Below are 57,671 nucleotides of genomic sequence, written 5' to 3'. Positions count from 1 at the left end.
TCAAAGGTGGTAGGGATTATGGCGCTTAAGTTGTCAGTCCTTCTTCTTTATATAGCGTAGAGTGAATTTCTTTCTATATAGAGGTTTTCATACCGATTCTCTCCCTTTTTAGGGACGCTTACAGATAATTTCCTTACGATTGTGGATAACTCTGTGTGTAAATGGGTATAAGGCGGGGTTTTGCTGTGGAATGCAGCAGTCAGTCATTTTTCTGTCATTTAAGGGTTGCGGGCCGCAGGAAACTCCCTATAATGCGCCTCCATCGACACGGCGGATGTGAATCACTTCACACAAACAGCCGGTTCGGTTGAAGAGAAAAACCTGAAAATGAGGGTTGACTCTGAAAGAGGAAAGCGTAATATACGCCACCTCGCGACAGAGCGCTAAAGCGCGTCGCAACTGCTCTTTAACAATTTATCAGACAATCTGTGTGGGCACTCGAAGATACGGATTCTTAACGTCGCAAGACGAAAAATGAATACCAAGTCTCAACGAGTGAACACGTAATTCATTACGAAGTTTAATTCATTGAGCATCAAACTTTTAAATTGAAGAGTTTGATCATGGCTCAGATTGAACGCTGGCGGCAGGCCTAACACATGCAAGTCGAACGGTAGCACAGAGGAGCTTGCTCCTTGGGTGACGAGTGGCGGACGGGTGAGTAATGTCTGGGAAACTGCCCGATGGAGGGGGATAACTACTGGAAACGGTAGCTAATACCGCATAACGTCGCAAGACCAAAGAGGGGGACCTTCGGGCCTCTTGCCATCGGATGTGCCCAGATGGGATTAGCTAGTAGGTGGGGTAACGGCTCACCTAGGCGACGATCCCTAGCTGGTCTGAGAGGATGACCAGCCACACTGGAACTGAGACACGGTCCAGACTCCTACGGGAGGCAGCAGTGGGGAATATTGCACAATGGGCGCAAGCCTGATGCAGCCATGCCGCGTGTATGAAGAAGGCCTTCGGGTTGTAAAGTACTTTCAGCGAGGAGGAAGGTGTTGTGGTTAATAACCGCAGCAATTGACGTTACTCGCAGAAGAAGCACCGGCTAACTCCGTGCCAGCAGCCGCGGTAATACGGAGGGTGCAAGCGTTAATCGGAATTACTGGGCGTAAAGCGCACGCAGGCGGTCTGTCAAGTCGGATGTGAAATCCCCGGGCTCAACCTGGGAACTGCATCCGAAACTGGCAGGCTAGAGTCTTGTAGAGGGGGGTAGAATTCCAGGTGTAGCGGTGAAATGCGTAGAGATCTGGAGGAATACCGGTGGCGAAGGCGGCCCCCTGGACAAAGACTGACGCTCAGGTGCGAAAGCGTGGGGAGCAAACAGGATTAGATACCCTGGTAGTCCACGCCGTAAACGATGTCGACTTGGAGGTTGTGCCCTTGAGGCGTGGCTTCCGGAGCTAACGCGTTAAGTCGACCGCCTGGGGAGTACGGCCGCAAGGTTAAAACTCAAATGAATTGACGGGGGCCCGCACAAGCGGTGGAGCATGTGGTTTAATTCGATGCAACGCGAAGAACCTTACCTACTCTTGACATCCAGAGAACTTAGCAGAGATGCTTTGGTGCCTTCGGGAACTCTGAGACAGGTGCTGCATGGCTGTCGTCAGCTCGTGTTGTGAAATGTTGGGTTAAGTCCCGCAACGAGCGCAACCCTTATCCTTTGTTGCCAGCGGTTCGGCCGGGAACTCAAAGGAGACTGCCAGTGATAAACTGGAGGAAGGTGGGGATGACGTCAAGTCATCATGGCCCTTACGAGTAGGGCTACACACGTGCTACAATGGCATATACAAAGAGAAGCGACCTCGCGAGAGCAAGCGGACCTCATAAAGTATGTCGTAGTCCGGATTGGAGTCTGCAACTCGACTCCATGAAGTCGGAATCGCTAGTAATCGTGGATCAGAATGCCACGGTGAATACGTTCCCGGGCCTTGTACACACCGCCCGTCACACCATGGGAGTGGGTTGCAAAAGAAGTAGGTAGCTTAACCTTCGGGAGGGCGCTTACCACTTTGTGATTCATGACTGGGGTGAAGTCGTAACAAGGTAACCGTAGGGGAACCTGCGGTTGGATCACCTCCTTACCTTAAAGAAACGTTCTTTGTAGTGCTCACACAGATTGTCTGATGAAAAGTAAATAGCAAGGCGTCTTGCGATTGAGACTTCAGTGTCCCCTTCGTCTAGAGGCCCAGGACACCGCCCTTTCACGGCGGTAACAGGGGTTCGAATCCCCTAGGGGACGCCACTTGCTGGTATGTGTGAGTGAAAGTCGCCGACCGAAGTATCTCAAAACTGACTTACAAGTCACGTTTGAGATATTTGCTCTTTAAAAATCTGGATCAAGCTGAAAATTGAAACGACACACTGTTTCATTTCTCCGTAATAAGAAATGAAAAGCGGTGTGTTCGAGTCTCTCAAATTTTTGCAAGTCGATGATGAATCGAAAGAAACATCTTCGGGTTGTGAGGTTAAGCGACTAAGCGTACACGGTGGATGCCCTGGCAGTCAGAGGCGATGAAGGACGTGCTAATCTGCGATAAGCGTCGGTAAGGTGATATGAACCGTTATAACCGGCGATTTCCGAATGGGGAAACCCAGTGTGATTCGTCACACTATCATTACGTGAATACATAGCGTAATGAAGCGAACCGGGGGAACTGAAACATCTAAGTACCCCGAGGAAAAGAAATCAACCGAGATTCCCCCAGTAGCGGCGAGCGAACGGGGAGCAGCCCAGAGTCTGAATCAGCATGTGTGTTAGTGGAAGCGTCTGGAAAGTCGCACGATACAGGGTGAAAGTCCCGTACACAAAAGTGCATGTGTTGTGAACTCGAAGAGTAGGGCGGGACACGTGGTATCCTGTCTGAATATGGGGGGACCATCCTCCAAGGCTAAATACTCCTGACTGACCGATAGTGAACCAGTACCGTGAGGGAAAGGCGAAAAGAACCCCGGCGAGGGGAGTGAAAAAGAACCTGAAACCGTGTACGTACAAGCAGTGGGAGCACCCTTTGGGGTGTGACTGCGTACCTTTTGTATAATGGGTCAGCGACTTATATTCTGTAGCAAGGTTAACCGAATAGGGGAGCCGAAGGGAAACCGAGTCTTAACTGGGCGTTAAGTTGCAGGGTATAGACCCGAAACCCGGTGATCTAGCCATGGGCAGGTTGAAGGTTGGGTAACACTAACTGGAGGACCGAACCGACTAATGTTGAAAAATTAGCGGATGACTTGTGGCTGGGGGTGAAAGGCCAATCAAACCGGGAGATAGCTGGTTCTCCCCGAAAGCTATTTAGGTAGCGCCTCGTGAACTCATCTTCGGGGGTAGAGCACTGTTTCGGCTAGGGGGTCATCCCGACTTACCAACCCGATGCAAACTGCGAATACCGAAGAATGTTATCACGGGAGACACACGGCGGGTGCTAACGTCCGTCGTGAAGAGGGAAACAACCCAGACCGCCAGCTAAGGTCCCAAAGTCATGGTTAAGTGGGAAACGATGTGGGAAGGCACAGACAGCCAGGATGTTGGCTTAGAAGCAGCCATCATTTAAAGAAAGCGTAATAGCTCACTGGTCGAGTCGGCCTGCGCGGAAGATGTAACGGGGCTAAACCATGCACCGAAGCTGCGGCAGCGACACTATGTGTTGTTGGGTAGGGGAGCGTTCTGTAAGCCGTTGAAGGTGTATCGTGAGGTATGCTGGAGGTATCAGAAGTGCGAATGCTGACATAAGTAACGATAATGCGGGTGAAAAACCCGCACGCCGGAAGACCAAGGGTTCCTGTCCAACGTTAATCGGGGCAGGGTGAGTCGACCCCTAAGGCGAGGCCGAAAGGCGTAGTCGATGGGAAACAGGTTAATATTCCTGTACTTGGTGTTACTGCGAAGGGGGGACGGAGAAGGCTATGTTAGCCGGGCGACGGTTGTCCCGGTTTAAGCATGTAGGCGGAGGTTCCAGGTAAATCCGGTACCTTATTAACGCTGAGGTGTGATGACGAGGCACTACGGTGCTGAAGTAACAAATGCCCTGCTTCCAGGAAAAGCCTCTAAGCATCAGGTAACACGAAATCGTACCCCAAACCGACACAGGTGGTCAGGTAGAGAATACCAAGGCGCTTGAGAGAACTCGGGTGAAGGAACTAGGCAAAATGGTGCCGTAACTTCGGGAGAAGGCACGCTGATATGTAGGTGAAGTGGTTTACCCATGGAGCTGAAATCAGTCGAAGATACCAGCTGGCTGCAACTGTTTATTAAAAACACAGCACTGTGCAAACACGAAAGTGGACGTATACGGTGTGACGCCTGCCCGGTGCCGGAAGGTTAATTGATGGGGTTATCCGTAAGGAGAAGCTCTTGATCGAAGCCCCGGTAAACGGCGGCCGTAACTATAACGGTCCTAAGGTAGCGAAATTCCTTGTCGGGTAAGTTCCGACCTGCACGAATGGCGTAATGATGGCCAGGCTGTCTCCACCCGAGACTCAGTGAAATTGAACTCGCTGTGAAGATGCAGTGTACCCGCGGCAAGACGGAAAGACCCCGTGAACCTTTACTATAGCTTGACACTGAACACTGGTCCTTGATGTGTAGGATAGGTGGGAGGCTTTGAAGTGTGGACGCCAGTCTGCATGGAGCCATCCTTGAAATACCACCCTTTAATGGCTGGTGTTCTAACGTAGACCCGTAATCCGGGTTGCGGACAGTGTCTGGTGGGTAGTTTGACTGGGGCGGTCTCCTCCTAAAGAGTAACGGAGGAGCACGAAGGTTAGCTAATCCTGGTCGGACATCAGGAGGTTAGTGCAAAGGCATAAGCTAGCTTGACTGCGAGAGTGACGGCTCGAGCAGGTGCGAAAGCAGGTCTTAGTGATCCGGTGGTTCTGAATGGAAGGGCCATCGCTCAACGGATAAAAGGTACTCCGGGGATAACAGGCTGATACCGCCCAAGAGTTCATATCGACGGCGGTGTTTGGCACCTCGATGTCGGCTCATCACATCCTGGGGCTGAAGTAGGTCCCAAGGGTATGGCTGTTCGCCATTTAAAGTGGTACGCGAGCTGGGTTTAGAACGTCGTGAGACAGTTCGGTCCCTATCTGCCGTGGGCGCTGGAGAATTGAGGGGGGCTGCTCCTAGTACGAGAGGACCGGAGTGGACGCATCACTGGTGTTCGGGTTGTCATGCCAATGGCATTGCCCGGTAGCTAAATGCGGAAGAGATAAGTGCTGAAAGCATCTAAGCACGAAACTTGCCCCGAGATGAGTTCTCCCTGACTCCCTGAGAGTCCTGAAGGAACGTTGAAGACGACGACGTTGATAGGTCGGGTGTGTAAGTGTAGCGATACATTGAGCTAACCGATACTAATGAACCGTGAGGCTTAACCTTACAACGCCGAAGATGTTTTGGCGAAGAGACAGACACAAGATTCAGCTTGATTACAGATTAGATTGACATGCAAAAGCGTGTTGATAAACAGAATTTGCCTGGCGGCTGTAGCGCGGTGGTCCCACCTGACCCCATGCCGAACTCAGAAGTGAAACGCCGTAGCGCCGATGGTAGTGTGGGGTCTCCCCATGCGAGAGTAGGGAACTGCCAGGCATCAAATAAAAGCGAAAGGCTCAGTCGAAAGACTGGGCCTTTTGTTTTATCTGTTGTCTGTCGGTGAGTGCTCTCCTGAGGAGGACAAATCCGCCGGGAGCGGATTTGAACGTTGCGCAGCAACGGCCCGGAGGGTGGCGGGCAGGACGCCCGCCATAAACTGCCAGGCATTAATTAAAGTGAAGAAGCCCATCCTGCCGGATGGGCTTTTTTGCGTCTGTGCGGGATGAAAACCGCCGGATGCGGCGTACCGCCTTATCCGGCCTGCAGGGGCCGGGCTGAACGTATTTTGTAGGCCTGATAAGCGCAGCGCATCAGGCACATCACAACACCGCACCATCGGGTGCAAAGCTATATCCTGAGCCTCCATAACACAAGCCATCCTGCGGTATATGCAGTAAACCCCCAATCTGAATTTTCTGTATTACCTCCCGAAAATATCAGGATCGCCTGCGACAGTTACGTGTACCTTTATCTATAAGTAAGGGTCTATCCGGAGAATAAAGTGTTCGGAAAAATGGTATTAAACTACATGCCAGGGCTAAAAAATTTATTAGCGTACGATAAAAGCTGGCTAAAACATGATGTTAAAGCCGGGTTATCCGTTGCTGCCGTAGCACTACCGGTTGCGATTGCTTACGCTGAGTTGGCGGGAGTCGGGGCTATCGTCGGGTTATATTCCTGCGTTTTGCCAATGCTAGCTTATGCGCTGTTTGGTTCTTCCCGCCAATTGATTGTTGGTCCTGATGCCACGACCTGCGCGGTGATTGCGGCCGTTGTGGTTCCTCTTTCTGCCGGAAACCCAGAACTTCACTGGCAGTTGACAATTGTCATGACTGTGATGATGGGGGGATGGTGCCTGCTTGCCAGTAAATTTCGCCTGGGTGCGCTTGCTGACTTGCTTTCGCATCCCATTCTAACGGGTCTGCTTAACGGGGTTGCCGTGACGATTATTGTCGGGCAACTCGGTAAGGTGTTGGGGATTACGCTTGATGAAGAGCAAGTGATTGAGAAGATCATTGCCCTGCCTGGCCGACTCTCAGAAATTCATTTATTAACCTTAGGTATCTCCATCCTAACGTTAGCGATTTTAATAGCTATCAAAACGTTTCGTAGCCAATGGCCAGCACCGTTGATTGCTATTGTGATAACAACGGCGCTGGTATGGATTACATCTGCGCAGCAGTATGGGATTGCCACTATTGGGGGATCGGGCTTTCAGTCTGGTTTGCCCGTCGTTCACTGGGGATCGTTTCAGCCTGGTCTGGCGCGTGATTTATTGATCCCTGCGCTGAACCTGGCGTTAGTCAGTTTTGTTAGCCTGATGCTAACCGCTCGCAGTTTTGCCGCAAAAAACGGATACGAAATAAATGCTGATGCTGAGTTCAGGGCTTTGGGTGTCGCGAATCTAATGTCTGGCTTATCTCAGGGGTTTGCGATTAGCGGAGCCGATTCCCGGACTGCGGTAAATGATTCCTCTGGAGGGAAAAGCCAGCTTGTTTCCGTTGTTGCTGCCTTAATCATCGGAATCGTCGTGGTATTTTTCACGCAGCCATTACAATTTATTCCGGTATCTGCATTAGGCATTGTTCTAATTTATGCATCGTGGTCATTAATTGATTTACGCGGACTCTGGAACCTGAGGCGAAGAAATAAACCCGCATTTCGCCTGGCGTTCTTCACCTTTGGCTGTGTTCTGATTATTGGTGTTATTCAGGGGATTGGCCTTGCGGTATTGCTGGGTCTGTTGCAGTTCCTGCGCACAGTTTTTCGTCCTACTGAACACTTATTGGGAATTGACGAACATGGAATGATTCACTCATTAGGTAATTCAACTGATGTGAAAATGATCCCTGGCGTGTTGATGTACCGATTTAACTCACCGCTGACCTATTTTAATGTGGCCTATTTTAAGCGCCGCGTTTTGAATTTAGTCGATGGTGCAGTACTACAACCTAAATGGGTGGTCATTGACGCCGTTTCTTGCTTTACCTATTCAGATATCAGCGTTCTGGCAACCATTAATGAGTTAAAACGGGACCTGAAGGGGCGGCAGATTAAGTTAATTCTTGCGGGCCGGAAAACGGAGTTAACACGCTGGTTTAAGGAGAGTCGACCGACAATGAAAGATGACGACATGATTCTGGCACCAGACCTTTATTTGGCTCTCCGGTTCATTCAAAGCAAAGAAAGCATGAGTGAGGGGGAATCCGGCGTCGTTGAATAAACCCAATTTAGGAAAATTATCAGGCTGGATGGGAGGCGCCGATGACGATAATGAGCTGATTGCCTACTTGCTCGACTGGGTAGCGACAGACCTTAAGCTGGGTTGAATTGAGCAGATACCCTGTGCGCAGATCGAAACGTAGACCGTGGGCGCAGCACTGGATAACTTCCCCTTCCAAACGACCTCCGCACAGGGACGCCCCCTGATGGGGACAGCTATCATCAATGGCGTGGAACTGCCCGGCAACGTTGAACAGCGCCAGACTCTTGCCCTCTGTCTCGATCAAGGCGCGTTGACCGGGAGCGGGTACGCGCCCGGCCGGAACGGTGATGTATTTTGCTTTCATCATGCGGTTCCTTTCACGATTCTGTTTATGTCCGAGCCCCATGGGTATGGGGAGTGGCGTCCGGTTCACAAGCAATGGATGGTGGTGAATCACTTTCCAGCCTGGCCATATCTTTGTGATAGTGCCGCTTGGCATAGAAGAAGATGGCTGCCACCACGATACTGACCAGAGGCACTAGCTGGAAGGCTTTATCCAGACCGATAAGATCGGAGATATGTCCCGTGACAAAGGGACCAGGTGCCAGCCCGAGCAAATTGTTGGCCAGGGTCAGGGTGGCAAAGGCTGTGCCGTGTACGCTGGCGCTGGTCAAGTTGGCGACCATGGCACCCGCTGGGCCCGAAGTGCCAGTGGCGATGAACATGCCCAGACAAATCGAGACCAGCTGGGGCAAACCGGTCGGCAAGGCGAACGCCAGCGACAAGAGTGCGCAACTGCTGAGGCTGTAGAAAATGGCCAGGCTTATCTTGCGATCGGGTCTGTTCCGGCACAACTTGTCGCTCAGAATGCCGCAGAGGATCATACCCGCGCCGCTGAACAGCACTATTATGGCGGCAATGCTTCCCGCCTTATCCGTGCCCATTTCGTAATAACGGTTAAGATAGCTCGGCATCCAGACGATGACGGTTCCGCCGACAAACAGTTGCAAGCCGCTACCAACATAGGCCGAAATCACGGAGCGACTGGAATAGAGCGTACGCAACGACTTGCTGTAGGCCGCAGGGGCAGGGCGAGCTACGCTACCCGCGGGCGAAATGCGGCCTTCCTTGACGATGATGGGATAGAGCGCCGCCAGCACCAGCCCGAACAGCGCCATGCCAGCGAAGGCCAGACGCCAGCCCATCAGATGGGCCAGAAAACCACCGAAAGCCATACCCAGTACAGAGCCAAACATACCGCCGGAGATGAAAGCACCTGACAAAGTAGCCCGCATCTCCCTGGGGAAGACAGAGACCACTACGGCGATACCAACGCTGCCATAAGCAGCCTCGCCCACTCCGACCAGGAAGCGGGCGATGAACATCTGTTCGTAACTCTGGGCCACGGCACAGCCCAGCGTCGCCAGGCTCCACAACATGGCCATCAGCGCCAGGCTTTTTACCCGGCCAAAGCGATCCGCCAGCAGAGAGAGCGGGAAGGTCAGTAACCCGACCATTAGCGCCACTATACCGCTGAGCAGACCAAGCTGAGTATCCGTAAGCGCCCATTCTCCCTTCAGCATGGGGAAGATGGCGTTGAGTACCTGACGCGACATATAGTCGGAGATAAGCAACCCAAAGGTCAGCGCAAAGACAATCCAGGCATAACGACGCGGAACGGTAACCTTGCTCGCTTCGTCATCGTTGTTGATATGATACGTAGCCATACAGTTCCTCATTCATTTGTCCGCGCCACGGAGTGCTCACGACGGTGACCTTTTTGCAAACCGCGTTTGTCAGGCCGCCCCACCCGCAGTGGAGGAGCGGCGTATCTCGTTTAGCCGCGCTGCGGTACACCTTTCTCGCCAGCTTTGCGATTCGGTGCCATGCCGTTGGCTATCAGAGTTTGCTCGATACTGTCGTACTGCACACCGATACGATAGATAGCGCGAGCTTCCTTGCCGTTCGCCACATCGCGGCCCAACTCGTGCGCCACCCGTACACACTGTCTGATCTGCTCGACCGAGCTCATGCGCTGACCGTTCTGGCCAATAATGGTGTCCTCGATGCCGCAGCGCGGGTGCAGACCTATAGCCATGGCCATCATGTTGAAGGGAAGCACGTTTTTGAGCAGGGATTCGGCTGTCAGGGTGCATCCATCTGGTACGCGCTGGACGAAGTTCATGAAGTTATGTGGGTTGGGGCCATCGAAACCGCCGCCGATGCCTATCCAGGTCAGATTGAGTGGGCCCATGTAGATTCCCTTGCGCACCAGACGCTCCAGCGTTTCATAGGCGTGCATGCCGGTCAGCTGAAAATGTGGCTGGATGCCATGAGCTTGTAGGCGTCTGAGATGCTCTGCTACCCAGGCCGGACCCGCCGGTACTGTCATTTCACTGTAAGCGGCCTGCAAAGCCGGGTTAGCCAGAGAGGTACCTTCCAGGTATTCCGGATAGAGCAGCTCCATAATGTTCATCTGGGTGGTGTTAATGGCGACCGTGACCTGATCCGGCTTAGGCGTCAGCTCAGCCAGCATGTGGCGGGTGTCGTCAGATAACCACTTGGCCGCCTCGCCATCACTTTCCGGGGCGAAAGATATGGAGCCTCCAACCTGAATAATCATATCCGGTACGGCCTTGCGCACCCCGGCAATCAGCTCGTTGAACTTGGACAGTCGCTTGGAGCCGGTACCATCTAACTCACGTACATGCAGGTGCAGCACCGTTGCACCGGCTTCGTAGCAATCCACTGCCTTCTGGATTTGCTCCCCCATGGTGACTGGGATATCTTCCGGGAAGTCTTCTGGCGCCCACTCCGGGCCGTAAGGAGCCACGGTGATCACGACCTTTTCCATGTTCTCCGGGTGCAGGGAATCGTCAAAAAATTGCATCTATTCTCTCCTGGTATAAGGGTCTTGATGAGTCGTTGATCCACCCAGGCAAATTCACCTGGGTGGCGATAGAATCTAGAAGGGTTTGTCGCCCATGATCCCGGCCCGCTCCATCTTGCGGTGGCAAGGCGGGTAGTCCATTGCGGCATAGTGCTGGGTGCTGCGGTTGTCCCAGATGGCGATACTGTCGGACTGCCAGCGCCAGCGAACCTGGTATTCAGGAAGGTAGGCCTGGCTTATCAGATAGCGCAGTAGGTCACTGCCACCCATGCTATAGTCCTGTCCGTAGCGAACATGCTGCGGGGTATGGTAGTTGCTAAAGTGCGTGGTGAACGCGTTGACGAACAGGATCTTCTCATCTGTTTCCGGATGGGTTCGCACCACCGGATGCTCTGCGTCCGGGAACTGTGCCTTGAGTGCCAGCCGCTTCTCGATGGGGGCAGTCGCTCCGAAGCTGGCTTCCAGACTATGGTAGGCACGCAAGCCTGCTATTTTCTGTTTTATATCGTCGGGCAGGTTCTGATAGGCCACTACCATGTTGGCCCAGAGCGTATCTCCACCCACTTGCGGACTCTCGACACAGCGCAACACGCAGCCCAGTGGCGGCTTTTCGCGCCAGGTCGCGTCGGTGTGCCAGGCATTTTCATAACGTTCGTTCACCACATCTGGCGTCTTGTAGATACGAACCAAACCAGGATGATCCGGGTCACTGCCTATCACCGGATGATCCTCCAGCTCGCCGAATAATCTAGCGAAAGCGACGTGTTCGGCACGGCTGATTTCCTGCTTACGCAGGAAAAGAACCCGGTGTCGGAGCAGTTGTGCCCGGATCTCCTTAAACAGGCCAGTGTCATGAATCGCGTCGGCCAGACGAACACCGCTTAGCTCCGCGCCGATATGGTAGGTCAGTTGTTCTACACGCATACCATGCTCCCCTAGATGACAAAGATCGATGAGCCCGTGGTCTTGCGAGATTCGAGATCGCTGTGGGCTTTTACCGCATCTTGCAGTGCATATTTTTGGTTGATCTCAATTCGGATACGCCCGCTGCCGACATGCTCGAATAGCTCGGCGGCAAGGGCCGCTTTTTCGACCGGATCGGCGATGTAGTCGGCCAGCGCCGGGCGGGTCAGATGGAGAGATCCCTTCATCGCCAGCAATACAGGATCGAAGGGTGGGACTGGGCCGGACGCGGTGCCGACGCAGACCATCAGGCCGCGACGCTTGAGCGAGTCCAGCGAGCCCATGAAGGTACTCTTGCCGACGCTGTCGAACACAACATTGACGCCGACGCCCTCAGTCAGGGTGCGCACGCGTTTGGCCACATCTTCATGGCTATAGTCGATGATGTAATCGCAGCCATGGGCACGAGCCACCTCGGCTTTAGCCTCACTGGAGACGGTGCCGATCACAGTCAAGCCGAGCAGCTTAGCCCACTGGGCAACGATAAGGCCGACACCACCCGCGGCGGCATGCAACAAGATGGTGTCACCTGGCTTGAAGTGATGGATGCGGCGCATCAAATAGGCAGAAGTCAGCCCGCGCATGGTCATGGCGGCAGCCGTCTCGAAAGAAATGTTGTCGGGTAGCTTGATGAGCGGTGCAGCTGGGATCAGTCGCTCAGTTGCATAAGCGCCGAGGGTATTGAGGAACCCTGTGTAGGTGACACGATCGCCCACCGCCACGTTAGTCACCCCGGTGCCGATGGCCTCGACTACCCCAGCCGCCTCGACGCCCATGCCACTCGGCATCGGGACAGGGTAGGTACCATTGCGGAAATAGGTGTCGGCATAGTTCAGACCGACAGTGACCTGGCGCAGGCGAACTTCACCGGGGCCGGGCTCTCCGACGTTGACGTCTTCGCAGCGCAGTACCTGCGGCCCCCCAGTCTCATAAAAGCGTATGGCTCTGGCCATCTTTATTCTCCAGCTCGTCTTTAATGTGGGCAAAATGCCTCGAACTGAATTGAATCTAGGTGGTTACGTAGATGTTCGCTTTTCATCTGGCGACAGCCGCTTTTCATCTCGTGACGACCGCCGTGAATTCATCATTTTAGCTGGGGGAAACCAGCAAAATATGGCCCCGCTAGATGGCCGTAATAATGTTTCTTAAGGGGCAATTATTTGAATTTAATGAGCAATCACTATGCTGAAAAGTGCTAAGCAGAGTCCTGTTATTAATGGCCCACACTGATGCGTTGGCGACGGAATGTATTGATTTGATACTGGAGAATGCCGGCGATATTAACTTCACCGAAGCTGGCATTGAACGGGCACCCATTTTGCTAAAGGGCGATCAGCATCCGCGCGGGGACGGTGAGATCCCCGGCAGAGCATTGATACCGACATGCTACCTGAAATATAGACAGAGTGACTGTTGTTAACCTTACGCTATGAATGCGACAGATCGCTTAAATGCTTTCCTTCCCATTGCTGGCTTCGAGCTCGCGGATCAAGCGCTTGTTGATCTTGCCGACGCTGGTTTTGGGAATTTCCGGGACTATTCTTATCTGTCGTGGGATCGCCCATTTATTGATGTGGCCGCGGTCGACGAATCCTTGCAGATGCGCCACTATGGCCTGCGGCTCCAGGTCCTCCCCTTCCTTGCAAACCACCAGAGCCAGGGGGCGTTCGCCCCACTGTTCATCAGGTATCCCGACGACGGCTACCGACCTGACCGCCGCGTGTGAGCTGATGAGGCTCTCCAGCTCCAGCGTGCTTATCCACTCACCGCCCGTCTTGATTACGTCTTTGATGCGATCCTTGATTTCCACTATCCCATGGGGATCGATGGAGGCAATGTCGCCGGTATGCAGCCAACTGCCATTCCATAGCTCAGCTCCTTTCTCGGGTTCCTTCAGGTAGCCCTGAGTCAGCCAAGGGGCTCGCACCACTATTTCACCCAGGGCTTCGCCGTCGTGCACTACCTCCCGACCTTCGCCATCGACGATACGCAGATCCACCAACGGAACAGGCAGGCCGGTCCGAATCCGCAGGGGTAGCTGCTCATCCATGGGAAGGGCCAGCTCGGCATCGCTTAAGTGGGTCATACAGAGCAGGGGACAGGTCTCAGACATACCATAGCCGGCGTGAATGCGTATGCCCCTATGGTGGGCCTGTGTCGCCAGTCCAAGAGACAGTGAACTGCCACCCAGCAACATCTTCCATCCCGACAGCTCGGTCCGCGTGGCTTCGTCGCACTCGAGGATCATCTGCAAGATAGTTGGCACACAGTGCGAGAAGGTTACACCCTCATCGCGATAGAACCGTACCAGCTTGTTGGGTTCGTAACGACCGGGGTAGACCTGCTTCACACCCAGCATTGTTGCGACATAGGGAGCGCCCCAGGCGTGCACGTGAAACATAGGAGTGATCGGCATGTAGACATCGTTCGATCGTAGCAGCGACTGTCCCTCGTGGGCTGCCAGGAGACCCAGCTCATTGAGTGTGTGCAGGACCAGCTGACGATGGCTGAAGTAGACCCCCTTGGGATTGCCCGTGGTTCCAGTGGTATAGAACAAGGTCGCTACCGAGTTTTCATCGAAGTCGGGGAAGTCAAAGCGATCTCCCGCTGCGGCCAGCAGGGGCTCATATTCCCCCAGCACCGGCAGGCTGGTTGCCTTCGATTCTTCGTCGCTAAGCTGGATGTATCCCCGGACAGTGGTTAGCGTCTCTGCCAGTGACTCGACAACCGGCAAGAAGTCGTCGTGCACCAGTACCAGGTTGTCCTCGGCATGATTCATGGTGTAAGCGATTTGGTCCGCCGAGAAGCGGACGTTCACCGTGTGTAACACGGCACCAATCATAGGCACCGCGAAGAAGCACTCGAGGGCGCGATGGCTGTCCCAATCTAGCAGGGCGACGGTGTCTCCGGGCATGACACCGGCCGCTGTCAGCATGTTTGCCAGGCGATGGATGCGCTGTTTGAGGGTGCGATAGTCGTAACGCAGCTTGTCGGCGTAGACGATTTCTCGCTCGGGATGAGAACGCCCACCCGACAGCAGCAAGCTCTTGATCAGCAACGGATAGGCATGGGCTCCCTGCGCTGACTGTATGACTCTTGTTTTCACCATCCAGATTCCTCGTTGACTCATTATTTGCTCGGTATGATGGCAATTGTAGATGAAGGTTGGCCTTTACTCCCTGGCGTTTGCTTCAGATGTCGAGGCGGCGCACCAGCTCCAGTCCCTGGGGCCATGGACCGAAGCCGCTTGCCGGATTGAGGTGACCCACGGCACCCAGTTCAACAATCTCACTGCCCCAGTCGGTCGCCATGGCTCGCACTGCGTCAGCGCTGGCAAGGGGATCATTGTTGCTGAGGGCCACAAGGCTTGGAAACGGCAACCGCGTGCGTGGCAACGGATACCAGCCCCCAGCCTGTAGGGTTTCATGGCTCGGGTACTGGGCTGGCCAAAGGGCGTCAAGATCTGGCGGGGTGACCAGCAAAGCCCCCTGGATTTGGTGTTGATGCTGCAGCGCCCAATGCACTGTCATCAGTACGCCGGCACTGTGCGCCACCAGGATGACGGGGCCATCTATCTGCGTGAGCGCCTGTGCAATGGCCTCGACACGAGCACGGCAATTGAGCTTGTCCTGGGTCAGAGGAGGTACTGAACGCACGTTGGCGAGGCTTGCCGCCAGATGTGTCTGCCAATGTTCCGCTACATGTTCGCGTAATCCGGGGACGATTAGCACTGTAGCCTTGGTATGCAATTTATCCATATGACTTTTTGCTCTCCATACGGGCCCTGCCAGAGCCCAGGGTCTCGCGAGCAACAGTAAAGCCCAAACATTCACATTGCTTTACTTTTGACGCCATGGATTTGTCATTTCACGACAGGAACAAATAAGACTAAGACCTCTGCCAGCGCTATCCCACTTTTTCAAAAAAGGGAAGTGTCAATGTTGCAAAACGGAGATGAAAAACTTTCCATTTTGTTACGTGACTGCTAATTAAATGTTAGCAAACAGTTTTCGACACAGATTAATCCTTTAAGGAAGCTGCACTATGACTGTCTTAGCCAGAGCTGCCATCCTCACCAATTATCTGGACGTCACTCGTCAACTCGGCCTCAATACGCAGCATTTATTAGCGCAGGTGGGGCTCAGTGCTTCCGTCCTGGGTATGCCTAATCAACGCATTCCCGTCTCCACTGCCATTAAGCTTATTGAACAGTCTGCCCTCGTCAGCGGGTGCGATACCCTGGGCCTGCGGATGGCGGAGCATCGTCATCTGTCGGATTTTGGCGAGATAAGTCTGCTGCTCAGTCACCTGCCCACTCTGCGCGATGCGCTACAGGGGATAGTGCAGTATCGCCACCTGTGCAATGACTCGCTGGCAATCTTCGTTGAGGAGGCGGGTAAGACGGTTATCATTCGCGAGGAGGTGATCACCGACATCCCCATCTCGTCACGCCATGCCACGGAGCTTGCGGTTGGGGTTATGTATCGTTTTTGCGCTGCTCAGGTTGGCGTTGGTGCAAATTGGCATCCCATCAGCATCAACTTCACCCACTCTGCGCCGAAGGATCTCACCGTCCACAAACGCATATTCGGTTGTAAGGTGGAATTTGGCTGTGAATTCAATGGTATTGTCTGTAAGGCTGCCGATTTGGACATCGCCAATCCGCTGGCCAACAAGGCCATGGCCCGCCATGCGCGCAACTATCTCGACTCCCTGCTGGTGGAAAACCGCCAGTCTTTGCTGTTCGATGTACGTAAGTCTATCTACCTGCGGTTACCCATGGGACGCGCCACCATAGAGCAGATCTCTCGCACCCTGGGGATGAATGTGCGGACCCTGCAACGCCATCTGGAAGAGAGCGGAGCGACCTTCAGCGAGCTTATCAATGAAGTGCGGCGCGATCTGGTTATTCGCTACCTGCAGAATCCAGGCTACTCTCTTGGCCATATCGCTGACATGCTAGGCTACTCTATGCCCAGTTCCTTCACCCGCTGGTTCAGTGCCCAGTTCGGTATGCCTCCCGCGACCTGGCGCTCCCGCAACAGTATTGTGCCCAAGGTTGTTCAGATAAATTACTCAAATTTAGCCTACGGTTAAGCACGCCAGAAAAAGAGGTGTGCCTGATACCGCTATATTTTTTGCAGTACCATCGTGGTTCCAGTGAAAGGTTTAAGTGTCGTGATGAGGTGGGGTAGGAGTTGCTGTGGTCAGAACGATAAGAAATCTCGCGGAGCCCTGAAAGCAAAAAACCCGCCATAGGCGGGTTCTTCTAAATAGTGGTGCCCGGACTCGGAATCGAACCAAGGACACGGGGATTTTCAATCCCCTGCTCTACCGACTGAGCTATCCGGGCAACGGGGCGCATTAAACCGTATTCACGTCTGTCAGTCAATCAAATTTCTGGAAACATTGTTCAACCGCTTAATATTGCGGCAATCTGCATGGTTATGCCTGAAGTTTGCACAAATATTTCCGACAGAGGCGACGAAAACAGATAATGCTCGCTTAGGTCAGCGCACCGCCCATTCGGCACTGGGCAAAGCGCAGGATATCTTCAGCCAGGCGGTGTGCCGTTTCGACATCAGCATGGCTACGATTAACCAGCATGCGGCTCAGACAGCCTTCCAGCACCAGTTCCATCTGTTTGGCGACCATTGCCGGGTCGTCAACTTCCAGCGTCGTCAGCAGCTCATGGGTGAAGTCATGTGCCGCCTTTTTTTGCTGATCGGCTAACTGATGGATCGGATGCCCGGGATCGGGGTAAAACGTACAGGCGGCGATGAACAGACAGCCGGGATAGCGATTATTGCTCACGCATTCGGAGAGCGCGGTGTAGCGCGCCAGTAATTTCTGCTCAGCGCTCAGCGTGTCATCCAGTAAAAGCTGACGCCGCCAGATATCCACCCGCTGGCTGAGGTAGCGTAGCGCATCGTACAGAATGGCCTCTTTATCGGGCCAAAAGCGCTGCAGTTCATCCAGAGGATAATCGATGCGTTCGGCCACCATTTCCAGCGTGGTATTGGCTATCCCTTGCACCTCAAGTAATTTCAGGGCTTCTCCCAGGACATCTTCACGTTGCACGGTATTCTCCTCCGTATTTCCTGTTGCAAGTGTCGCTCACGGTTGGCGATCGCGCAAATGTGCGCTGAAGGTCGCGGCATCCATAAAGCCCGTAACCCGAGCTTCCGGGTGCTCTTTCCCCTCGGCATCAAAGAACAAGATAGTCGGCAAACCTAAAACCTGTAGATGTTTCAGGAGAGCGACATCCTGGGTATTGTTTGCTGTCACATCCGCCTGCAATAGCACCGTGTTGCCTAGCGCTTGCTGAACCTGCGGATTACTGAACGTGTACTTTTCAAATTCCTTACAGGCTACACACCAGTCGGCATACAGATCCAGCATGACTGGCCTGCCTTTAGCTTGCGCCAGTGCTTGATTTAACGCATCTACCGATGCCACCGGCGTGAAGTTGAGATGTGCCTGGGTTTGAGCATGTGGCGCGCCGAACGTCCAGTCTTGCAATGGACGCACGCTTACCAGTGCTGCGGCTAACAGGACAATCTGCACGATACGCATCCAGGCGTGCTTTGCCTGTAGGCTGGTGATGAACGCCCAGCCAAAGAACGCGACGCCTAGCAGTGACCATAAGCGAACTCCCCACTTGTCGCCAACGATACGTTCGAGTAAGAAGATGGGAAGCGCCAGAATGACAAAGCCAAAAGCGGTTTTGACATGTTCCATCCATGGACCGCTTTTAGGCAGTAGGCGGTTGCCAAAGACGGTAATCAACATCAGTGGTAAGCCCATCCCCAGCGCGTACAGATACAGCGTACCGCCTCCCAGCCACATATTTCCGCTCTGAGCGATATATAGCAAAATCGCGCTTAGCGGGGCCGTTGTGCAAGGAGAACAGATGAGGCCAGCAATCGCCCCCATCGCAAAGACGCTGCCGGGAGATCCGCCTTGCTGGCGGTTACTCATTAGCGTGAGGCGCGTTTGCAGTGATGAAGGCAGTTGCAGCGTGAACAAGCCAAACATCGACAGAGCCAGCAGCGTAAAGATGACGGCAAGGCCAATCAGGACGTAGGGATGCTGAAGCGCAGCCTGGAACTGCAAACCGGCGGCTGCAACAACCAAACCTAGCGCGGTATAGGTGAGCGCCATCCCTTGAACGTAGATAAACGTCAGCAGCAGTGCCCGTCCGGTTGATAAGCGCTGCTTGCCACCCAGTACGATACCGGAAATCAACGGATACATCGGCAGTACGCAAGGCGTAAACGCGATACCAATTCCGATCAGCAATGCCCACAGTGCGGAGAAGGGGAGTTGGGCCGTGGGCTGCGGTTTCTCTTGCGGATCTGCAGTGGCTGGGGCTGGCGCAGAGGCGGCCGCGGAACCAGCAGACACTTCACTTAATGGCACCGTTTTTGTTTCTGGCGGATAGCAAAATCCAGCGTCGGCGCAGCCCTGATATGTGACCGTTAATGTTGCGCCAGACTTAGCCTGATTGACCGTGATCGGGACAGTCAGCTGTTTACGGTAAATCTCACTTTTGCCGTAAAACTCATCTTCATGCCAGACGCCTGGCGGCAATTTTACCTCAGCAATATCGGCCTGAGATGGCGTAATGCTTATCTGTTTGCGATACAGATAGTAGCCATCTTTAAGCTGCCATGTGAGGTTCAGATCGTGTTGGTTTTGCTGAAAATCAAAAACAAACGCCCGATCGGCAGGAACAAACTGCGAGCGGCCAGGCGCGTCAAATAATCCGGCAAAGGTAGATGTGCTGCACAGCAGCAGGATCAGCGTAAGGATGCGTTGAGCCATGAGCGGTAATCAAAGTCTCCGTGAGTTACGGGTAAAACCAGAAGTTCAGGCGTTTGATACGGATGATGTGACTTCAGGCAATCGAGAAGGGCTTGCTGGTGTGTGACGGTGGTTTTTAAAATCATCTGGACTTCATATTCCTGTTCCAGTTTGCCTTCCCAATAGTAGAGGGAGGTAGCACCGGGTAGCAGGGTCACGCAAGCAGCCAGCTTTTCCGCCAGCACTTTGGCGGCGAGATCCTGGGCGGTTGCTTCATCCGGGGCGGTACAGAGCACCACAACGGTATCGGGGATGGAAATATCCTGACTCTTTACATCAAGCATAAACACCTCGAAAGAACAGAGTAACCAGCAAAAGAATGGTCACTATACAACGGACGAGGGAAGGATGTTAGTTAAAGCGGGGTGGGGAGGAGGAACTGCAGGGCGCCCAGGCACCCTGCAGGAAAAACTTACAGCATGAAGCTGCCCAGCAAGAAGCCGAAGCAGACAGCCAGAACCACACCCAGAGTACCCGGGATGAAGAACGGATGGTTAAAGACGAATTTACCGATGCGAGTTGTACCGGTGTCATCCATCTGAACTGCCGCAACCAGAGTTGGGTAGGTTGGCAGAATGAACAGGCCAGAAACCGCGGCGAAAGACGCAACAGCAGTCAGTGGGGAAACGTTCAGAGCCAGAGCCATCGGCATCAGTGCTTTAGCGGTTGCAGCCTGAGAGTACAGCAGTGCAGAAGCAAAGAAGAAGATGACAGCCAGCAGCCACGGATGACCCTGAATTACGCTACCTGCAGTATCTTTGATCCAGTCAATGTTGTGAGATACGAAGGTATCACCTAGCCATGCAACACCCAGGATACAAATACAGGCGCTCATACCGGCTTTGAAAGTGCTGGAGTTCAGGATGGAGTCAGTTTCAACGCGGCAGATGATCGTGGTCAGCGTCGCGATGCTCAGCATGATGATCAGGATTGCGTTGGTGGTGTTCATCAGCGGTTTAGCGACCAGACCGAGGCTTGGGCTGTTGACGATCGCATATACGACGACACAAACCACGCCCAGCAGGAACAACCAAACAGAAGTTTTTGCGCCCGCTTTGATTTCAACTTGTCTTTCACCACGCAGTTCAACCAGGCCTTCTTCCAGACGCTTACGATAAATCGGATCGTCAGACAGTTTGGAGTTGAACAGCGCAGTTACCAGGAAGGACATGACCAGAACAGCCAGCAGGGTGGACGGAATGACCACGGACAGCAGGTGAATGTAGCTGATGCCATGACCTTCCATTACGGAAGACATGTAAACCACGGCTGCGGAGATTGGAGAAGCCGTAATCGCAATCTGTGCAGAAACCACTGCAGTAGAGAGCGGACGGCAAGGTTTGATCCCTTGTTCCTTCGCAACTTCGGCGATAACTGGCAGCGTTGCCAGAGAGATGTTGCCGGTACCTGCGAAGATAGTCAGGAAATAGGTCACGATAGGTGCAAGGATCGTGATGTATTTCGGGTTTTTACGCAGCAGTTTTTCAGTTTGATGAACCAGATAGTCCAGACCACCTGCAATCTGCATAGCTGAAATGGCAGCGATAACCGCCATGATGATGGAAATAACATCGAACGGGATATTACCGGGTTTTACGCCGATAGCGGCGAGAACCAGAACACCCAGCCCACCTGCAAATCCAATACCGATACCCCCAAGTCTGGCACCTAAAAAGATTGCCAGCAAAACGATGATAAGTTCTAAAACTATCATATTAGCCTTCCTTGTTGTTTAACAAGTTGATATTAAATTGTTGTTTTTAAGTAACTTCGAGTAAGAAAAAAGGCACGTCATCATGACGTGCCTTCTCCGGTACTACCCTACACGATTACTGTTCGCTTTCATCAGTATAACGTTTTGCTTTATAAGCAGGGTGCATCAGGTTCTGTGCAGAGAAGATATCGTCCAGTTCAGACTCGGTCAACAGACCGCGCTCCAGGACAACTTCACGTACGCTCTTACCGGTTTCGGCACAAATTTTACCGACGATGTCGCCGTTGTGGTGACCAATGAACGGGTTGAGGTAAGTAACGATGCCGATGGAGTTGAATACAAACGCTTCACAGACTTCTTTGTTAGCAGTGATACCACTAACGCATTTTTCCAGCAGGTTGTAGCAAGCATTGCTCAGAATGTGAATGGATTCAAACATTGCCTGACCAATGACCGGCTCCATTACGTTCAGCTGCAGCTGACCAGCTTCAGATGCCATGGTTACAGTGATGTCGTTACCGATGACTTTGAAGCACACCTGGTTTACGACTTCCGGAACAACCGGGTTCACTTTAGCTGGCATGATAGAAGAACCAGCCTGCAGTTCCGGCAGGTTGATCTCGTTCAGACCCGCACGCGGACCAGAGGAGAGTAAACGCAGGTCGTTACAGATTTTGGACATCTTCACAGCCAGACGTTTCAGTGCGCCGTGCACCATAACGTATGCGCCACAGTCAGAAGTTGCTTCAATCAGGTCTTCTGCAGGAACACAGGCGAAGCCGGTGACTTCAGCCAGTTTCTGTACTGCCAGCGGAGAGTACTCTTTCGGCGTGTTCAGACCAGTACCGATTGCTGTCGCGCCGAGGTTAACTTCCAGCAGCAGCTCAGCGGTACGGCTAATGTTTTTCACTTCTTCTTTCAACAGTACGCTAAAAGCATGGAATTCCTGACCGAGGGTCATCGGTACAGCATCCTGCAGCTGGGTACGACCCATTTTCAGGATGTCCTGGAATTCAACAGCTTTTTTCTCGAAGCCTTCGCGCAGCTGGTTCAGTGCATCAACCAGTTTGATGATGGATGCGTATACAGCGATACGGAAGCCAGTTGGGTATGCGTCGTTGGTAGACTGACATTTGTTAACGTGGTCGTTCGGGTTCAGGTACTGATATTCACCTTTCTGGTGACCCATCAGTTCCAGACCGATATTGGCCAGAACTTCGTTGGTGTTCATGTTGACGGAGGTACCCGCACCACCCTGGTAAACGTCTACCGGGAACTGATCCATGCATTTTCCGTTATTCAGGACTTCATCACACGCCGCGATGATGGCATTTGCCACACTCTTAGGAATGGTTTGCAGCTCTTTGTTGGCCATAGCCGCTGCCTTTTTAACCATTACCATACCGCGAACAAATTCAGGAATATCGCTGATTTTGTTGTTGCTAATGTAGAAGTTTTCAATCGCTCTCAGAGTGTGGACACCGTAGTAGGCGTCCGCTGGAACTTCCCTGGTACCCAACAAGTCTTCTTCGATACGAATGTTGTTTAACATGTGAACCTTCTTTTTCAAGCTGCCAATGATTTGACTAAACACACAGGATATATGTGATTTCGATTGTTTCTCGACCGACGATTATCCCCTGCATCGGTCTGATACCCGAGATCATATGCTGGTTCAGGATTTCTACCGTAATCTGGATCACTTAAAGCGTGGAATTTACCCCTTATTTATTATTCTGTGAAATGGATCACCCCTTTGTGATTAACCCCAAATATTAGTGTACAAGCCACTTGAAATTTTGCTAACCACCACAATATCAAATCGATGCGATTAACATAATTTTTCGAACAGAAGTTGAACAAAACGGCTGTTATTAACAGGAGATCCCTTTGCGCTGGATACCATTACTTGCCATTTTTCTCTATGTTTACATAGAGATATCTATCTTTATTCAGGTTGCCCATGTGATGGGCGTCCTGATGACGCTGATTTTGGTTATTTTTACATCGGTTATCGGTATGTCTCTGGTTCGTAATCAGGGATTTAAGAACTTTTTACTGATGCAACAGAAAATGGCGGCAGGTGAAAGTCCGGCTGCAGAAATGATCAAAAGCGTATCGCTGATTATTGCCGGTCTGCTGTTGGTGCTGCCCGGATTTTTTACCGATTTCCTCGGTCTTCTTCTTTTATTACCCCCGGTGCAAAAACATCTGACGATGAAACTGCTGCCACATTTGCGTTTTTCGCGTATGCCTGGCGGTGGTTTTAGCGCCGGAACGGGTGGCGGTGAGACTTTTGATGGTGAATTTCAGCGCAAGGATGACAAGCGCGACAGCATCGAACATAAAGACGATCGTCGGGATTAAGCATCAGTATGTAGGCCGGATAAGCGTTAGCGCCATCCGGCAAAAGTGTTTATAGGCCGGATGATGGCGTCAACGTTGCCTTATCCGGCCTGCGGGGTAAAAACAGCCACAGTCCTGCCAGCATAATCAACGCGTACAGACTCTTCCAGCCGACCATCGCCAGTAGCAGTAGGCACAGCAGACCGCCAATGACTGCCAGTACGCGATAATGCCCTTTCAGTAATCGACAACCTGCCAGCATGCACAGCAGATAAATCATAATAAAGATGCCGTTGGCGTAGACGATTAACGCATCGAGATTGATTTGCAGCATATAGATGCACAGAGTACTGATTACGCAGCAGCCCAATACGGCGTTTAGCGCATTGCGCGGAAGGTGTCGGGGGGACAGACGAGCCAGATAACTCTCCGGCTTATACTGCGCTTGTGACCAGACCAGCCGGGCGAAGCTTTGTATATAAATGTTGAGGCTGGCAAAACAGGCCAGATAACCAATGATGCAGGCGACCCACAGAGCCTGTACACCAAACAGTTGCACGACGATCTCTGGCAGCGACGCTGCGGCCGCCATTTGCTCGCCGTAGGCACCAAAATGGAGAACGACAACAGTGCATGCCCAATAAACAGACCCTGCCAGCAGCAGGCCGATCATCAGTGCGCGTGGGAAGTCTCGCTCCGGATTTTTGAATTCAGACGCCAGGTGAGCAAACGCTTCAAGGCCGACAAAGCACCAGAACATGACCGACAACGCGGCGAACAGGCCGGGAAGCTCAATATCGGTAATCGCAGGGAAGGGGATTTCGCCAGGTGTCAGATCGCCCGCCCACCAGATAGCAACAATCAGGGCAACAATCAGTCCTGCAATGACCGTTTGTAGATTCGCGCTGGAGCTTGCGCCGCGAGAGCCGATGTACCAAACCAATGCCAGCGTACCGAGCTCAGCCAGCAAAAGCTGCTCGTCATGCCAGCCAAACATCGCCTGACCGAATCCGGCGGCGATATGCAATGCCGCAGGCAAACCGACAGGAATGACCGACAAAAATAGCCATCCGGTGACGCGCTCCAGGCGCGAGCCAAAGGCCATGCCGACAAAATGCGCCACACCGCCTGCGCTGGGAAAATGACGACCCAGTACGGCGAAGACAATCGCTACGGGAAAGACCAAAACAATCAGCACCGGCCATGCCCACAGGCTGTTGTTGCCCGCAACCAGTGCGGCCAGCGCGGGGACGGCAAAAACGCCTGTACCTAACAATGATGTCGACAACAGGCCAACGCCCTGAGCCAGTCCCAGCTCTTGTTTCAGTCCGCTCATAAGTTGTTATCCGGTTATGCCCATTGACCGGGCTACAGCGCAGATTTTTGATGGTATCACAATCAGATTTGCTTATGACGACGTGACTGAAATCGTTATGAAATGTGAGGTGCGTCGGCGTTTTGACGGGATTTTCTGCTGATAAAAAATTTTTTTCGCTTGCCCCCTTGAAGGCACAAAACCCCATCCCCATCTCTCTGGTCACTAGCCGGGAAACCGTTTACGGGCCGGCGTCACCCATAACTGATAAAGACTTTCTCAAAGGAGAGCTATCAATGAGTATTCGTCCGTTACATGATCGTGTGATCGTCAAACGTAAAGAAGTTGAATCCAAATCTGCTGGCGGCATCGTACTGACTGGTTCTGCAGCAGGTAAATCAACTCGTGGCGAAATCATCGCTGTCGGTAAGGGTCGCATCCTGGACAACGGTACCGTACAGCCGCTGGACGTGAAAGTCGGCGATATCGTTATTTTCAACGATGGCTACGGAGTTAAATCTGAGAAGATCGACAATGAAGAAGTGTTGATCATGTCTGAAAGCGACATCCTGGCGATTGTTGAAGCCTAATCCGCGAACGACACTGAACATACGAATTTAAGGGAAAGAGAAAATGGCAGCTAAAGACGTAAAATTCGGTAACGACGCTCGTGTGAAAATGCTGCGCGGCGTAAACGTACTGGCAGATGCAGTGAAAGTTACCCTCGGTCCAAAAGGCCGTAACGTAGTTCTGGATAAATCTTTCGGTGCACCGACCATCACTAAAGATGGTGTTTCCGTAGCACGTGAAATCGAACTGGAAGACAAGTTCGAAAACATGGGTGCGCAGATGGTGAAAGAAGTTGCCTCTAAAGCGAACGACGCTGCAGGTGACGGTACCACCACCGCAACCGTACTGGCTCAGTCCATCATCACTGAAGGTCTGAAAGCCGTTGCTGCGGGCATGAACCCGATGGATCTGAAACGTGGTATCGACAAAGCTGTCGCTGCTGCTGTTGAAGAACTGAAAGCACTGTCCGTACCGTGCTCCGACTCTAAAGCTATTGCTCAGGTTGGTACCATCTCCGCTAACTCCGACGAAACCGTAGGTAAACTGATCGCTGAAGCGATGGACAAAGTCGGTAAAGAAGGCGTGATCACCGTTGAAGACGGTACCGGTCTGCAGGACGAACTGGACGTGGTTGAAGGTATGCAGTTCGACCGTGGCTACCTGTCTCCTTACTTCATCAACAAGCCGGAAACTGGCGCAGTAGAACTGGAAAGCCCGTTCATCCTGCTGGCTGACAAGAAAATCTCCAACATCCGCGAAATGCTGCCGGTTCTGGAAGCTGTAGCGAAAGCAGGCAAACCGCTGCTGATCATCGCTGAAGATGTTGAAGGCGAAGCGCTGGCAACTCTGGTTGTTAACACCATGCGCGGTATCGTGAAAGTCGCTGCGGTTAAAGCACCTGGCTTCGGCGATCGTCGTAAAGCAATGCTGCAGGATATCGCTACCCTGACCGGTGGTACCGTTATCTCTGAAGAGATCGGTATGGAGCTGGAAAAAGCAACTCTGGAAGATCTGGGTCAGGCGAAACGCGTTGTTATCAACAAAGATACCACCACCATCATCGATGGCGTGGGCGACGAAGCTGCAATCCAGGGTCGCGTGACTCAGATTCGTCAGCAGATCGAAGAAGCAACTTCTGACTATGACCGTGAAAAACTGCAGGAGCGCGTAGCGAAACTGGCAGGCGGCGTTGCGGTTATCAAAGTTGGTGCTGCGACTGAAGTTGAAATGAAAGAGAAGAAAGCCCGCGTTGAAGATGCCCTGCACGCTACCCGTGCTGCGGTAGAAGAAGGCGTGGTTGCTGGTGGTGGTGTTGCGCTGATTCGCGTTGCGTCTAAAATTGCCGGCCTGAAAGGTCAGAACGAAGACCAGAACGTAGGTATCAAAGTTGCGCTGCGCGCAATGGAATCCCCACTGCGTCAAATCGTACTGAACTGCGGCGAAGAGCCGTCTGTAGTGGCTAACACCGTAAAAGCGGGTGACGGTAACTACGGTTACAACGCTGCAACTGAAGAATACGGTAACATGATCGACATGGGTATTCTGGATCCAACCAAAGTAACTCGTTCTGCTCTGCAGTACGCGGCTTCTGTTGCGGGTCTGATGATCACCACCGAGTGCATGGTTACCGACCTGCCGAAAGGCGATGCGCCTGACTTAGGTGCTGCCGGTATGGGTGGCATGGGTGGAATGGGCGGCATGATGTAATTGCCTACACCCTGCATCCTTCAGGCCGCAGATGCGTTGGCTGCGTTTGCTAACCCCAGTCACTTACTTGAGTAAGCTCCTGGGGATTAACAAACTGGCCGCCTTCCTGCAACCAGAATGATTTGGGTGCTCATCTCCCAGAATTGAGAAACCCTCGGGCAGAAATGTCTGGGGGTTTTTCTTTTGGTCATCTTTTTAGTATATGATTCAGCTACGGACATAAGGTCCAACTAATTGAATATGGGGAATGACATGCACGTGAAATATTTAGCAGGGATCGTTGGTGCCGCGCTACTGATGGCGGGTTGTAGCTCCAGCAATGAACTGAGTTCAGCCGGGCAAAGCGTACGTTTTGTTGAAGACAAGCCTGGCGCAGAGTGCCAACTGATAGGCACCGCAACCGGTAAGCAAAGCAACTGGCTTTCAGGCCAGCACGGCGAAGAGGGTGGCTCAATGCGTGGCGCAGCAAACGATCTGCGTAACCAGGCTGCGGCAATGGGCGGTAACGTGATTTATGGCGTCAGCAGCCCATCGCAGGGAATGCTGTCCAGCTTTGTTCCTACCGCCAGCGAGATGATTGGACAGGTTTATAAGTGCCCTAATTGAGAACTGCTGCTGATGCCGGATGGCGACGCTAAAGCGTCTTATCCGGCCTACGGTACGAATGATCGTAGGCCTGATAAGCGCAGCGCCATCAGGCATTCTGAGTCTTATGCGCAGACTGAACGCGTAAATGATGCAATGCGCGCAGGCACTGATCCTGATTGAGCTTTTGCGTCTTATCACCCGTCAACGTTCTGACAAACACCTGGCACGGTACACCGGCAAGTTTTTTCAGCCGCGGGCTGAAGTCGAGAAGACGGCGAGTAATGGCTTCGGCTTCTTTGCTACCGGAAAGGACGCGAGTTTTCACTACCGAACCACAGAACTGGGCTTTTCCTTTATTGTCTGTATAGCGGTAAATAATCGCCAGATAATGATTAAACAGGTTATGTTTCCATTCGGGTTGTGTATAAGAGTCGTATTCCAGATTGTCGTTTTGCTGACAATCAACATCGTACAGCGGCAGGAAATCCAGCAGCGATGTTATTTGTAGCGCGAGTTCTCTCATGCCAGCATTATTTATTGCGTGAATAATTGCATGCGCCAACACCTGAATCTGTAATTCATTAACCAGTAATTCGCATGTTTGTCCGTCATGTAACGTCAGAGAAAATGTTAAATTCTCGCCTTTGTCATCCACTAACATCAGCGAATTTATGCGACGGTTAATATCCGCATTTTTTAGTTCATCTTCCTGAATTGACGGAATATTCTCGTGCATTTTTTTGCTGGCTTTATCACATGTCTTTTCATATTGCATACGCTCGTCTGTGTTTAGCTGTGAAATGGCGTACAGCCGGCTCTCCAGCGCGATAAGCAGGTCTCTAAGTCCAAGTGGAGAGAGAAAAAAGAGAGATTCTTTGTTTCTTGGTTCTTTTATTTTTAATGCCATGGCAACAAATTCATTCTTTTGGCGAATAATGCCAGTATTAACGCCCTTAATACTTATAGCCATAAAAGGTTCTCCCTAACCATATATTTATTAATATTCTGCATTTGAAACTATTGATAAAATTTACGAATGAATAATTGAACTGCGCTAATTAAAATAGCACAGATTAAAAGCGAGGCTCCACTTGTGGGGATTTAAATAATAAGTAATCGTGGTGAGTGTCCGGAATCGGACACTCAGTAATAGCTATTGTTGACGTAACTGCAGATCCAGCGGTGTTTTACTTGGCTCTCCACCAATTTCACGCGCCAGTTTGGGGACCATATAGCCGGAAACTAGCGTCAGAAGCTCACGCATAATGCGACGCGCTTCATCGTCGCTGACCATAAAGTGTGCGGCACCCTGCACTTTATCCAGCACGTGCAGGTAATAGGGCATCACACCGGCATCAAACAGTGCGTTGCTAAGGTTAGCCAGGGTTTGTGCGTTATCGTTCACGCCACGCAGCAATACGCTTTGGTTGAGTAACGTAACGCCCGCGGCGCGCAGACTGCTCATCGCCTGGCGAAATGTCTGATCAATTTCATTGGCATGGTTAATGTGATTGACCAGCAGAATCTGCAAGGAGGAGTGCGCAAAGCGCTCGACCAGTCCTTCTGTAATGCGCGCCGGGATCACTATCGGCAAACGGCTGTGAATACGCAGACGCTTAATGTGCGGGATAGCTTCCAGTTGCGTGAGCAACCAGTCCAGTTCGTGGTCCTTGGCCATTAACGGATCGCCACCAGAGAAGATGATTTCATCCAGCTCAGGGTGCGCGTTAATGTAGTCGAGGGCGACCTGCCAGTTGCGCTTATTGCCCTGATTTTCGGCGTATGGGAAATGCCGGCGGAAGCAATAGCGACAATTTACCGCGCAACCGCCTTTAACCAGCAGCAGTGCCCGATTGCGATATTTATGCAGCAGACCGGGAACCACGCTGTGCTGTTCTTCCAGTGGATCGGTTGAGTAGCCTGGCGCGGCCACAAACTCTTCCTGGGCAGTCAGTACCTGACGTAAAAGCGGATCGTCCGGGTTGCCTTTCTCCATGCGGGCAATAAACGCACGCGGCACGCGCAGGGCGAAAAGCCGTCTCGCGTCGCGTCCGGCCAACAGTTTTTCATCTGCATCTATGTTCAAAAGATGCAGAAGTTCATCGGGATCGGTCACAACATCGGCAAGTTGCGATAACCAATCTTCTCTGGATGGGGTATTTAGGGTTACAATATGCGCCATTTTGTGGCTTAGCTACCAGTTAACAATTTTCAGAGGGCCTTATGGCAACGTACTATAGCAACGATTTTCGTGCTGGTCTTAAAATCATGTTGGACGGCGAACCTTATGCGGTTGAAGCCAGCGAATTCGTTAAACCAGGTAAAGGCCAGGCGTTTGCGCGCGTTAAGCTGCGTCGCCTGCTGACCGGTACTCGCGTAGAGAAAACCTTCAAGTCTACTGACTCCGCTGAAGGCGCAGACGTAGCCGACATGAACCTGACCTTCCTGTATAGCGACGGTGAGTTCTGGCACTTTATGAATAACACCACTTTCGAACAGCTGGCTGCAGACGAGAAAGCGGTAGGCGATAACGCTAAATGGCTACTGGACCAGGCTGAATGCATCGTGACCCTGTGGAACGGTCAGCCGATCTCCGTAACTCCGCCGAACTTCGTTGAGCTGGAAGTTGTTGAAACCGACCCAGGTCTGAAAGGCGATACCGCTGGTACTGGCGGCAAACCGGCTACCCTGTCTACCGGCGCAGTTGTTAAAGTTCCGCTGTTCGTACAGATCGGCGAAGTGATCAAAGTGGATACCCGCTCCGGCGAATACGTTTCTCGCGTAAAATAAGTTTTCCATTTGATCTTATGGCGCAGGTTGCTGCGCCATACTTTTTCCAGGGCAGGAATGATGAAACGTCTTCTCGGTCTTGTAATGCTACTCCTTTTCACCAGCACCCTCATGACGGGATGCAATACCGCGCGCGGCTTCGGTGAAGACATCAAACATCTTGGCAATTCAATTTCTCACGCCGCCAGCTAATCCTTTCATATAGTCTTAAAAACTGGTGTTTATCCATCACACTCCCGGATCTTGTCTATTATTAAGTAGCTATACACAAACAATATTGGCTAGAAAAGGAAGACGTTATGGTTAAGAAGACAATTGCTGCGATCTTTTCTGTGTTGGTACTTTCTTCCGTTTTAACCGCGTGTAATACCACACGAGGCGTAGGACAGGATATCTCTGAAGGCGGTAGCGCAATCTCTGGTGCAGCGACAAAAGCTCAGCAATAATGAAGAACGGTACGACGTCGTGTCGTACCGTTAATCACCCTTCCTTGGGAGTGAAAGGAACGGCGAGAAGCGGTTCCCCAGGTGCAGTTTCATACGGATATTCCGCTTATAGGTGTAGACTGTTTTGCCATGAATGCTGAGCGCGGCGGCAATGGCATTGTTACTCACACCATCCATCCACATTGATAATACTTTCTCCTCCTGCGGCGTAAGCAAAGGCGTGGCGTTTTTGGCTATTTCTAATGCGGGGCGAACCTGAAGCGCTTCCTGAATTGTGTTGGAGAGTGTGTTCAGCGTGGTGTGCTTGGTTAAGACCGAATGGGCTACGGATTGAGAGTGCACGATGGGGGCATGCTGTCTGTCTGCTGATTGCAGTAAAATCAGTGGGATGACGCCACAACTCATAAAAAAAGGTTTAATTGGCGGACTGGAGTGCGTCTCGCTAATAAAACTGTATAAATCCGCGATCACCAGATGCGGTTTCCATTGCAAAATATGCTCTTTTGCTAACAGGAGATTATTGATTCCTGATACCAGAAATGAGGAGCTGAACCTGCCAGAATGATTAAGCAAGGCCTCTATCCCTGTGCGGGTAAAGTGGCACCGGTCAATCACTAAAATTTTAAGCATAAACGTTTCGCATTCAGAAGAGGGGCAATCGACTTTCTGGTTTCAGAAAGCCCTTCATCATAGAGAACTCCGATGAGTGCCAAATGCGGGAACTACGCCGCTAATTATGCTTAATTCTTGCTTTTAGCAGGCGGTGAATAAAAAGGTTGAAATTCATTTTCTTCCGGGCAAAAATGCCATTTCACACATTAGCTTTGCAGGACGACCTGCAAACGCTTCTTTCACCGGGGACGGCCCCATTGTTCTGGAGCCTGATATGTCCTGGATCGTTTTATTAATTGCAGGTTTGCTCGAAGTTGTCTGGGCGATTGGCCTGAAATACACCCACGGTTTTACGCGTCTTACGCCAAGCATTATCACTATTGCGGCGATGATCGTCAGTATCGCCATGCTCTCCTGGGCAATGCGCACGTTGCCTGTAGGAACCGCTTATGCGGTCTGGACCGGTATTGGCGCTGTTGGGGCTGCCATTACAGGGATTTTACTGCTGGGTGAGTCTGCCAGCCCGGCACGTTTGCTGAGCCTTGGGCTGATCGTTGCTGGCATTATTGGTCTGAAGCTGAGCACTCACTAAGCGCCAGGCTGTTTCACCCAAATCAGTTTATTCACTTCAAACCCTTCCCGGGTCGCGATGGCTAACATTTGCTGTTTCATTTCATCTGAAATAGTAGGGGTCCGTGAAAGGATCCACAGGTAGTCGCGATCCGGACCACAAACCAGCGCGTGACGATATTCCCGGTCGAGTGCAATTACGTTATACCCGCCATAGAAGGGGCCGAAAAAAGAAACCTTAAGCGCGGCTCTGCTTGGGTCGCCGGTGAAATAGGCTTTCCCTTCCGTTTTCTGCCACATCTCCCTGTCAGGGTTATAGCCCTTGTTAATAACGTTGATGCCGCCGTCGTCGCGCAAGCTGTATGTTGCGGTCACTTTATCCAACCCGCGCTCGAAACGATGGTCGAAGCGCGCAATTTCATACCAGGTTCCCAGATAGCGTTTGGCATCAAAGTTATTTACCACGGTAACGCCTTTCGGCGGTGTCGGGGAGCTACACGCGACAACCAGGAATGCAGCCGTAACTGCAGCAACGACGGGCAAAATGCGCATGGGATTTTCCTTGCTGTATTTTTGTTAAGTGTAGATGACAACAGGAAAAAAAGAGAAAGAAAGGAGGCCCAATATCCTGGGCCTCATCGTCAGTTATTGCAGCTTTTCAAGAATGCGCCAGGCCGCCTCGACACGGACAGGGTTAGGATAGCTTTTGTTTGCCAGCATCACGATGCCAAGGTTTTTTTCTGGAACGAAGGCAACGTAGCTGCCAAATCCACCAGTGGATCCCGTTTTATGCACCCATGAGGCTTTCACTGCCGGGGCGGGCGGGTTTACCTCAACGGCGGGAAGCGCTGCCAATGCCACTTTGCTGTCACTGCCGTTGATGATCGAATCAGCCTTCAGCGGCCAGTTCAGCATCTCCCAGCCTAATCCCTGGTACATATCGCCAATACGCCAGTAGCGAGATTGCGCAAGCGCAATGCCCTGCTGGAGCGTTTTCTCCTGAACGCGGCTGGCGTCCATGTTGACCTGAACCCAGCGTGCCATATCGGTAACGCTGGATTTCACGCCATAGGCTTCGGCATCAAGTTGTCCAGGAGTAACGTGTACGGGCTTCCATTCGCGATAGCCCCAGGCATAATCTTTTTGTTCGTTCTGCGGAATCGTAATCCAGGTATGCGCCAGTTTTAATGGCTGCAGGACGCGTTTGGTCATTGCCTCTTCGTAGCTCATACCTGAGGGTTTCACCGCCAGCGCGCCAAACAGACCAATGCTGGAGTTAGCGTAAAGACGCTTAGCGCCCGGAGTCCATTGCGGCTGCCAGTTTTGATAAAAACGCAGTAATGCGGCTTTATCCGTAACGTCATCGGGGATCTGCAGCGGCAGGCCGCCTGCCGTGTAGGTGGCTAAGTGCAGCAGGCTGATACCCTGCCACTGTTTGCCTGTCAGTTCTGGCCAGTATTTCGTGACCGGATCGCTGAGCTTAATTTCGCCGCGGGCGATAGCATCGCCGCCCAACACGCCGTTAAACGTCTTACTGACCGACCCTAGCTCAAACAGAGTTTGCTGCGTGACTGAGTGGTTATTGGCGATATCGGCTTTACCCCAGGTGAAATAATAGGGTTTTCCCTGGTAGATAACGGCAACGGCCATACCCGGAATAGCCTGCTCCTGCATCAACGGGGTGATGGTGCGATTAACGATATCGGCAATCTGTTGTTCTGTTTTGGCGGCGGCAAACGTGGAGAATGAGGCTGTCAGCAGCAGAGCGCAGCATAACGATTTTTTCATCATGAAATCAGTTCCGTAATTAAAAGCAAAAGGGTGTCCGGGCCCGTCAGACGCAATCAGTGTGTTTGATTTGCACCGTGTTGACAAACGGTTAAATTTAGCAGCAGATATAAGTTTTTCTAACAGGCCGGATGATGACGCGTAGCTATATCCCTCTTAACTCGCTGCGGGCTTTTGAAGCCGCGGCCAGACATCTCAGTTTTACCCGCGCCGCGATTGAGCTCAACGTGACGCATTCTGCCATCAGTCAGCATGTAAAAGCGCTGGAGCAGCAGCTAAATTGTCAGCTTTTTGTGCGCGGTTCTCGTGGATTAATGTTGACGACTGAAGGGGAAAGTCTGTTACCTGTACTTAATGACTCTTTCGATCGTATGGCGGGGATGCTGGATCGTTTTGCCACCAAACAGACCCAGGAAAAACTTAAAATTGGCGTGGTGGGGACCTTTGCGGTTGGGTGTCTGTTTCCTCTACTGGGCGATTTTAAGCGCAGTTACCCGCATATTGATTTGCATATTTCTACCCATAATAACCGCGTGGATCCCGCTGCCGAAGGGCTGGATTATACCATTCGCTACGGAGGGGGAGCCTGGCACGATACCGACGCGCAATATTTATGTAGCGCGTTGATGTCTCCACTGTGTTCGCCAACATTGGCTTCGCAGATTCAAACGCCTGCGGACATCCTGAAATTTCCGTTATTACGATCGTATCGGCGGGATGAATGGACGCTTTGGATGCAGGCCGCCGGAGAGGCGCCCCCGTCACCGACGCACAACGTGGTGGTGTTTGATTCGTCCGTCACCATGCTGGAAGCCGCGCAGGCGGGGATCGGTGTGGCAATTGCACCAGTCAGAATGTTCACGCATTTACTCAGTAGGGAACGAATCGTTCAACCGTTTTTAACGCAGATTGATTTGGGAAGTTACTGGATAACGCGTTTGCAATCGCGTCCGGAGACACCGGCGATGCGTGAATTTTCCCGTTGGTTGACAGGAATGCTGCACAAATAAAAAGGCCCGCCAATGGCGGGCCTGATAATTAACGCATGTACTTAGATGGTCAGAATGCCAATAGCCGTTACGACGGTCAGGATTGCTGCCAGTCCATAGAATACCCATTTGCCAGCAGGCACGTGGATTTTCAGGTCATGCATCGCGTGGTGCATACGGTGTAAACCACACCACAGCGGCAGAACGATCATCAGGAACAGAAACGCACGTCCGATGAAGCTCTGAGCGAATGCCAGTACGCGTTCATAGCTGAAAGCATCAGGAACAAAGCCCAGCGGCAGCATAATGCCTACCAGCAGGATCATTACTGGCGCAATGATTGCGCTCCACATACCGCCTGCACCAAACAGGCCCCAGAATACGGGTTCGTCAGAGCGTTTTGGATTTGGATTAATCATTCCGGACTCCTTACCAGAACAGGGCAACAAACAGTATGACTACTGTCGCAACCACAGTAACTGCCCAGAGACCTTTGATGATCGGCTCTGGCCCCATTTTTTCGTCTTTTACGATGATGTTGGCTGCTTTTGGCGCCAGCTCAAACCAGGTTTTGGTATGCAGCAGCGCTGCTGCCAGGGCGATAATGTTAAGGATTACCACCACCGGGTTTTGCAAAAAGGCGACAAAGCCCATCCAGGACTCTGCACCATGCTTGAGTGCAAACAGGCCGATAATCAGTTCAATGCTGAACCAGACTGCCGGAACTGCCGTGCCTTCACGCAGCATGTAAAAACGATAAAATGGCAGCTTTTTCCACCAGGTGGACGTCATTGGCCGCACATAGGCTTTACGTTTAGTCGTCATCGTGCACTCCTTAGCGTGGTTTCAGGGTAGCGATAAGAAAGTCTTTTGAACTTTCAACTTTACCCTGCTGAATGGCCGCAGCCGGATCGACGTGTTTCGGGCAGACTTCGGAGCAGTAGCCCACGAAAGTACAGGTCCAGACGCCGTTCGGGCTGTTCAACTGAGCCATACGCTCCTTCTTACCGTGGTCGCGGCTATCTTCGTTGTAACGATGCGCCAGCGTAATCGCAGCCGGTCCAATGAACTCAGGGTTCAGGCCGAACTGCGGACACGCGGCATAGCACAGACCACAGTTGATGCAACCGGAGAACTGATGATACTTCGCCATCTGCGCCGGAGTCTGGGTGTTTGGACCCTGATCCGGTGTACGCGGGTTACCGATAATGTACGGTTTGATCGCTTCCAGGCTTTCGATAAAGTGCGTCATGTCGACGACCAGATCGCGCTCAATCGGGAAGTTGCCCAGCGCTTCAACCTTCATGCCGTTGGTGTAATCACGCAGGAAGGTTTTGCACGCCAGTTTCGGTACATTGTTGACCATCATGCCGCAGGAGCCGCAGATCGCCATACGGCAGGACCAGCGGTAGCTCAGGTCCGGTGCCAGGTTATCCTTGATGTAACCCAGCGCATCCAGCAGTGACGTGGTTTCATCATAAGGAACTTCGTAGAAAGCACTGTGCGGCGCGGTATCGGTTTCCGGGTTATAGCGCACCACCTCAACTTTCAGGTTTTTCATCTCAGCCATTCGCCTTCTCCTTCTTATCGGCTGCTTCCGCTTCGCCACCGTAAACACGTTTAGCCGGTGGCAGAGTGGTGATTTTCACGTCGCTATATTCCAGGCGAGTCGTGCCGTCAGCATCGCGGAAGGCGAGGGTGTGTTTGAGGAAGTTCACATCGTCACGCTCGGTGCAGCCTTCATCCAGACGCTGGTGCGCGCCGCGGGATTCTTTACGCGCCAGAGCAGAGTGCGCCATACATTCAGCAACGTTCAGACCGTGACCCAGTTCGATGGTATACAGCAGGTCGGTGTTGAAGACGCTGGAGGTATCAGTGATACGTACGCGCTTGAAGCGTTCCTGCAGTTCCGCCAGCTTATCAACGGTTTTCTGCATGAGTTCCGGCGTACGGTAGATACCGCAACCTTCTTCCATGGACAGGCCCATTTCGTCACGGATCTTAGACCAGTTTTCGTTACCTTCCTGATTAACCAGATCTTTCAGACGTTTTTCAACGCCAGCAACCTGTGCATCAAGAGCGGCACTGTTTGCAGCGCCAGCCGTTGCAGCGCGTTCTGCTGCCTGCTCACCGGCCATACGACCGAAGACCACCAGTTCTGCCAGGGAGTTAGAGCCCAGACGGTTAGCGCCATGCAGACCAACAGAGGAACATTCGCCGACAGCGAACAGACCTTTAATGCGGGTTTCACAGTGCTGATCGGTTTCGATACCGCCCATGGTGTAGTGCGCGGTCGGACGTACCGGGATCGGTTCTTTAACCGGATCGACACCCACGTAAGCTTTCGCCAGTTCGCAGATGAACGGTAAACGTTCGAGCAGTTTTTTCTCGCCGAGGTGACGCAGGTCGAGGTGAACCACATCGCCACGCGGAGTGGAAATGGTGTTGCCTTTGCGCCATTCGTGCCAGAACGCCTGAGAAACTTTGTCGCGCGGACCGAGTTCCATGTATTTGTTTTTTGGCTCGCCCAGCGGGGTTTCCGGACCCATGCCGTAGTCTTGCAGATAACGGTAGCCGTTTTTGTTAACCAGAATACCGCCTTCACCACGGCAGCCTTCAGTCATCAGGATACCGGAGCCTGGCAGACCTGTTGGGTGATACTGAACGAATTCCATATCACGCAGCGGAACGCCGTGGCTCAGCGCCATGCCCATACCGTCGCCGGTTACGATGCCGCCGTTGGTGTTGTAACGGTAAACACGACCTGCGCCGCCCGTTGCCATCACGACAGCGTTAGCACGGATTTGCACCAGCGTGCCTTCCATCATGTTCATGGCGACTAGGCCGCGAGCATGACCGTCGTCAACCAGGATATCCAGAACGAAGTGTTCGTCAAAGCGCTGAATCTGCGGGAACTGCAAAGATGTTTGGAACAGCGTATGCAGCATGTGGAAGCCGGTCTTATCCGCGGCAAACCAGGTACGCTCGATTTTCATGCCGCCGAAGCGACGTACGTTGACGCTACCGTCTTCACGACGGCTCCATGGGCAGCCCCATTGTTCCAGTTGCGTCATTTCAGTTGGGCAGTGGTGGACAAAGTAATCCACGACATCCTGCTCACACAGCCAGTCTCCGCCTGCTACCGTATCGTGAAAATGGTAGTCAAAACTGTCATGATCCTGCGCGACAGCAGCAGAGCCGCCTTCGGCAGCAACGGTATGGCTGCGCATTGGGTACACTTTTGAGATCAGTGCGATTTTAGCGTTGGGATTTGCTTGTGCGGCAGCAATTGCAGCACGTAATCCCGCGCCACCGGCGCCTATAATGGCAAGATCGGCTTGAAAGGTTTGCACGACATTCCTCCAGATTGTTGTTATTTCATCCCTGCCTGAAATCAGATGCTTCATCGGCTTCAAACAGGTTATGAACGCGTTTCCACTGCTCCTTTATAGGTACAATAGTATAGTCTTAGGGATGTGCGGGAAATTTGACGTGTTCGATTTTTTTAGCGTGTCATAGGGGGGAATTATCATTGAATTTGATTAATTTAATTACTAAACCACCCTAAGTCGCTTTTTTTATCCAATTGCCAGTGATGATTAGTGCTGCCTGAAATTTGTCTCGTTAGCGCGATACGAGTAGACTTCGTGCCCTTGTCATAAATCGGAGAAACAACCATGAGCGAAACGGCAACCTGGCAGCCGAGCGCGTCCATCCCCAATCTGTTGAAACGTGCAGCAATTATAGCGGAGATTCGCCGCTTTTTTGCCGATCGTGGCGTGCTTGAGGTTGAGACCCCTTGTATGAGTCAGGCAACGGTAACGGACATCCACCTGTTCCCGTTCGAAACGCGTTTCGTTGGCCCTGGACACTCCCAGGGAATGAATCTCTATTTAATGACCAGCCCTGAATACCATATGAAGCGCCTGCTGGTGGCAGGATGCGGCCCGGTGTATCAACTGTGCCGCAGCTTCCGTAATGAAGAGATGGGGCGCCATCATAACCCTGAATTCACCATGCTTGAGTGGTATCGTCCGCACTACGATATGTATCGCCTGATGAATGAAGTGGATGATTTGCTCCAGCAGGTGCTGGACTGCTCACCTGCGGAAAGCCTTTCTTACCAGCAGGCCTTCCAGCGCCATCTGGAGATTGACCCGCTGTCTGCGGATAAAACCCAACTGCGGGAAGTGGCGGCGAAATTGGATCTCAGCAATATCGCTGATACCGAAGAAGACCGGGATACCTTACTGCAACTGCTGTTTACGATGGGTGTTGAACCGCATATTGGTAAAGACAAGCCGACGTTTGTGTATCATTTCCCGGCCAGCCAGGCATCACTGGCGCAAATCAGTACCGAAGATCACCGCGTGGCTGAACGTTTCGAGGTTTATTTCAAAGGTATTGAGCTGGCGAATGGTTTCCATGAATTAACCGACGCGCGCGAACAGCAGCAGCGGTTTGAACAGGATAACCGCAAACGTGTCGCACGAGGCTTACCACAGCAACCTATCGATACCAACCTGCTGGAAGCGCTGAAAGTCGGCATGCCGGATTGCTCAGGCGTGGCGCTGGGCGTTGACCGTCTGGTGATGCTGGCGCTGGGCGCAGAGAGCCTGGCCGAGGTAATCGCATTTACCGTCGATCGCGCATAACTTACTCTTCTGCAATACAAAGTGGTGGCTTAATCGCCACTTTGTAGCATATTTTTTCATTTCCCCTCTAATAGCCACAATTTACACCTGGATATTTGATATCGTTTAGGTATCAATTCTGTGTTGATTTTTTTATCGCTGAACTCTGCAAAGAGAGCAGTGCCAACCGGTGAGCGGCGTTTGTTAAACGCTTGCCAGAGTAAGGGATGGTTTAATGACCCAAACAATAAAAAAGATGAGCCTGATAGGTCTCATTCTCATGATATTTACGTCAGTTTTCGGTTTTGCTAATAGCCCCTCCGCGTTCTATTTAATGGGGTATAGTGCAATACCGTGGTATATATTTTCTGCATTATTATTCTTTATTCCATTTGCTTTAATGATGGCAGAAATGGGTTCTGCCTATCGGAAAGAAGAGGGGGGAATCTATTCGTGGATGAATAATAGCGTTGGACCACGCTATGCGTTTATCGGCACGTTTATGTGGTTTTCTTCTTATGTGATCTGGATGGTTAGTACTGCGGCGAAAGTCTGGGTACCTTTTTCAACCTTCTTGTTTGGCGCAGATATGACGCAGCACTGGCGTATTGCAGGGCTTGAGCCTACGCAGGTTGTCGGACTGCTCGCAGTCGGTTGGATGATCCTGGTGACCTGCGTGGCATCCCGGGGTATTAATAAGATTGCGCGTATTACGGCTGTAGGTGGAATTGCCGTAATGTGTCTTAATTTAGTTCTGTTGTTAGTGAGTGTCGCTATTTTGTTATTAACTGGTGGCCACTTTGCACAGGATATTAATTTCATCTCTTCGCCTAATCCAGGATATCAGTCTGGACTGGCAATGTTGTCATTTGTTGTGTTTGCCATTTTTGCTTACGGCGGAATTGAAGCTGTAGGGGGACTGGTTGATAAAACAGAAAAACCAGAAAAGAACTTTGCTAAAGGCATTGTCTTTGCCGCTATTGTCATTTCTGTTGGTTATTCACTGGCCATCTTTTTATGGGGCGTTAGCACTAACTGGCAGCAGGTATTAAGTAATAGCTCAGTTAACCTCGGGAATATTACCTATATCCTGATGAAAAGCCTCGGAATGACGTTGGGTAACGCGCTACATCTTTCCCCTGATGCCGCAATGGTGATGGGCGTATGGTTTGCACGTATTACCGGGCTTTCCATGTTCCTTGCCTACACCGGCGCTTTTTTCACCCTCAGCTACTCACCGCTGAAAGCGATTATTCAGGGCACGCCGAAGGCGTTGTGGCCCGCGCCGATGACCAAACTGAATGCCGTAGGGATGCCGACGACGGCAATGTGGTTACAGTGCCTGCTGGTGAGCCTGTTTATCCTGTTGGTTTCATTTGGTGGCGATACGGCATCAGCGTTCTATAACAAACTGACGCTGATGGCGAACGTCTCGATGACGCTGCCGTATCTGTTCCTGGCGCTGGCGTTTCCGTTCTTTAAATCCCGTCCAGGTCTGGAAAGGCCGTTTGTTGTCTTTAAAACCCGAGCGGCGACGCTGCTGGCAACGGGAGTGGTCGTGCTGGTGGTGACGTTTGCCAACGTGTTCACCATCATCCAGCCGGTAATTGAAGCCGGGGACTGGAACAGCGCACTGTGGATGACCGGCGGTCCGATCTTCTTCTCACTGCTGGCGATGGCGATTTATCAGAACTACAGCCGTCGCACGACCAACGAGCCTGAGTGGGCGGTGGAATAAAGGCCATCTGGCGTTTATTGCCTGTTGCCGATCCGGACGCATATTAAGCCCGAAAATGTCTGTGGTCGGCGATGAAATGCCCGATGGCGCAAGCTTATCGGGCCTACAGGTTAATTGCAGACCCGTAGGCCGGATTAGACCCAACGGGTCGCCATCCGGCATTTCTTGCCTGCATTGTGCGTTACAAACTCCCTGCCGGGCGACTGCCTCTTCCTGCAGAACTTAATGTTCTCCCTGTTTGCTTACCGCCGAGGCTCTCCAGACGCATCTGGAACGGAGGGAACGGCATATCAATACCGTGCTCGCGGAAGCCTGCCAGAATCAGTTGATGGATTTCATGGCGCAGCGGCATGCGATGTCCCATCTCTGCGGCATAAATACGCAGTTCGAAGATTTGAATCCCCTGCTGCAGGTCAACCAGGAAGACTTCAGGTGCCGGATTATCGATAACCAGCGAACAGCGCTGCGCGGCAGTCAGCAGGATCTGCGTAACCTCCTCGCTATTCGCCTCAGACGGTGCCGGGATGGTTAACACTACACGGGTAACGGAATCGGATAACGACCAGTTGATAAACTGTTCGGTGATAAAGGCTTTGTTGGGCACGATGATCTCTTTGCGGTCCCAGTCGCTGATAGTGGTGGCGCGGGTATTAATTTTCGTCACGCTACCGGTAAGATCGCGAATCGTCACCGTGTCGCCAATGCGGATTGGTTTTTCAAACAGGATAATCAGGCCGGAAATAAAGTTGGCGAAGATCTCCTGCAAACCAAAGCCCAGACCGACACCGAGAGCCGCCACCAGCCATTGCAGTTTGGACCATTCAATACCGATCATCGAGAAACCAACCAGACCGCCAATCAGCATCAGCAAATACTTGGTAATGGTGGTGATGGCATAACCGGTGCCGGGGGTTAAATCCAGATGTTGCAGTAGTGCCAGTTCCAGCAGCGCGGGTAGGTTGCGCACTAACTGGGTGGTGATGATGAATACCAGAATCGCGATAAGCACCGCGCCCAGCGTTATCGGTTCTAAGCTTTCCACGCCCTGAACCGTGGAGGTGACATCCCACAATGAGATGTTTTCCAGGAAGCCGAAAGCGGAGTGAATTTCTGACCACAGTACAATGACCGAGAGCAGGGCGATAAGCATCAGGATAGAACGCACCAGGCGCAGCGACTGCGCGCTGATAGCATCCAAATCCACTTCGCTTTCATCAACGTCGATCGCGCCTTCAAGGCTGGTGGAATGCGGCGGTTCTTCTTCGCCCCGCGCGCGCTGCGCCAGCATTTCAGCGCGTCGATGCTTGGCGCGGTCAAACGCCAGGCGGCGACGCTGAATCAGCATCCAACGGCGGATAACGTGATACACCACCAGTAATAAGAACCAAATCGCTACAGACGTTTCCAGACGTGCCAGCAAGGCTTGTGATGTGGCGAGGTAGCCTACTGCCGCGGCGAGAATGGCAATCAGCGGCGCACCCATCAGCATATTCCACAGCATGCTGTTGACCATGTTATCGCTGTTGCCCTCTTTATCGAGGTACAGCGGTATCCCGGCGCGTTTCAGGCTCAGGGTTACGACAGCCAGCGCACCGCAAATCAGAATAAAGCACAGACGCCCCAGTGAGGCGGAGAATTCCCGGTCATTGAGGTTATCAAACATAATAACCGCCATGATCAACGGGACAATCAGCCCGATGCTCATCAGGTAATAGTGCATGGCTTTCGCGACGCGGTTCCGCGGCCAGCCAAAGTGGGCAATGAACAGACCGTTGGGACGTGCAAAGGTGGCGCAGATCATTACCGCCCACAGCATGGGCACCGTGGCGGTAACGCCATCGCCGATCGCGACAGCCAACGGATAAGGCCAGGCTTCCTGCAATCCGTAACCGAGCGTTGCCCACAGCACTGGCAATGGTGAAGCGACGAGTATTGACCAGAATACCGTGCGTATTGTCAGCCAGAAGTGGTCCTGGGTGACTTTCCCGACCCGCGCGGACGAGCGTTCAAGGAAACGGGTGAAGTGCTTGCGCGAAGAGAGGCTAAAGCCAACTAACACCAACGCCGCGAACAGCGGTAGCAGCGTTTCTTTGCTGGTCAGCATCATGATGCTGGCTTTGCCCAACTGATTAAACGTATCTAATGAGATCAGACGCCGCAGATCCTGAACGATGTCGACAGGCCAGGAGAGGGAGATAGGGCTAACGTCTGACGTCCAGAACAGGTAGCGGTGTGTCGCTTCATTGACCTCTTTTAGCGCATCTTCCAGTTGGCTGTTGGAAACTTTGAGCTTGGTCAGCTCAAGGATCAGCGTATCGCCGCCCTGTAACAATGAGTTCAGCAACTCACGCTGGGTGCGTAGCTGGGCGTTGAGGATGCTGCTCTGTTCAGCGGTCAGCGGTTGTCCATCGGCCTGATGAATTTGACGCAGCTGCGGCTGTTTGTTGAGGAGATCCTCATAGCGCATGCGGTGTACGCGAAGCTGCGCCATTTCGGTATCCAACTGCTGAGGTTTAGGCATTTCCGGCAGACGGGATACCTGCGCTCGCAGCGCTTCTCCCAGCATATTTGAAACCCCAAGCCACTGAGACTGCTCTCGCAGCGTATTCAATGCCTGACGCACCTGCAGCGTTTGGCTGGCGGCCTGACGCTGCTGCGAAGCGACCAGGTCCATACGCTGTGCTTGCTGGTTTAAGGCCTGAGACAGCTCGCGGTTTACCTTGAACTGGTCGACAATACCCTCCGGCAGTCCCGCGCTGTTTTCCGCCAGCAGTTCGGTGCTTTCCAGCGCTCGCTCAGCTTCACGCTGACGTTGACTGTTGAGTTGATTGCGCAAAGCCTGCAGGTAAGCGTCGAGTTGTTGACTCTGTTTTTCCGCCAGTTCGGAGCGCATACGCGCCAGTTCCTGACGGTTATTGGCGGAAAGCTGCGCCAGCTCCAGTTCATCGACCTGGGCTTTAAGTTTGGCGGATTCAGCCTGCATCGCCTGATTCTGCGCGGAATTGCCGTTGGCCGTACCAATGCGTCGCTCAAGCTCATTGAGCTGGCGGCGGGCATCGGTTTGCTGTTGAGGAAGCTGGCTTAACGAGTCGGCGATTTCCCGGGCGCGATCCTGCTCCTGCTGGGCTTGACGACTCTTTTCCAGCAGTTGGCTGCTAACCTGGAGGATCTCCTGGTTTAACGCATCGGTAGTGAGTCCGGTTGGCACATTGCGCGGTTCATCACGCAGGTTGCTAAGCTGCGCGCGTAACGTCGCGGACAGCTTGGGGAAGTTATCAATAACCTGCTGATATTGTTGGGCGCGCTCGAGAGAGCCTTTACGCTCCTCAAGAGCATTCAGCGCGGACTGGAGCGCCTCGACGGTTTCTGGCTGAGCGGGTTTTGCCGCTTTTGCCTGCTCCAGTTCCTGGGTGAGTTGTTTGGCATCGGGGGCCGTCGCAGCGTACGCCCCCAGGCTGAGGCACCAGGCCATCAGAAAAGTGATAATCAGGCGCACAGCAGCGATTCCTATGTTTAACTTTCGTCTTTTTTGTCGTCAACCAGCGGGCTGGCATCGTGTTCTGCTTCGATCTCTTCTTTCGCCAGCGGGGCCGGTTCTGCCTCTGGCGTCACGAAAGTCTCGGTCGAGATGGCCATTGGTTGGCCGATTTTGGTCACGGACAGATCCTGCAACTGCTCAACCAGGTTAACTTTGCCAGGTGCGAACAGGTTGATGACGGTGGAACCGAGCTTAAAGCGGCCCATTTCCTGACCTTTCAGCAGCGCCACCGACCCTTCGCTTTCGCCTTCCGGCCAGGTCCAGCGCTTGATGACGCCTTCACGCGGTGGAGTAATGGTGCCAGCCCATGCGGTTTCAATACTGCCGACGATGGTCGCGCCGACCAGAATCTGCACCATCGGGCCAAATTCGGTATCAAACAGACAGATTACACGTTCGTTGCGGGCAAACAGGTTCGGTACGTTTTGCGCAGTCAGGATGTTTACAGAGAAGAGATCGCCCGGCACATACATCATTTCACGCAGGATACCGTTACACGGCATGTGTACACGGTGGTAATCGCGTGGAGACAAGTAAGTGGTCACAAACGTACCGTTGCGGAATTTGTCCGCCATCTGATAGTTGCCAGCCAGCAGCGCTTCAAGGGTATAGCTGTGCCCTTTAGCCTGCAGCAGTTTGTCTTCCTCGATGTTGCCTAACTGGTTAATCACACCGTCAGCGGGCATGACCAGTACGTTTGGATCGGTATTAATTGGGCGAGCATCGTCGCGCAGCGGGCGAACAAAGAAGTCGTTGAAGGTGCGATAGCTGGCGGTGTCCGGCTTTTGCGCCTCTTTCATATCGACCTTGTAATATTTCACGAACAGATCGATAACCAGTTTGGTCAGCCATCCCGCTCGTTTGCTCGCACCCCAACCCGCCAGGCGAGTGAGCCATAGTTTCGGCAGAATGTATTGTAGCGAAAGCTTAAATGAGTTTAACAAGGTAGCCTCCAGGCCATAATTTGTTCCCGATCCGGCATACGGGCCGGATCCTGAAAAAAGGGGGACGATTCTAGCGATGCTTAGCTTAGTTGTCAGTTGTCTGTATCAGAAAAGTTTTTACGCGTTTTTACCTGCGCCATGCTTTCCAGGATGCGGTGATAATTTTCAAACCGGGTTTCAGCTATGGCCCCTTTTTCTACAGCCTCACGGATAGCGCAGCCTGGATCGGTATCATGCTTGCAGTCGCGGTATTTGCAATGGCCCAGGTAGTCATGAAATTCGACAAAGCCATGCGTGATTTGTTCCGGCTCCAGATGCCACAGTCCAAACTCACGTACGCCAGGGGAGTCGATAACGTCGCCGCCGTGCGGGAAGTGATACAGGCGAGAGGCCGTGGTGGTGTGCTGTCCAAGGCCGGAGTTGTCAGAGACATCATTGGTCAGGATCTCTTCCTGCAGGCCGAGGAGGTTATTGAGCAGGCTGGATTTACCTACGCCCGATTGACCGGCAAAAATGCTGATGCGATCGGTTAATGCTTCTTCAAGCGGTTTCAGGCCGTCTTTTGTGCGGCTTGATACCATCAACACCCGATAGCCAATGTTGCGATAGATATCCATCTGTTCGTTAACGAAGGTCATGCCTTCATCATCCAGCAGATCGATCTTATTCAGCACGATAATCGGTTCAACGTGTAGCGTTTCGCAGGCTACCAGATACCGGTCGATAATATTGAGTGACAGCTCGGGTAAGATGGCTGAGACAATAACGATCTGGTCGATGTTGGCGGCAATAGGCTTTACCCCGTCGTAAAAGTCGGGGCGTGTCAGTACTGAAGTACGATCGTGTACCGCTTCAACGATACCTTTGACATTCACGCCTTCAGCTGCCGCTTTACCCGGGCGCCAGACTACGCGATCGCCAGTAACCAGCGAGCGAATTGTACGGCGGATGTTGCAACGGTGAATTTCACCGTCAGCAGACTCTACGTCGGCATGCATGCCAAAACGGCTGATAACGATGCCTTCAGCGGTTTCGCCAAACAGGTTGTCGTCGTAGTCGGGCTTCTCCGTGGACGTTTTAAGACGACGCTGGTGATTGGCGTTCACACGGCGCTGTTGGCCTTTGGAGAGTTTATTCTTACTCAATCGGACTGGCTCCTGGTCGCCCATGATGGGCAAAACATTTATGATACACACAATTTTAGATCAATGTAGTCACACTGAATGTGACGCTGAAGGGTGGAAAATAGCATGAGTGCCAATGAAAACAACCTGATTTGGATCGATCTGGAGATGACAGGTCTGGATCCCGAGCGCGATCGCATTATTGAGATCGCCACGCTGGTGACGGATGCCAACCTGAATATTCTGGCTGAAGGACCGACAATTGCGGTGCACCAGTCCGACGAACAGCTGGCATTAATGGATGACTGGAACGTACGTACGCATACTGGTAGCGGGCTGGTGGAGCGCGTGAAGACGAGCACCATGGGCGATCGTGACGCTGAACTGGCCACGCTGGCTTTTTTGAAAGAGTGGGTTCCGGAAGGGAAATCACCTATCTGCGGCAACAGCATCGGGCAGGATCGTCGTTTCCTGTTTAAATACATGCCGGAGCTGGAGGCGTATTTCCATTATCGCTATCTGGACGTCAGCACGCTCAAAGAGCTGGCGCGTCGTTGGAAGCCGGAAATCCTTGCGGGCTTCACCAAGCAGGGAACACATCAGGCGATGGACGACATTCGTGAATCTGTTGCTGAGCTTGCTTACTATCGCGAACATTTTATTAATCTTTGATTTTGTTCTCCGGTGGCTTGCGTCACCGGTTTTTTGACGCTAAATTGTTCAGCTTGATTGTAAATTAATCACTTGAACGAATTTTCGAAAAAAACGCTTTCAGGGGGGTTGCAGCTAAACGGATTTCTCGTATAATGCGCCTCCCGTAACGACGCAGAAATGCGAATTACGACAGCAACAAAAGCAGTACAGATTTGCGGGAATAGCTCAGTTGGTAGAGCACGACCTTGCCAAGGTCGGGGTCGCGAGTTCGAGTCTCGTTTCCCGCTCCAAAATTTGAAAATGCTTGTAAAGCACAGACCACCAATCGCAGGATTTCGAATTGCGACAAGGCGGCAACTGAATGAGTCCTTAGGAGCTTACTGAAGTAAGTGACTCAGGCGAATGAAGGCAGCCAACGCAGTAGCGGTTCGAAAGACGAAGATTATGCGGGAATAGCTCAGTTGGTAGAGCACGACCTTGCCAAGGTCGGGGTCGCGAGTTCGAGTCTCGTTTCCCGCTCCAAAATTTGAAAGTGCTTGTTAAGCACAGACCACCAAATCGCAGAATTTCGAATTGCGACAAGGCGGCAACTGAATGAGTCCTTAGGAGCTTACTGAAGTAAGTGACTCAGGCGAATGAAGGCAGCCAACGCAGTAGTGGTTCGAAAGACGAAGATTAAGCGGGAATAGCTCAGTTGGTAGAGCACGACCTTGCCAAGGTCGGGGTCGCGAGTTCGAGTCTCGTTTCCCGCTCCAAATTCTTACCCCAATAAAAATATCCACAACGAATAATCGCGTTGGGGACGTTTTGTTTCGTCATTGACATACTCTTGTAAACAGACTTATCCACAGGTTCGGGTATTATTCCTGAAATGCAAAAAACTTCGCCGGGTGAATAGTATCATTTTAACTATCTGAAATTATTAATTTAATTATCATTGCAAATTGTTAATACGATCACTTGACGATTTTTTCCCTCTTGAATATCAATGTGTTTTTATTTTTATACACAAGCTGTGGATGACTTAAGCGTCGCGCGGCAGACCCTTCTCAATGACCCTGACTAAACGTTGTTTCTGCGGTAGCTGCACCTCAACTACGCAGGCATTTCGCTTCTCAATTTGCTGAGCAACTGCCCATTCTATGTGTTCGTCGAGAAGTGGGTGCTCACCTCTGCGACTTTCCAGTGCGCGAAGAATGGCTTCATTCCAGGGGGCATTACCCAACGCAACGGCGATATTTCGCAGCCAGCGCAGGTGGCCAATACGACGAATGGCAGACCCCTCCGTGACTTTTAAAAACCACGCTTCGCTCCAGCTAAACAGCTCTATTAACTCCGGAGCATGAAGCTGCTTGCGCGGGTTGAAGTCATCCTCTGCCGTCAACTGTGAATAGCGGTTCCACGGGCAAATAAGCTGGCAATCATCGCAGCCATAAATTCGATTCCCCATCAAGGGACGAAATTCTTCCGGGATCGCGCCTTCCAGTTCGATAGTGAGATAAGAGATACAGCGGCGCGCATCCACCGTGTAGGGTTCAACAATGGCCCCAGTGGGACAGATGGTCATGCAGGCAACGCATTTCCCGCATCCTTCTTCTGCTGGTTGGTCGACCGGTAGGGGTAAGTCGATCAGTAATTCCCCGAGGAAGAAAAATGAACCGGCTTCGCGATTGAGGATAAGTGAGTGCTTACCTGTCCAGCCAAGCCCGGCTTTTTCCGCTAACGGACGCTCAAGAATGGGCGCAGAATCGACAAAAGGTCTAAAATTCAGCGAAACGCAATGCTGTTGAATCATCTCTCCCAGCTTTTTTAAGCGGTTACGTAGCAGCTTATGGTAGTCGCGCCCCAGCGCGTAACGGCTGACGTAACCCAGAGAAGGATTCTTCAATGTGCTGGCGAAGGCCGCATTGGCAGGAAGATAGTTCATACGTACGCTGATGACACGTAGCGTACCGGGCAATAATTCGTGAGGTCGGGCGCGCATCATGCCGTGACGGGCCATCCAGTCCATCTCGCCGTGGTATTGTTTATCCAGCCAGGCCTGCAGTTTGGGCTCCGCTTCGCTGAGGTCGGTATCGGCAATACCGACCTGCTGAAAGCCAAGCTCCAGCCCCCACTGCTTAATATTTTGCGCTAACTGATTGAGATCGAGGGGCTCTGACATGACGGACCATACAATGAAGAAAAACCCCGCAAGTATACCACACTCCATCTGGCACGCCGATGACATCAGGCGGATGGAGCGAGAGGCGGCAGACAGTTTAGGGCTGACGTTGTACGAACTCATGCAACGGGCGGGAGAGGCGGCATTTCAGGTCACTCGTGAGGCTTATCCGAATGCCCGGCACTGGCTGGTGCTATGTGGTCATGGCAACAACGGCGGTGATGGTTACGTAGTGGCAAGACTTGCCAAAGCGCTGGGTCTTGAAGTTACGTTGCTGGCGCAGGAAAGTGACAAACCGCTCCCCGAGGAGGCGAAGCAGGCACGTGATGCCTGGCTTAACGCTGGTGGCGTCATTCACGCGGCGGATATCAATTGGCCAAATAACGTGGATGTCATTATTGATGCGCTGTCAGGCACTGGCTTAAAACATGCGCCGCGTGAGTCTCTCTCGGTATTGATTGAATGTGCTAATTCTCACCCAGCCCCCACTGTGGCGATAGACATTCCCTCCGGCCTGCTGGCGCAGACGGGAGCGACGCCGGGCGCGGTCATCAACGCAGCGCATACTATTACCTTTATTGCACTCAAGCCGGGCCTGCTCACCGGTAAAGCGCGCGATGTCACCGGGCGTCTGCATGTTAACGCACTTGGGCTGGGCGACTGGCTGGCGGGGCAGAATGCGCCAATACAACGTTTTGATGCTCAACAGCTTGCGCACTGGCTAACGCCGCGTCGACCCACCTCGCACAAAGGCTCCCACGGGCGGCTGGTGATTATCGGCGGTGACCACGGTACGGCTGGCGCAATACGCATGGCCGGGGAAGCCGCGCTGCGAGCAGGTGCCGGGCTGGTCAAAGTGCTGACGCGCAGTGAAAACATTGCGCCTATTTTGACAGCCAGACCGGAACTGATGGTCGATGCGCTGACGCCGCAGACGCTGGAAGAGAGCCTGGCGTGGGCGGATGTAGTGGTGATAGGCCCCGGGCTTGGTCAGCAGGAGTGGGGCAAAAAAGCGCTGCAAAAAGTGGAGAATTTTCGCAAACCGATGCTCTGGGATGCGGATGCGCTGAACCTGCTGGCAATCAACCCCGATAAACGTCACAATCGCGTGATCACGCCGCATCCAGGTGAAGCCGCGCGACTGCTGGGTTGTTCCATTGCAGAAATTGAAGACGATCGCTTACTTTGTGCACAACGTCTGGTAAAACGGTACGGAGGCGTGGTGGTGCTGAAAGGCGCGGGTACGGTTGTTGCTGCTGAACAGGCGGAGTTGGGTATTATTGATACCGGCAATGCCGGGATGGCCAGCGGCGGAATGGGGGATGTGCTTTCCGGTATTATTGGCGCATTGCTCGGACAGAAGCTTACCCCGTATGATGCAGCATGTGCGGGATGTGTTGCGCACGGAGCGGCGGCGGATGTGCTGGCGGCGCGTTTTGGTACGCGTGGCATGCTGGCGACGGATCTCTTTACCACGCTACAGCGTATTGTTAACCCTGATGTGATTGACGTTTATCATGATGAATCGAGTAATTCCACTACCTGATGAGCAGGCGACTTTAGACCTGGGACTGCGGGTAGCCAAAGCCTGTGACGGCGCGACGGTTATATATTTGTACGGCGACCTGGGGGCGGGTAAAACCACCTTCAGCCGGGGATTTCTGCAGGCGTTAGGTCATAAAGGTAATGTAAAAAGCCCCACCTACACGCTGGTTGAACCCTATTCACTCGATAACTTGATGGTATATCACTTCGATTTATACCGACTTGCGGACCCAGAGGAGCTGGAATTTATGGGGATCCGCGATTATTTTGCCAATGATGCCATCTGCCTGGTGGAATGGCCGCAACAAGGTAAAGGTGTACTGCCAGACCCGGACGTCGAAATACACATTGAATACCAGGCGCAAGGTCGAGAGGCGCGTGTAAGCGCAGTCTCCTCATCAGGTGATTTATTGCTGGCGCGTTTAGCCGATTAACCTTAAGGGTGGCGGGATGATTTATCGCATCAGAAACTGGCTGATGGCAACCCTGGTCCTGCTGTGCGCGCAGGCAGGGGCCGCCAGCCTCTCCGATCTTCAGGTGTCCAATGGCGATCAACAGGCGCGGATTACGCTGAGCTTTATTGGCGATCCTGAATATGCCGTTTCGCAGGACGGGAAACGAACCGTCGCGCTGGATATTAAACAAACCGGTGTGATTCAGGGATTACCGCTGCTGTTTAGCGGCAATAATCTGGTGAAATCTATCCGTTCCGGCACGCCAAAAGATGCGCAGTCTCTGCGCCTGGTGGTGGATTTAACCGAGAACGGTAAAGCCGAAGCAGTAAAACGCCAGAACGGCGGCAATTATACCGTCGTGTTTACCATCAACGCTGATGCGCCACCGCCGCCGCCTCCACCTCCCGTGGTTGCAAAGCGTGTTGAAGCGCCGATTGTTGCCCCACGTCCTGTCGAGCCAGCGCGCAATCCGTTTAAAGCAGAAAACGATCGCACTACGGCTGTGACTAACAGCAATACCTCCACGCGCCCTGCGGCGCGCGCCAGTTCCAGCAACGGCGATAAAGTGGTGATTGCCATTGATGCCGGACACGGTGGACAGGATCCTGGCGCTATTGGTCCTGGCGGCACGCGTGAGAAAAACGTCACGATTGCCGTGGCGCGCAAGCTGCGCAGTTTGCTCAATGATGATCCGATGTTTAAAGGCGTACTCACCCGTGATGGTGATTACTTTATCTCGGTGATGGGGCGTTCAGACGTCGCGCGTAAACAAAACGCCAATTTCCTGGTTTCTATTCACGCGGATGCCGCGCCAAATCGTGATGCCACAGGTGCTTCCGTTTGGGTGCTGTCAAACCGTCGGGCGAACAGTGAGATGGCCGGCTGGCTGGAACAGCACGAGAAGCAATCGGAGCTGTTGGGCGGCGCGGGCGATGTGCTGGCAAACAGCCAGTCCGATCCTTACCTCAGCCAGGCTGTACTGGATCTGCAGTTCGGTCATTCGCAGCGCGTCGGGTATGATGTGGCGACCAGCATGATCGGCCAGTTAGAACGTATTGGTTCGATGCATAAGCGTCGTCCAGAACACGCCAGTCTTGGCGTACTGCGTTCGCCTGATATCCCGTCAGTGCTGGTTGAAACCGGCTTTATCAGTAACAACAGCGAAGAACGTCTGTTGGCGAGCGATGATTACCAGCAGCAACTGGCTGAGGCGATTTACAAAGGATTGCGTAACTATTTCCAGGCGCACCCGATGCAAACCGGGCCGCAGGGCGCACCGGCGCAAACCGCCAGCGCCATATCGCCGGGTAACACGTTAACAAATTAAGGATTAGCCATGCCGATTCAGGTTCTACCGCCACAGCTGGCGAACCAGATTGCCGCAGGCGAGGTGGTAGAACGGCCTGCGTCAGTGGTGAAAGAGCTGGTGGAAAACAGCATCGATGCCGGTGCGACGCGCATTGATATCGATATTGAACGCGGCGGCGCGAAGCTTATCCGTATTCGTGACAACGGCTGCGGGATTAAAAAAGACGAGCTGGCGTTGGCGTTGGCGCGTCATGCCACCAGTAAAATAGCCTCGCTTGACGATCTTGAAGCCATCGTAAGCCTCGGATTTCGCGGCGAAGCGCTGGCCAGTATCAGCTCCGTGTCTCGCTTAACCCTGACGTCGCGTACGCAAGAACAACCCGAAGCCTGGCAGGCGTATGCCGAAGGGCGTGACATGGATGTCACAGTTAAACCCGCTGCGCATCCGGTGGGAACCACGCTGGAGGTGCTAGATCTGTTCTACAACACCCCGGCGCGGCGCAAATTTATGCGCACCGAGAAAACCGAATTTAATCATATCGACGAGATTATTCGCCGCATTGCGCTGGCGCGTTTTGATGTGACGATAAATTTGTCGCACAACGGCAAAGTGGTGCGTCAGTACCGGGCAGTGGCCGCGGATGGGCAGAAAGAGCGCCGACTGGGCGCGATTTGCGGCACGCCGTTTCTGGAGCATGCGCTGGCGATCGAATGGCAGCATGGCGATTTAACATTGCGCGGCTGGGTGGCCGATCCTAACCACACAACGGCAGCACTGGCAGAAATCCAGTACTGCTACGTGAATGGTCGGATGATGCGCGACCGGCTGATCAACCATGCTATCCGCCAGGCCTGTGAAGATAAGCTGGGAGCCGATCAACAGCCCGCTTTTGTGTTGTATCTGGAAATCGATCCGCATCAAGTGGATGTCAACGTACACCCAGCTAAACATGAGGTCCGTTTCCATCAATCCCGGCTGGTGCACGATTTTATTTACCAGGGCGTGTTGAGTGTCCTGCAACAGCAGCTTGAAACGCCGCTGCCGTTGGCTGATGACGACGAACCCGCCCCAAGGCACATTCCGGAAAACCGCGTTGCTGCTGGACGCAACCATTTTGCCGAGCCGGCTCCCGCGCGTGAACCTGCGACACCGCGGTACTCAGCATCCGCTGGCACTGGAAGTGGCAATAGTGGTGGCGGTGGCCGTCAGGCGGGAGCCAGTTGGCCTCATGCTCAACCCGGATACCAAAAGCAGCAGGGCGAAATTTATCAGCAACTGATGCAGACGCCTGCTCCAACGCGTAAAACGCCGGTCTCTGAAACGCCATCGACGCCTCTGACTGGCAGCAGTCAGGGCTTTGGCCGGGTGCTAACGATTGTTGGTGCAGACTGCGCGTTACTCGAGTGTGATGGCCATATTCGGTTGTTGGCATTACCGGTGGCTGAGCGTTGGTTGCGTCAGGCGCAGTTAACGCCGGGTCAGGGAGCGGTTTGTGCTCAACCGTTACTGATCCCTTTACGTCTAAAAGTGACCGCTGATGAAAAAGCGGCACTGCAAAAAGGACAGAGCCAACTGGCTGAGTTGGGCATTGAATTTCAGCTGGATGCGCAGCATGTGACCATCCGGGCGGTGCCTTTACCCTTACGCCAACAAAATTTACAAATCTTGATTCCTGAACTGATAGGCTACCTGGCGCAGCAATCCGTATTCGAGCCGGGCAATATTGCACAGTGGATCGCACGTAACCTGATGAGCGAGCATCCACAGTGGAGCATGGCACAGGCGATTACGCTGTTAGCGGATGTTGAGCGGCTCTGCCCACAACTCGTGAAGGCACCGCCGGGTGGTCTGTTACAACCTGTTGATTTACATTCGGTAATGAATGCCCTGAAACATGAGTGATACCCGTAAGGCGAGCCTGCCAAAGGCGATTTTTTTGATGGGGCCAACGGCCTCCGGTAAAACGGCATTAGCAATTGAATTGCGTAAAGTTTTGCCCATAGAGTTGATAAGCGTTGATTCCGCCCTTATTTACAAGGGGATGGATATCGGTACAGCTAAGCCTGATGCAGCTGAATTACAGGCCGCACCGCACCGATTGCTGGATATCCGCGATCCATCGCAGGCGTACTCCGCTGCGGATTTTCGTCGCGATGCGTTAGCCGAAATGGCCGACATCACCGCTGCGGGGCGTATCCCGTTGCTGGTGGGCGGCACAATGTTATATTTCAAAGCCTTGCTTGAAGGACTGTCGCCGTTACCGTCGGCGGACCCGGTAGTCAGGGCCAGAATTGAGCAGCAGGCGGCAGAGCAGGGTTGGGACGCGTTACACCGACAGCTTCAGGATATCGATCCCGTGGCAGCAGCGCGTATTCATCCAAATGATCCGCAAAGACTTTCCCGGGCACTGGAAGTTTTTTTCATTTCGGGTAAAACTTTAACGGAGCTGACGCAAACGTCAGGAGATGCTTTGCCGTATCAGGTGCATCAGTTTGCAATCGCCCCGGCGAGCCGTGAACTGCTCCATCAGCGAATTGAGCAGCGTTTTCATCAGATGTTAGCTTCAGGTTTTGAAGCAGAAGTCCGGGCGCTTTTTGCCCGTGGAGATTTGCATACGGATTTGCCTTCCATTCGTTGTGTAGGGTATCGCCAAATGTGGTCATACATTGAAGGTGAAATTTCATACGATGAAATGGTTTATAGAGGTGTTTGCGCCACGAGGCAGTTGGCGAAGCGACAGGTAACCTGGTTGCGTGGTTGGGAAGGGGTGCACTGGCTTGACAGTGAAAAGCCTGACCAGGCGCGAAACGAAGTATTACAGGTTGTTGGTGCTATCGCGAACTGAATGTGTACAATTGAAACGTATCGTGCGCAATTTTTCAGAATCGAAAGGTTCAAAGTACAAATAAGCATATAAGGAAAAGAGAGAATGGCTAAGGGGCAATCTTTACAAGATCCGTTCCTGAACGCACTGCGTCGGGAACGTGTTCCAGTTTCTATTTATTTGGTGAATGGTATTAAGCTGCAAGGTCAAATCGAGTCTTTTGATCAGTTCGTGATCCTGTTGAAAAACACGGTCAGCCAGATGGTTTATAAGCACGCGATTTCTACTGTTGTCCCGTCTCGTCCGGTTTCTCATCACAGCAATAATGCCACCGGCGGCACAGGCAGCAACTACCATCACGGTAGCAACGCGCAAGGTTCATCTGCGCAACAGGACAGCGAAGAAACCGAATAAGGTTATTAGCTGTTTTACATACGGGGAGCCAGCGATCCTGTGTTCCCCGTTGATTTATATTAAGGGGTTGACGCTTGTTTGACCGTTATGATGCCGGTGAGCAGGCGGTACTGGTACACATCTATTTTTCGCAAGACAAAGATATGGAAGACCTCCAGGAGTTTGAATCTCTGGTTTCTTCCGCCGGTGTCGAAGCAATGCAGGTGATTACCGGGAGCCGTAAAGCACCGCACCCGAAGTATTTTGTTGGTGAAGGTAAGGCAATCGAAATTGCCGAAGCCGTAAAAGCGACTGGCGCTGCGGTGGTGATTTTTGATCATGCTCTAAGCCCTGCCCAGGAACGTAACCTGGAACAGTTGTGCCAGTGTCTTGTTATCGACAGGACTGGTCTCATTTTAGATATTTTTGCCCAGCGTGCGCGAACCCATGAGGGTAAGTTGCAGGTTGAGCTGGCGCAGTTGCGCCATATGGCTACGCGTCTGGTCCGTGGCTGGACTCACCTTGAACGGCAAAAGGGCGGGATTGGTTTGCGCGGCCCGGGTGAAACCCAGCTCGAAACCGACCGTCGTTTGCTGCGTAATCGCATTTTGCAGATACAGTCGCGCCTGGAAAAAGTTGAAAAGCAACGTGAGCAGGGGCGACAGTCGCGCAAGAAAGCGGATGTCCCAACCGTATCACTGGTGGGATATACCAACGCCGGAAAATCCACCCTGTTCAACCAGATCACCGAAGCCCAGGTCTACGCAGCGGATCAGCTGTTTGCGACCCTGGACCCGACGCTACGCAGAATAGACGTGGCGGACGTGGGTGAGACCGTGCTGGCGGATACCGTTGGGTTTATCCGTCATTTGCCGCACGACCTGGTGGCGGCGTTTAAGGCCACCTTGCAGGAAACACGTCAGGCGACATTGCTGCTGCACGTTATTGATGCAGCAGATTTTCGTGTGCAGGAAAACATTGAGGCCGTCGATACGGTGCTCGAAGAGATCGATGCGCATGAGATCCCGACCCTGCTGGTGATGAATAAAATCGATATGTTGGATGACTTTGAGCCGCGTATCGACAGAGATGAAGAGAATAAACCCATTCGCGTTTGGGTATCAGCGCAAACGGGGATTGGTATACCACAACTTTTTCAGGCTTTGACTGAGCGACTTTCCGGTGAGGTGGCGCAGCATACGTTGCGTTTGCCGCCGCAGGAAGGGCGTTTGAGAAGCCGGTTTTATCAACTTCAGGCAATAGAAAAAGAGTGGATGGAGGAGGACGGCAGCGTAGGTCTGCAGGTTCGTATGCCGATCGTAGACTGGCGTCGCCTCTGTAAACAAGAACCGGCACTGGAAGACTATGTTGTCTGATCTGACGGATATGGCCTGAA

At 52.6% G+C, this 57,671-nt stretch carries 48 protein-coding genes, 5 tRNA genes and 3 rRNA genes; 29 read left to right on the top strand and 27 right to left on the bottom strand.

Annotation, left to right across the window (positions count from 1 at the left end; translation table 11 throughout):
- The first annotated feature begins 545 nt into the window (after positions 1-545).
- The 5 genes from GHC22_RS21370 (at position 546) to GHC22_RS21350 (ending at position 7,817) form a co-directional block, all read left to right on the top strand.
- Positions 546-2,087 (top strand): 16S ribosomal RNA (locus tag GHC22_RS21370).
- Positions 2,088-2,172: 85 nt separating this feature from the next.
- Positions 2,173-2,248: transfer RNA gene (locus tag GHC22_RS21365), tRNA-Glu, on the top strand.
- 221 nt (positions 2,249-2,469) lie between these two features.
- Positions 2,470-5,377: ribosomal RNA gene (locus GHC22_RS21360) — 23S ribosomal RNA — on the top strand.
- Between the two features lie 97 nt (positions 5,378-5,474).
- Positions 5,475-5,590, top strand: a 5S ribosomal RNA gene (gene rrf, locus GHC22_RS21355).
- Together the 16S, 23S and 5S rRNA genes with 1 tRNA gene alongside form the textbook arrangement of a ribosomal RNA operon.
- Before the next feature lie 505 nt (positions 5,591-6,095).
- Entirely contained in the window at positions 6,096-7,817 is a 1,722-nt protein-coding gene (locus GHC22_RS21350; protein ID WP_008785980.1) for a SulP family inorganic anion transporter, read from the top strand.
- 19 nt (positions 7,818-7,836) lie between these two features.
- Here GHC22_RS21350 and GHC22_RS21345 read toward each other — a convergent pair whose 3' ends face one another.
- The 5 genes from GHC22_RS21345 to GHC22_RS21325 form a co-directional block, all read right to left on the bottom strand.
- Entirely contained in the window at positions 7,837-8,166 is a 330-nt protein-coding gene (locus tag GHC22_RS21345; protein WP_228553209.1) for a Rieske 2Fe-2S domain-containing protein, read from the bottom strand.
- 22 nt (positions 8,167-8,188) lie between these two features.
- Positions 8,189-9,526: an MFS transporter gene (locus tag GHC22_RS21340; RefSeq protein WP_050592460.1), complete on the bottom strand. Its 1,338-nt coding sequence runs from the start codon at positions 9,524-9,526 to the stop codon at positions 8,189-8,191.
- Between the two features lie 110 nt (positions 9,527-9,636).
- Complete coding sequence (locus tag GHC22_RS21335) at positions 9,637-10,689, bottom strand: 3-keto-5-aminohexanoate cleavage protein (RefSeq protein WP_153753875.1); 1,053 nt, start codon at positions 10,687-10,689, stop codon at positions 9,637-9,639.
- Positions 10,690-10,764: 75 nt separating this feature from the next.
- Complete coding sequence (locus GHC22_RS21330) at positions 10,765-11,613, bottom strand: TauD/TfdA family dioxygenase (protein ID WP_153753874.1); 849 nt, start codon at positions 11,611-11,613, stop codon at positions 10,765-10,767.
- Positions 11,614-11,624: 11 nt separating this feature from the next.
- Positions 11,625-12,605 (bottom strand): quinone oxidoreductase, encoded by a 981-nt coding sequence (locus GHC22_RS21325; RefSeq protein WP_032942146.1) that lies wholly within the window; start codon positions 12,603-12,605, stop codon positions 11,625-11,627.
- Between GHC22_RS21325 and GHC22_RS21320 the strand changes: the two genes are divergently transcribed.
- Complete coding sequence (locus GHC22_RS21320) at positions 12,592-12,801, top strand: hypothetical protein (protein ID WP_153753873.1); 210 nt, start codon at positions 12,592-12,594, stop codon at positions 12,799-12,801. The two genes, GHC22_RS21325 and GHC22_RS21320, sit on opposite strands and share 14 nt — an antisense overlap.
- Before the next feature lie 298 nt (positions 12,802-13,099).
- On the opposite strand, the gene GHC22_RS21315 is transcribed toward GHC22_RS21320, so the two are convergent.
- On the bottom strand, positions 13,100-14,761 hold the full coding sequence (locus GHC22_RS21315; RefSeq protein WP_153753872.1) for a fatty acid--CoA ligase: 1,662 nt from the start codon (positions 14,759-14,761) through the stop codon (positions 13,100-13,102).
- Positions 14,762-14,843: 82 nt separating this feature from the next.
- Positions 14,844-15,464 carry an alpha/beta hydrolase gene (locus GHC22_RS21310; protein ID WP_228553207.1) on the bottom strand — a complete coding sequence of 207 codons (621 nt, stop codon included), beginning with the start codon at positions 15,462-15,464 and terminating at the stop codon, positions 14,844-14,846.
- Positions 15,465-15,696: 232 nt separating this feature from the next.
- Between GHC22_RS21310 and GHC22_RS21305 the strand changes: the two genes are divergently transcribed.
- Positions 15,697-16,749 (top strand): AraC family transcriptional regulator, encoded by a 1,053-nt coding sequence (locus GHC22_RS21305; RefSeq protein WP_153753870.1) that lies wholly within the window; start codon positions 15,697-15,699, stop codon positions 16,747-16,749.
- Between the two features lie 180 nt (positions 16,750-16,929).
- Here the strand turns inward: GHC22_RS21305 and GHC22_RS21300 are convergent.
- The 6 genes from GHC22_RS21300 to aspA form a co-directional block, all read right to left on the bottom strand.
- Positions 16,930-17,005 (bottom strand) — tRNA-Phe (locus GHC22_RS21300).
- Between the two features lie 152 nt (positions 17,006-17,157).
- Positions 17,158-17,733, bottom strand: coding sequence for a transcriptional regulator (locus tag GHC22_RS21295; RefSeq protein ID WP_008785982.1), 576 nt, complete (start codon positions 17,731-17,733; stop codon positions 17,158-17,160).
- A gap of 36 nt (positions 17,734-17,769) precedes the next feature.
- A complete protein-coding gene (locus GHC22_RS21290) occupies positions 17,770-19,479 on the bottom strand; it encodes a protein-disulfide reductase DsbD (RefSeq protein ID WP_153753869.1) in 1,710 nt (569 codons plus the stop codon).
- On the bottom strand, positions 19,455-19,802 hold the full coding sequence (gene cutA, locus GHC22_RS21285; protein WP_003025447.1) for a divalent cation tolerance protein CutA: 348 nt from the start codon (positions 19,800-19,802) through the stop codon (positions 19,455-19,457). Before cutA ends, GHC22_RS21290 begins: the two co-directional genes overlap by 25 nt.
- Positions 19,803-19,930: 128 nt before the next feature.
- Positions 19,931-21,232, bottom strand: a complete 1,302-nt coding sequence (dcuA, locus tag GHC22_RS21280) for an anaerobic C4-dicarboxylate transporter DcuA (protein WP_003830670.1) — start codon at positions 21,230-21,232, stop codon at positions 19,931-19,933.
- Positions 21,233-21,347: 115 nt separating this feature from the next.
- Positions 21,348-22,784, bottom strand: a complete 1,437-nt coding sequence (gene aspA, locus GHC22_RS21275) for an aspartate ammonia-lyase (protein WP_003830668.1) — start codon at positions 22,782-22,784, stop codon at positions 21,348-21,350.
- A 338-nt stretch (positions 22,785-23,122) separates the two neighbouring features.
- On the opposite strand from aspA, the gene GHC22_RS21270 reads away from it, so the two are divergent.
- Positions 23,123-23,599, top strand: a complete 477-nt coding sequence (locus GHC22_RS21270; protein WP_003025457.1) for an FxsA family protein — start codon at positions 23,123-23,125, stop codon at positions 23,597-23,599.
- 49 nt (positions 23,600-23,648) lie between these two features.
- Here the strand turns inward: GHC22_RS21270 and yjeH are convergent, their stop codons facing one another.
- Positions 23,649-24,914, bottom strand: coding sequence for an L-methionine/branched-chain amino acid transporter (yjeH, locus tag GHC22_RS21265; protein WP_008785985.1), 1,266 nt, complete (start codon positions 24,912-24,914; stop codon positions 23,649-23,651).
- A gap of 275 nt (positions 24,915-25,189) precedes the next feature.
- Here yjeH and GHC22_RS21260 point away from each other — a divergent pair, with 275 nt between their 5' ends.
- From GHC22_RS21260 to GHC22_RS21250, 3 genes are all read left to right on the top strand, one after another.
- Positions 25,190-25,483 (top strand): co-chaperone GroES, encoded by a 294-nt coding sequence (locus GHC22_RS21260; RefSeq protein ID WP_000027827.1) that lies wholly within the window; start codon positions 25,190-25,192, stop codon positions 25,481-25,483.
- Between the two features lie 43 nt (positions 25,484-25,526).
- Complete coding sequence (gene groL / locus GHC22_RS21255) at positions 25,527-27,170, top strand: chaperonin GroEL (protein ID WP_003830576.1); 1,644 nt, start codon at positions 25,527-25,529, stop codon at positions 27,168-27,170.
- Between the two features lie 252 nt (positions 27,171-27,422).
- On the top strand, positions 27,423-27,776 hold the full coding sequence (locus GHC22_RS21250; RefSeq protein WP_003025468.1) for a DUF4156 domain-containing protein: 354 nt from the start codon (positions 27,423-27,425) through the stop codon (positions 27,774-27,776).
- A gap of 88 nt (positions 27,777-27,864) precedes the next feature.
- On the opposite strand, the gene yjeJ is transcribed toward GHC22_RS21250, so the two are convergent.
- Together yjeJ and epmB are read right to left on the bottom strand one after the other, a co-directional pair.
- Positions 27,865-28,728 carry a YjeJ family protein gene (yjeJ, locus tag GHC22_RS21245; RefSeq protein WP_153753868.1) on the bottom strand — a complete coding sequence of 288 codons (864 nt, stop codon included), beginning with the start codon at positions 28,726-28,728 and terminating at the stop codon, positions 27,865-27,867.
- 183 nt (positions 28,729-28,911) lie between these two features.
- Positions 28,912-29,940, bottom strand: coding sequence for an EF-P beta-lysylation protein EpmB (gene epmB, locus GHC22_RS21240; protein ID WP_048236301.1), 1,029 nt, complete (start codon positions 29,938-29,940; stop codon positions 28,912-28,914).
- 41 nt (positions 29,941-29,981) lie between these two features.
- On the opposite strand from epmB, the gene efp reads away from it, so the two are divergent.
- From efp to ecnB, 3 genes are all read left to right on the top strand, one after another.
- Positions 29,982-30,548: an elongation factor P gene (efp, locus tag GHC22_RS21235; RefSeq protein ID WP_003025478.1), complete on the top strand. Its 567-nt coding sequence runs from the start codon at positions 29,982-29,984 to the stop codon at positions 30,546-30,548.
- A 57-nt stretch (positions 30,549-30,605) separates the two neighbouring features.
- Positions 30,606-30,740 carry a lipoprotein antitoxin entericidin A gene (gene ecnA / locus GHC22_RS21230; RefSeq protein ID WP_048236299.1) on the top strand — a complete coding sequence of 45 codons (135 nt, stop codon included), beginning with the start codon at positions 30,606-30,608 and terminating at the stop codon, positions 30,738-30,740.
- A 107-nt stretch (positions 30,741-30,847) separates the two neighbouring features.
- Positions 30,848-30,994 (top strand): lipoprotein toxin entericidin B, encoded by a 147-nt coding sequence (gene ecnB, locus GHC22_RS21225; RefSeq protein ID WP_003025482.1) that lies wholly within the window; start codon positions 30,848-30,850, stop codon positions 30,992-30,994.
- Between the two features lie 30 nt (positions 30,995-31,024).
- Here ecnB and GHC22_RS21220 read toward each other — a convergent pair whose 3' ends face one another.
- Positions 31,025-31,624, bottom strand: a complete 600-nt coding sequence (locus GHC22_RS21220; RefSeq protein ID WP_153753867.1) for a LuxR C-terminal-related transcriptional regulator — start codon at positions 31,622-31,624, stop codon at positions 31,025-31,027.
- 256 nt (positions 31,625-31,880) lie between these two features.
- On the opposite strand from GHC22_RS21220, the gene sugE reads away from it, so the two are divergent.
- Complete coding sequence (gene sugE, locus GHC22_RS21215) at positions 31,881-32,198, top strand: quaternary ammonium compound efflux SMR transporter SugE (RefSeq protein WP_000118520.1); 318 nt, start codon at positions 31,881-31,883, stop codon at positions 32,196-32,198.
- Here the strand turns inward: sugE and GHC22_RS21210 are convergent.
- Together GHC22_RS21210 and GHC22_RS21205 are read right to left on the bottom strand one after the other, a co-directional pair.
- Positions 32,195-32,728, bottom strand: coding sequence for a lipocalin family protein (locus GHC22_RS21210; protein WP_001221666.1), 534 nt, complete (start codon positions 32,726-32,728; stop codon positions 32,195-32,197). The genes sugE and GHC22_RS21210 overlap by 4 nt on opposite strands.
- A gap of 93 nt (positions 32,729-32,821) precedes the next feature.
- Positions 32,822-33,967 carry a class C beta-lactamase CMY-122 gene (locus tag GHC22_RS21205; RefSeq protein ID WP_063859757.1) on the bottom strand — a complete coding sequence of 382 codons (1,146 nt, stop codon included), beginning with the start codon at positions 33,965-33,967 and terminating at the stop codon, positions 32,822-32,824.
- A gap of 131 nt (positions 33,968-34,098) precedes the next feature.
- On the opposite strand from GHC22_RS21205, the gene ampR reads away from it, so the two are divergent.
- The gene (gene ampR, locus GHC22_RS21200) at positions 34,099-34,974 is read left to right on the top strand and encodes a LysR family transcriptional regulator AmpR (protein WP_020996269.1); all 876 of its coding nucleotides are present in this window, start codon (positions 34,099-34,101) and stop codon (positions 34,972-34,974) included.
- Between the two features lie 41 nt (positions 34,975-35,015).
- Here the strand turns inward: ampR and frdD are convergent, their stop codons facing one another.
- Genes frdD through frdA form a run of 4 tightly spaced genes read right to left on the bottom strand, consistent with a single transcriptional unit; the run spans position 35,016 to position 38,306 of the window.
- Positions 35,016-35,372 carry a fumarate reductase subunit FrdD gene (gene frdD / locus GHC22_RS21195; protein WP_003025535.1) on the bottom strand — a complete coding sequence of 119 codons (357 nt, stop codon included), beginning with the start codon at positions 35,370-35,372 and terminating at the stop codon, positions 35,016-35,018.
- A gap of 10 nt (positions 35,373-35,382) precedes the next feature.
- A complete protein-coding gene (frdC, locus tag GHC22_RS21190) occupies positions 35,383-35,778 on the bottom strand; it encodes a fumarate reductase subunit FrdC (RefSeq protein ID WP_003025537.1) in 396 nt (131 codons plus the stop codon).
- 10 nt (positions 35,779-35,788) lie between these two features.
- Positions 35,789-36,523 (bottom strand): fumarate reductase iron-sulfur protein, encoded by a 735-nt coding sequence (frdB, locus tag GHC22_RS21185; RefSeq protein WP_003025540.1) that lies wholly within the window; start codon positions 36,521-36,523, stop codon positions 35,789-35,791.
- Entirely contained in the window at positions 36,516-38,306 is a 1,791-nt protein-coding gene (gene frdA / locus GHC22_RS21180; RefSeq protein WP_003830519.1) for a fumarate reductase (quinol) flavoprotein subunit, read from the bottom strand. The genes frdB and frdA overlap by 8 nt, the downstream gene beginning before the upstream one ends.
- 324 nt (positions 38,307-38,630) lie before the next feature.
- Between frdA and epmA the strand changes: the two genes are divergently transcribed.
- Both epmA and yjeM read left to right on the top strand, forming a co-directional pair.
- Complete coding sequence (epmA, locus tag GHC22_RS21175) at positions 38,631-39,608, top strand: elongation factor P--(R)-beta-lysine ligase (protein ID WP_153753866.1); 978 nt, start codon at positions 38,631-38,633, stop codon at positions 39,606-39,608.
- Positions 39,609-39,822: 214 nt separating this feature from the next.
- Positions 39,823-41,325 (top strand): glutamate/gamma-aminobutyrate family transporter YjeM, encoded by a 1,503-nt coding sequence (gene yjeM, locus GHC22_RS21170; protein WP_008785995.1) that lies wholly within the window; start codon positions 39,823-39,825, stop codon positions 41,323-41,325.
- 181 nt (positions 41,326-41,506) lie between these two features.
- Here yjeM and mscM read toward each other — a convergent pair whose 3' ends face one another.
- The 3 genes from mscM to rsgA form a co-directional block, all read right to left on the bottom strand.
- Positions 41,507-44,821, bottom strand: a complete 3,315-nt coding sequence (gene mscM, locus GHC22_RS21165; protein WP_008785996.1) for a miniconductance mechanosensitive channel MscM — start codon at positions 44,819-44,821, stop codon at positions 41,507-41,509.
- 17 nt (positions 44,822-44,838) lie between these two features.
- Positions 44,839-45,807 carry an archaetidylserine decarboxylase gene (gene asd / locus GHC22_RS21160; RefSeq protein WP_008785997.1) on the bottom strand — a complete coding sequence of 323 codons (969 nt, stop codon included), beginning with the start codon at positions 45,805-45,807 and terminating at the stop codon, positions 44,839-44,841.
- A gap of 92 nt (positions 45,808-45,899) precedes the next feature.
- On the bottom strand, positions 45,900-46,952 hold the full coding sequence (rsgA, locus tag GHC22_RS21155) for a small ribosomal subunit biogenesis GTPase RsgA (RefSeq protein WP_194841953.1): 1,053 nt from the start codon (positions 46,950-46,952) through the stop codon (positions 45,900-45,902).
- Between the two features lie 105 nt (positions 46,953-47,057).
- On the opposite strand from rsgA, the gene orn reads away from it, so the two are divergent.
- The 4 genes from orn to GHC22_RS21135 all read left to right on the top strand — a co-directional run bounded on the left by orn (position 47,058) and on the right by GHC22_RS21135 (position 48,340).
- Positions 47,058-47,603, top strand: a complete 546-nt coding sequence (orn, locus tag GHC22_RS21150; protein ID WP_153753865.1) for an oligoribonuclease — start codon at positions 47,058-47,060, stop codon at positions 47,601-47,603.
- A 196-nt stretch (positions 47,604-47,799) separates the two neighbouring features.
- A tRNA-Gly gene (locus GHC22_RS21145) sits at positions 47,800-47,875 on the top strand.
- A gap of 156 nt (positions 47,876-48,031) precedes the next feature.
- Positions 48,032-48,107, top strand: a tRNA-Gly gene (locus tag GHC22_RS21140).
- A 157-nt stretch (positions 48,108-48,264) separates the two neighbouring features.
- Positions 48,265-48,340 (top strand) — tRNA-Gly (locus GHC22_RS21135).
- Positions 48,341-48,609: 269 nt separating this feature from the next.
- On the opposite strand, the gene queG is transcribed toward GHC22_RS21135, so the two are convergent.
- The gene (queG, locus tag GHC22_RS21130; protein ID WP_111466215.1) at positions 48,610-49,749 is read right to left on the bottom strand and encodes a tRNA epoxyqueuosine(34) reductase QueG; all 1,140 of its coding nucleotides are present in this window, start codon (positions 49,747-49,749) and stop codon (positions 48,610-48,612) included.
- Between queG and nnr the strand changes: the two genes are divergently transcribed.
- The 7 genes from nnr (at position 49,748) to hflX (ending at position 57,651) form a co-directional block, all read left to right on the top strand.
- Positions 49,748-51,295, top strand: coding sequence for a bifunctional ADP-dependent NAD(P)H-hydrate dehydratase/NAD(P)H-hydrate epimerase (nnr, locus tag GHC22_RS21125; RefSeq protein ID WP_153753864.1), 1,548 nt, complete (start codon positions 49,748-49,750; stop codon positions 51,293-51,295). The genes queG and nnr overlap by 2 nt on opposite strands.
- Positions 51,267-51,728: a tRNA (adenosine(37)-N6)-threonylcarbamoyltransferase complex ATPase subunit type 1 TsaE gene (gene tsaE, locus GHC22_RS21120; RefSeq protein ID WP_008786002.1), complete on the top strand. Its 462-nt coding sequence runs from the start codon at positions 51,267-51,269 to the stop codon at positions 51,726-51,728. The genes nnr and tsaE overlap by 29 nt, the downstream gene beginning before the upstream one ends.
- A gap of 16 nt (positions 51,729-51,744) precedes the next feature.
- On the top strand, positions 51,745-53,076 hold the full coding sequence (gene amiB, locus GHC22_RS21115; RefSeq protein WP_003830500.1) for an N-acetylmuramoyl-L-alanine amidase AmiB: 1,332 nt from the start codon (positions 51,745-51,747) through the stop codon (positions 53,074-53,076).
- A 9-nt stretch (positions 53,077-53,085) separates the two neighbouring features.
- On the top strand, positions 53,086-54,960 hold the full coding sequence (gene mutL / locus GHC22_RS21110) for a DNA mismatch repair endonuclease MutL (RefSeq protein ID WP_048236290.1): 1,875 nt from the start codon (positions 53,086-53,088) through the stop codon (positions 54,958-54,960).
- The gene (gene miaA / locus GHC22_RS21105) at positions 54,953-55,903 is read left to right on the top strand and encodes a tRNA (adenosine(37)-N6)-dimethylallyltransferase MiaA (RefSeq protein ID WP_048227205.1); all 951 of its coding nucleotides are present in this window, start codon (positions 54,953-54,955) and stop codon (positions 55,901-55,903) included. The genes mutL and miaA overlap by 8 nt, the downstream gene beginning before the upstream one ends.
- 84 nt (positions 55,904-55,987) lie before the next feature.
- Positions 55,988-56,296: an RNA chaperone Hfq gene (gene hfq / locus GHC22_RS21100; protein ID WP_003025584.1), complete on the top strand. Its 309-nt coding sequence runs from the start codon at positions 55,988-55,990 to the stop codon at positions 56,294-56,296.
- 74 nt (positions 56,297-56,370) lie between these two features.
- The gene (gene hflX / locus GHC22_RS21095; RefSeq protein ID WP_003830495.1) at positions 56,371-57,651 is read left to right on the top strand and encodes a ribosome rescue GTPase HflX; all 1,281 of its coding nucleotides are present in this window, start codon (positions 56,371-56,373) and stop codon (positions 57,649-57,651) included.
- Positions 57,652-57,671: the final 20 nt, after the last annotated feature.

Origin of the sequence: Citrobacter sp. H12-3-2 (assembly GCF_009649895.1) — a bacterium.
GTDB lineage: Bacteria > Pseudomonadota > Gammaproteobacteria > Enterobacterales > Enterobacteriaceae > Citrobacter > Citrobacter portucalensis.
The sequence above is the reverse complement of the archived record's forward strand: the minus strand, read 5'-3'. Positions and strand labels throughout refer to the sequence as shown.

Excerpts from the sequence above, each read along its gene's own strand:
- sugE (WP_000118520.1), top strand. The coding sequence starts at position 31,881 with ATGTCCTGGATCGTTTTATTAATTGCAGGTTTGCTCGAAGTTGTCTGG.
- miaA (WP_048227205.1), top strand. The coding sequence starts at position 54,953 with ATGAGTGATACCCGTAAGGCGAGCCTGCCAAAGGCGATTTTTTTGATG.
- cutA (WP_003025447.1), bottom strand. The coding sequence starts at position 19,802 with ATGCTTGATGTAAAGAGTCAGGATATTTCCATCCCCGATACCGTTGTG.
- amiB (WP_003830500.1), top strand. The coding sequence starts at position 51,745 with ATGATTTATCGCATCAGAAACTGGCTGATGGCAACCCTGGTCCTGCTG.
- orn (WP_153753865.1), top strand. The coding sequence starts at position 47,058 with ATGAGTGCCAATGAAAACAACCTGATTTGGATCGATCTGGAGATGACA.
- frdB (WP_003025540.1), bottom strand. The coding sequence starts at position 36,523 with ATGGCTGAGATGAAAAACCTGAAAGTTGAGGTGGTGCGCTATAACCCG.
- GHC22_RS21320 (WP_153753873.1), top strand. The coding sequence starts at position 12,592 with ATGGCTCTGGCCATCTTTATTCTCCAGCTCGTCTTTAATGTGGGCAAA.
- epmA (WP_153753866.1), top strand. The coding sequence starts at position 38,631 with ATGAGCGAAACGGCAACCTGGCAGCCGAGCGCGTCCATCCCCAATCTG.
- epmB (WP_048236301.1), bottom strand. The coding sequence starts at position 29,940 with ATGGCGCATATTGTAACCCTAAATACCCCATCCAGAGAAGATTGGTTA.
- efp (WP_003025478.1), top strand. The coding sequence starts at position 29,982 with ATGGCAACGTACTATAGCAACGATTTTCGTGCTGGTCTTAAAATCATG.
- dcuA (WP_003830670.1), bottom strand. The coding sequence starts at position 21,232 with ATGATAGTTTTAGAACTTATCATCGTTTTGCTGGCAATCTTTTTAGGT.
- aspA (WP_003830668.1), bottom strand. The coding sequence starts at position 22,784 with ATGTTAAACAACATTCGTATCGAAGAAGACTTGTTGGGTACCAGGGAA.
- GHC22_RS21210 (WP_001221666.1), bottom strand. The coding sequence starts at position 32,728 with ATGCGCATTTTGCCCGTCGTTGCTGCAGTTACGGCTGCATTCCTGGTT.
- GHC22_RS21330 (WP_153753874.1), bottom strand. The coding sequence starts at position 11,613 with ATGCGTGTAGAACAACTGACCTACCATATCGGCGCGGAGCTAAGCGGT.
- GHC22_RS21250 (WP_003025468.1), top strand. The coding sequence starts at position 27,423 with ATGCACGTGAAATATTTAGCAGGGATCGTTGGTGCCGCGCTACTGATG.
- frdD (WP_003025535.1), bottom strand. The coding sequence starts at position 35,372 with ATGATTAATCCAAATCCAAAACGCTCTGACGAACCCGTATTCTGGGGC.
- ampR (WP_020996269.1), top strand. The coding sequence starts at position 34,099 with ATGACGCGTAGCTATATCCCTCTTAACTCGCTGCGGGCTTTTGAAGCC.
- GHC22_RS21260 (WP_000027827.1), top strand. The coding sequence starts at position 25,190 with ATGAGTATTCGTCCGTTACATGATCGTGTGATCGTCAAACGTAAAGAA.
- GHC22_RS21345 (WP_228553209.1), bottom strand. The coding sequence starts at position 8,166 with ATGATGAAAGCAAAATACATCACCGTTCCGGCCGGGCGCGTACCCGCT.
- GHC22_RS21290 (WP_153753869.1), bottom strand. The coding sequence starts at position 19,479 with ATGGCTCAACGCATCCTTACGCTGATCCTGCTGCTGTGCAGCACATCT.
- queG (WP_111466215.1), bottom strand. The coding sequence starts at position 49,749 with ATGTCAGAGCCCCTCGATCTCAATCAGTTAGCGCAAAATATTAAGCAG.
- nnr (WP_153753864.1), top strand. The coding sequence starts at position 49,748 with ATGACGGACCATACAATGAAGAAAAACCCCGCAAGTATACCACACTCC.
- GHC22_RS21305 (WP_153753870.1), top strand. The coding sequence starts at position 15,697 with ATGACTGTCTTAGCCAGAGCTGCCATCCTCACCAATTATCTGGACGTC.
- GHC22_RS21315 (WP_153753872.1), bottom strand. The coding sequence starts at position 14,761 with ATGGTGAAAACAAGAGTCATACAGTCAGCGCAGGGAGCCCATGCCTAT.
- yjeJ (WP_153753868.1), bottom strand. The coding sequence starts at position 28,728 with ATGGCTATAAGTATTAAGGGCGTTAATACTGGCATTATTCGCCAAAAG.
- yjeH (WP_008785985.1), bottom strand. The coding sequence starts at position 24,914 with ATGAGCGGACTGAAACAAGAGCTGGGACTGGCTCAGGGCGTTGGCCTG.
- GHC22_RS21335 (WP_153753875.1), bottom strand. The coding sequence starts at position 10,689 with ATGCAATTTTTTGACGATTCCCTGCACCCGGAGAACATGGAAAAGGTC.
- GHC22_RS21325 (WP_032942146.1), bottom strand. The coding sequence starts at position 12,605 with ATGGCCAGAGCCATACGCTTTTATGAGACTGGGGGGCCGCAGGTACTG.
- hfq (WP_003025584.1), top strand. The coding sequence starts at position 55,988 with ATGGCTAAGGGGCAATCTTTACAAGATCCGTTCCTGAACGCACTGCGT.
- groL (WP_003830576.1), top strand. The coding sequence starts at position 25,527 with ATGGCAGCTAAAGACGTAAAATTCGGTAACGACGCTCGTGTGAAAATG.
- mutL (WP_048236290.1), top strand. The coding sequence starts at position 53,086 with ATGCCGATTCAGGTTCTACCGCCACAGCTGGCGAACCAGATTGCCGCA.
- GHC22_RS21220 (WP_153753867.1), bottom strand. The coding sequence starts at position 31,624 with ATGCTTAAAATTTTAGTGATTGACCGGTGCCACTTTACCCGCACAGGG.
- ecnB (WP_003025482.1), top strand. The coding sequence starts at position 30,848 with ATGGTTAAGAAGACAATTGCTGCGATCTTTTCTGTGTTGGTACTTTCT.
- tsaE (WP_008786002.1), top strand. The coding sequence starts at position 51,267 with ATGATGAATCGAGTAATTCCACTACCTGATGAGCAGGCGACTTTAGAC.
- GHC22_RS21340 (WP_050592460.1), bottom strand. The coding sequence starts at position 9,526 with ATGGCTACGTATCATATCAACAACGATGACGAAGCGAGCAAGGTTACC.
- GHC22_RS21205 (WP_063859757.1), bottom strand. The coding sequence starts at position 33,967 with ATGATGAAAAAATCGTTATGCTGCGCTCTGCTGCTGACAGCCTCATTC.
- ecnA (WP_048236299.1), top strand. The coding sequence starts at position 30,606 with ATGATGAAACGTCTTCTCGGTCTTGTAATGCTACTCCTTTTCACCAGC.
- frdC (WP_003025537.1), bottom strand. The coding sequence starts at position 35,778 with ATGACGACTAAACGTAAAGCCTATGTGCGGCCAATGACGTCCACCTGG.
- yjeM (WP_008785995.1), top strand. The coding sequence starts at position 39,823 with ATGACCCAAACAATAAAAAAGATGAGCCTGATAGGTCTCATTCTCATG.